General features: G+C 71.2%; 52 protein-coding genes, 3 tRNA genes and 2 pseudogenes (1 of these 57 cut by a window edge). 26 read left to right on the plus strand and 31 right to left on the minus strand.

Annotation, left to right across the window (positions count from 1 at the left end; genetic code table 11):
- Positions 1–320 (minus strand): annotated as a pseudogene (locus tag ACKOB8_RS13845) (C40 family peptidase); the annotation flags it as partial.
- Positions 314–1,054 (minus strand): helix-turn-helix domain-containing protein, encoded by a 741-nt coding sequence (locus tag ACKOB8_RS13850; protein ID WP_526378208.1) that lies wholly within the window; start codon positions 1,052–1,054, stop codon positions 314–316. The pseudogene ACKOB8_RS13845 and the gene ACKOB8_RS13850, both read right to left, overlap by 7 nt.
- 149 nt (positions 1,055–1,203) lie before the next feature.
- On the opposite strand from ACKOB8_RS13850, the gene ACKOB8_RS13855 reads away from it, so the two are divergent.
- The gene (locus ACKOB8_RS13855) at positions 1,204–1,617 is read left to right on the plus strand and encodes a WhiB family transcriptional regulator (RefSeq protein ID WP_526378210.1); all 414 of its coding nucleotides are present in this window, start codon (positions 1,204–1,206) and stop codon (positions 1,615–1,617) included.
- Positions 1,618–1,689: 72 nt separating this feature from the next.
- The gene (locus ACKOB8_RS13860) at positions 1,690–1,989 is read left to right on the plus strand and encodes a hypothetical protein (protein ID WP_526378212.1); all 300 of its coding nucleotides are present in this window, start codon (positions 1,690–1,692) and stop codon (positions 1,987–1,989) included.
- Here ACKOB8_RS13860 and ACKOB8_RS13865 read toward each other — a convergent pair.
- Positions 1,969–3,036, minus strand: a complete 1,068-nt coding sequence (locus ACKOB8_RS13865) for a phosphotransferase family protein (RefSeq protein ID WP_526378326.1) — start codon at positions 3,034–3,036, stop codon at positions 1,969–1,971. The two genes, ACKOB8_RS13860 and ACKOB8_RS13865, sit on opposite strands and share 21 nt — an antisense overlap.
- Before the next feature lie 30 nt (positions 3,037–3,066).
- Here ACKOB8_RS13865 and ACKOB8_RS13870 point away from each other — a divergent pair, with 30 nt between their 5' ends.
- Positions 3,067–3,846 carry a cyclase family protein gene (locus tag ACKOB8_RS13870; RefSeq protein ID WP_526378214.1) on the plus strand — a complete coding sequence of 260 codons (780 nt, stop codon included), beginning with the start codon at positions 3,067–3,069 and terminating at the stop codon, positions 3,844–3,846.
- Between the two features lie 15 nt (positions 3,847–3,861).
- On the opposite strand, the gene ACKOB8_RS13875 is transcribed toward ACKOB8_RS13870, so the two are convergent.
- Both ACKOB8_RS13875 and ACKOB8_RS13880 read right to left on the minus strand, forming a co-directional pair.
- A complete protein-coding gene (locus ACKOB8_RS13875) occupies positions 3,862–4,122 on the minus strand; it encodes a hypothetical protein (protein ID WP_526378216.1) in 261 nt (86 codons plus the stop codon).
- Positions 4,123–4,158: 36 nt separating this feature from the next.
- Positions 4,159–4,241 (minus strand) — tRNA-Leu (locus tag ACKOB8_RS13880).
- A gap of 176 nt (positions 4,242–4,417) precedes the next feature.
- On the opposite strand from ACKOB8_RS13880, the gene ACKOB8_RS13885 reads away from it, so the two are divergent.
- The 7 genes from ACKOB8_RS13885 (at position 4,418) to pknB (ending at position 13,812) form a co-directional block, all read left to right on the plus strand.
- Positions 4,418–5,896 carry an FHA domain-containing protein gene (locus ACKOB8_RS13885; protein WP_526378218.1) on the plus strand — a complete coding sequence of 493 codons (1,479 nt, stop codon included), beginning with the start codon at positions 4,418–4,420 and terminating at the stop codon, positions 5,894–5,896.
- Positions 5,897–5,989: 93 nt separating this feature from the next.
- Positions 5,990–6,457, plus strand: coding sequence for an FHA domain-containing protein FhaB/FipA (locus ACKOB8_RS13890; protein ID WP_526378220.1), 468 nt, complete (start codon positions 5,990–5,992; stop codon positions 6,455–6,457).
- On the plus strand, positions 6,454–7,824 hold the full coding sequence (locus ACKOB8_RS13895) for a PP2C family protein-serine/threonine phosphatase (protein WP_526378222.1): 1,371 nt from the start codon (positions 6,454–6,456) through the stop codon (positions 7,822–7,824). The genes ACKOB8_RS13890 and ACKOB8_RS13895 overlap by 4 nt, the downstream gene beginning before the upstream one ends.
- Entirely contained in the window at positions 7,821–9,218 is a 1,398-nt protein-coding gene (rodA, locus tag ACKOB8_RS13900; RefSeq protein ID WP_526378224.1) for a peptidoglycan glycosyltransferase RodA, read from the plus strand. The genes ACKOB8_RS13895 and rodA overlap by 4 nt, the downstream gene beginning before the upstream one ends.
- Positions 9,215–10,693 (plus strand): D,D-transpeptidase PbpA, encoded by a 1,479-nt coding sequence (gene pbpA, locus ACKOB8_RS13905; protein ID WP_526378226.1) that lies wholly within the window; start codon positions 9,215–9,217, stop codon positions 10,691–10,693. Before rodA ends, pbpA begins: the two co-directional genes overlap by 4 nt.
- Before the next feature lie 66 nt (positions 10,694–10,759).
- On the plus strand, positions 10,760–11,947 hold the full coding sequence (locus ACKOB8_RS13910; RefSeq protein ID WP_526378228.1) for a protein kinase domain-containing protein: 1,188 nt from the start codon (positions 10,760–10,762) through the stop codon (positions 11,945–11,947).
- Positions 11,944–13,812 carry a Stk1 family PASTA domain-containing Ser/Thr kinase gene (gene pknB / locus ACKOB8_RS13915; protein ID WP_526378230.1) on the plus strand — a complete coding sequence of 623 codons (1,869 nt, stop codon included), beginning with the start codon at positions 11,944–11,946 and terminating at the stop codon, positions 13,810–13,812. Before ACKOB8_RS13910 ends, pknB begins: the two co-directional genes overlap by 4 nt.
- Here the strand turns inward: pknB and ACKOB8_RS13920 are convergent.
- A pseudogene (locus ACKOB8_RS13920) lies at positions 13,780–14,480 on the minus strand (aminodeoxychorismate/anthranilate synthase component II); the annotation flags it as partial. The gene pknB and the pseudogene ACKOB8_RS13920 overlap by 33 nt on opposite strands.
- Positions 14,481–14,594: 114 nt before the next feature.
- Here ACKOB8_RS13920 and crgA point away from each other — a divergent pair.
- The gene (gene crgA / locus ACKOB8_RS13925) at positions 14,595–14,876 is read left to right on the plus strand and encodes a cell division protein CrgA (RefSeq protein ID WP_526378232.1); all 282 of its coding nucleotides are present in this window, start codon (positions 14,595–14,597) and stop codon (positions 14,874–14,876) included.
- A 162-nt stretch (positions 14,877–15,038) separates the two neighbouring features.
- On the plus strand, positions 15,039–15,398 hold the full coding sequence (locus ACKOB8_RS13930) for a PH domain-containing protein (RefSeq protein WP_526378234.1): 360 nt from the start codon (positions 15,039–15,041) through the stop codon (positions 15,396–15,398).
- Between the two features lie 3 nt (positions 15,399–15,401).
- Here the strand turns inward: ACKOB8_RS13930 and ACKOB8_RS13935 are convergent, their stop codons facing one another.
- The 11 genes from ACKOB8_RS13935 to dnaA all read right to left on the minus strand — a co-directional run bounded on the left by ACKOB8_RS13935 (position 15,402) and on the right by dnaA (position 28,150).
- Entirely contained in the window at positions 15,402–15,932 is a 531-nt protein-coding gene (locus ACKOB8_RS13935; RefSeq protein ID WP_526378236.1) for a peptidylprolyl isomerase, read from the minus strand.
- 59 nt (positions 15,933–15,991) lie between these two features.
- Positions 15,992–16,064 (minus strand) — tRNA-Ala (locus ACKOB8_RS13940).
- 22 nt (positions 16,065–16,086) lie between these two features.
- Positions 16,087–16,160, minus strand: a tRNA-Ile gene (locus ACKOB8_RS13945).
- Positions 16,161–16,218: 58 nt separating this feature from the next.
- Entirely contained in the window at positions 16,219–16,980 is a 762-nt protein-coding gene (locus tag ACKOB8_RS13950; protein WP_526378238.1) for a DUF3566 domain-containing protein, read from the minus strand.
- A 79-nt stretch (positions 16,981–17,059) separates the two neighbouring features.
- Positions 17,060–20,119, minus strand: a complete 3,060-nt coding sequence (gene gyrA / locus ACKOB8_RS13955; protein ID WP_526378240.1) for an intein-containing DNA gyrase subunit A — start codon at positions 20,117–20,119, stop codon at positions 17,060–17,062.
- A 34-nt stretch (positions 20,120–20,153) separates the two neighbouring features.
- Positions 20,154–22,184, minus strand: coding sequence for a DNA topoisomerase (ATP-hydrolyzing) subunit B (gyrB, locus tag ACKOB8_RS13960; RefSeq protein WP_526378242.1), 2,031 nt, complete (start codon positions 22,182–22,184; stop codon positions 20,154–20,156).
- Positions 22,185–22,398: 214 nt separating this feature from the next.
- Positions 22,399–22,902, minus strand: coding sequence for a DUF721 family protein (locus ACKOB8_RS13965; protein WP_526378328.1), 504 nt, complete (start codon positions 22,900–22,902; stop codon positions 22,399–22,401).
- A 47-nt stretch (positions 22,903–22,949) separates the two neighbouring features.
- Positions 22,950–24,098, minus strand: a complete 1,149-nt coding sequence (gene recF / locus ACKOB8_RS13970; protein ID WP_526378244.1) for a DNA replication/repair protein RecF — start codon at positions 24,096–24,098, stop codon at positions 22,950–22,952.
- Positions 24,099–24,106: 8 nt separating this feature from the next.
- Positions 24,107–25,000, minus strand: coding sequence for a phosphogluconate dehydrogenase (NAD(+)-dependent, decarboxylating) (gnd, locus tag ACKOB8_RS13975; protein WP_526378246.1), 894 nt, complete (start codon positions 24,998–25,000; stop codon positions 24,107–24,109).
- 29 nt (positions 25,001–25,029) lie between these two features.
- Positions 25,030–26,226: a DNA polymerase III subunit beta gene (gene dnaN / locus ACKOB8_RS13980; RefSeq protein WP_526378248.1), complete on the minus strand. Its 1,197-nt coding sequence runs from the start codon at positions 26,224–26,226 to the stop codon at positions 25,030–25,032.
- Positions 26,227–26,620: 394 nt separating this feature from the next.
- Positions 26,621–28,150: a chromosomal replication initiator protein DnaA gene (dnaA, locus tag ACKOB8_RS13985; protein WP_526378250.1), complete on the minus strand. Its 1,530-nt coding sequence runs from the start codon at positions 28,148–28,150 to the stop codon at positions 26,621–26,623.
- A gap of 442 nt (positions 28,151–28,592) precedes the next feature.
- On the opposite strand from dnaA, the gene rpmH reads away from it, so the two are divergent.
- From rpmH to ACKOB8_RS14030, 9 genes are all read left to right on the plus strand, one after another.
- Positions 28,593–28,736 (plus strand): 50S ribosomal protein L34, encoded by a 144-nt coding sequence (gene rpmH / locus ACKOB8_RS13990; RefSeq protein WP_019735309.1) that lies wholly within the window; start codon positions 28,593–28,595, stop codon positions 28,734–28,736.
- 12 nt (positions 28,737–28,748) lie between these two features.
- The gene (rnpA, locus tag ACKOB8_RS13995) at positions 28,749–29,096 is read left to right on the plus strand and encodes a ribonuclease P protein component (protein WP_526378252.1); all 348 of its coding nucleotides are present in this window, start codon (positions 28,749–28,751) and stop codon (positions 29,094–29,096) included.
- Positions 29,093–29,383 carry a membrane protein insertion efficiency factor YidD gene (yidD, locus tag ACKOB8_RS14000; RefSeq protein WP_526378254.1) on the plus strand — a complete coding sequence of 97 codons (291 nt, stop codon included), beginning with the start codon at positions 29,093–29,095 and terminating at the stop codon, positions 29,381–29,383. The genes rnpA and yidD overlap by 4 nt, the downstream gene beginning before the upstream one ends.
- Positions 29,376–30,470, plus strand: coding sequence for a membrane protein insertase YidC (gene yidC / locus ACKOB8_RS14005; RefSeq protein ID WP_526378256.1), 1,095 nt, complete (start codon positions 29,376–29,378; stop codon positions 30,468–30,470). Before yidD ends, yidC begins: the two co-directional genes overlap by 8 nt.
- A gap of 22 nt (positions 30,471–30,492) precedes the next feature.
- Complete coding sequence (locus ACKOB8_RS14010; RefSeq protein WP_526378258.1) at positions 30,493–31,038, plus strand: Jag family protein; 546 nt, start codon at positions 30,493–30,495, stop codon at positions 31,036–31,038.
- Positions 31,039–31,073: 35 nt separating this feature from the next.
- Entirely contained in the window at positions 31,074–31,772 is a 699-nt protein-coding gene (gene rsmG, locus ACKOB8_RS14015; RefSeq protein WP_526378260.1) for a 16S rRNA (guanine(527)-N(7))-methyltransferase RsmG, read from the plus strand.
- Positions 31,769–32,719 carry a ParA family protein gene (locus tag ACKOB8_RS14020; RefSeq protein WP_526378262.1) on the plus strand — a complete coding sequence of 317 codons (951 nt, stop codon included), beginning with the start codon at positions 31,769–31,771 and terminating at the stop codon, positions 32,717–32,719. The genes rsmG and ACKOB8_RS14020 overlap by 4 nt, the downstream gene beginning before the upstream one ends.
- Positions 32,716–33,708, plus strand: a complete 993-nt coding sequence (locus tag ACKOB8_RS14025; protein WP_526378264.1) for a ParB/RepB/Spo0J family partition protein — start codon at positions 32,716–32,718, stop codon at positions 33,706–33,708. The genes ACKOB8_RS14020 and ACKOB8_RS14025 overlap by 4 nt, the downstream gene beginning before the upstream one ends.
- 92 nt (positions 33,709–33,800) lie before the next feature.
- The gene (locus ACKOB8_RS14030) at positions 33,801–34,517 is read left to right on the plus strand and encodes an acetyltransferase (protein WP_526378266.1); all 717 of its coding nucleotides are present in this window, start codon (positions 33,801–33,803) and stop codon (positions 34,515–34,517) included.
- 24 nt (positions 34,518–34,541) lie between these two features.
- On the opposite strand, the gene yczE is transcribed toward ACKOB8_RS14030, so the two are convergent.
- From yczE to ACKOB8_RS14070, 8 genes are all read right to left on the minus strand, one after another.
- A complete protein-coding gene (gene yczE / locus ACKOB8_RS14035; RefSeq protein ID WP_526378268.1) occupies positions 34,542–35,279 on the minus strand; it encodes a membrane protein YczE in 738 nt (245 codons plus the stop codon).
- Positions 35,280–35,298: 19 nt separating this feature from the next.
- On the minus strand, positions 35,299–36,510 hold the full coding sequence (locus ACKOB8_RS14040; RefSeq protein ID WP_526378270.1) for an N-acetylmuramoyl-L-alanine amidase: 1,212 nt from the start codon (positions 36,508–36,510) through the stop codon (positions 35,299–35,301).
- A 94-nt stretch (positions 36,511–36,604) separates the two neighbouring features.
- Positions 36,605–36,937, minus strand: coding sequence for a thioredoxin (gene trxA, locus ACKOB8_RS14045; protein WP_526378272.1), 333 nt, complete (start codon positions 36,935–36,937; stop codon positions 36,605–36,607).
- Entirely contained in the window at positions 36,934–37,944 is a 1,011-nt protein-coding gene (gene trxB, locus ACKOB8_RS14050; protein ID WP_526378274.1) for a thioredoxin-disulfide reductase, read from the minus strand. Before trxB ends, trxA begins: the two co-directional genes overlap by 4 nt.
- A 34-nt stretch (positions 37,945–37,978) precedes the next feature.
- Complete coding sequence (gene sigM, locus ACKOB8_RS14055; protein WP_526378276.1) at positions 37,979–38,542, minus strand: RNA polymerase sigma factor SigM; 564 nt, start codon at positions 38,540–38,542, stop codon at positions 37,979–37,981.
- A 68-nt stretch (positions 38,543–38,610) separates the two neighbouring features.
- Complete coding sequence (gene murJ, locus ACKOB8_RS14060) at positions 38,611–42,072, minus strand: murein biosynthesis integral membrane protein MurJ (protein ID WP_526378278.1); 3,462 nt, start codon at positions 42,070–42,072, stop codon at positions 38,611–38,613.
- Positions 42,069–44,288 (minus strand): DUF6049 family protein, encoded by a 2,220-nt coding sequence (locus ACKOB8_RS14065; RefSeq protein WP_526378330.1) that lies wholly within the window; start codon positions 44,286–44,288, stop codon positions 42,069–42,071. The genes murJ and ACKOB8_RS14065 overlap by 4 nt, the downstream gene beginning before the upstream one ends.
- 32 nt (positions 44,289–44,320) lie before the next feature.
- The gene (locus ACKOB8_RS14070) at positions 44,321–45,058 is read right to left on the minus strand and encodes an NUDIX hydrolase (RefSeq protein WP_526378280.1); all 738 of its coding nucleotides are present in this window, start codon (positions 45,056–45,058) and stop codon (positions 44,321–44,323) included.
- Between the two features lie 87 nt (positions 45,059–45,145).
- Between ACKOB8_RS14070 and ACKOB8_RS14075 the strand changes: the two genes are divergently transcribed.
- The gene (locus tag ACKOB8_RS14075; RefSeq protein WP_526378282.1) at positions 45,146–46,621 is read left to right on the plus strand and encodes a CCA tRNA nucleotidyltransferase; all 1,476 of its coding nucleotides are present in this window, start codon (positions 45,146–45,148) and stop codon (positions 46,619–46,621) included.
- A gap of 7 nt (positions 46,622–46,628) precedes the next feature.
- Positions 46,629–47,159: a pullulanase gene (locus ACKOB8_RS14080; RefSeq protein WP_526378284.1), complete on the plus strand. Its 531-nt coding sequence runs from the start codon at positions 46,629–46,631 to the stop codon at positions 47,157–47,159.
- A gap of 7 nt (positions 47,160–47,166) precedes the next feature.
- Here ACKOB8_RS14080 and ACKOB8_RS14085 read toward each other — a convergent pair whose 3' ends face one another.
- Positions 47,167–47,943: a TIGR03084 family metal-binding protein gene (locus ACKOB8_RS14085; RefSeq protein ID WP_526378286.1), complete on the minus strand. Its 777-nt coding sequence runs from the start codon at positions 47,941–47,943 to the stop codon at positions 47,167–47,169.
- Between the two features lie 10 nt (positions 47,944–47,953).
- Positions 47,954–49,228 (minus strand): MFS transporter, encoded by a 1,275-nt coding sequence (locus tag ACKOB8_RS14090; RefSeq protein WP_526378288.1) that lies wholly within the window; start codon positions 49,226–49,228, stop codon positions 47,954–47,956.
- Positions 49,229–49,297: 69 nt separating this feature from the next.
- Between ACKOB8_RS14090 and ACKOB8_RS14095 the strand changes: the two genes are divergently transcribed.
- Positions 49,298–49,903, plus strand: coding sequence for a YqgE/AlgH family protein (locus tag ACKOB8_RS14095; protein WP_526378290.1), 606 nt, complete (start codon positions 49,298–49,300; stop codon positions 49,901–49,903).
- A gap of 16 nt (positions 49,904–49,919) precedes the next feature.
- Here ACKOB8_RS14095 and ACKOB8_RS14100 read toward each other — a convergent pair whose 3' ends face one another.
- Both ACKOB8_RS14100 and ACKOB8_RS14105 read right to left on the minus strand, forming a co-directional pair.
- A complete protein-coding gene (locus ACKOB8_RS14100; protein ID WP_526378292.1) occupies positions 49,920–50,300 on the minus strand; it encodes a hypothetical protein in 381 nt (126 codons plus the stop codon).
- Positions 50,301–50,323: 23 nt separating this feature from the next.
- Entirely contained in the window at positions 50,324–51,211 is an 888-nt protein-coding gene (locus tag ACKOB8_RS14105; RefSeq protein WP_526378294.1) for an LpqN/LpqT family lipoprotein, read from the minus strand.
- Positions 51,212–51,387: 176 nt separating this feature from the next.
- On the opposite strand from ACKOB8_RS14105, the gene leuS reads away from it, so the two are divergent.
- Positions 51,388–54,237, plus strand: a complete 2,850-nt coding sequence (leuS, locus tag ACKOB8_RS14110) for a leucine--tRNA ligase (RefSeq protein ID WP_526378296.1) — start codon at positions 51,388–51,390, stop codon at positions 54,235–54,237.
- 8 nt (positions 54,238–54,245) lie between these two features.
- Here the strand turns inward: leuS and ACKOB8_RS14115 are convergent, their stop codons facing one another.
- Positions 54,246–54,923 (minus strand): SDR family oxidoreductase, encoded by a 678-nt coding sequence (locus tag ACKOB8_RS14115; RefSeq protein WP_526378298.1) that lies wholly within the window; start codon positions 54,921–54,923, stop codon positions 54,246–54,248.
- Between the two features lie 54 nt (positions 54,924–54,977).
- On the opposite strand from ACKOB8_RS14115, the gene ggh reads away from it, so the two are divergent.
- Positions 54,978–56,318: a glucosylglycerate hydrolase gene (gene ggh, locus ACKOB8_RS14120; protein ID WP_526378300.1), complete on the plus strand. Its 1,341-nt coding sequence runs from the start codon at positions 54,978–54,980 to the stop codon at positions 56,316–56,318.
- 2 nt (positions 56,319–56,320) lie between these two features.
- Here the strand turns inward: ggh and ACKOB8_RS14125 are convergent, their stop codons facing one another.
- Positions 56,321–56,599: the 3' portion of a MarR family winged helix-turn-helix transcriptional regulator gene (locus ACKOB8_RS14125; RefSeq protein ID WP_526378302.1), read on the minus strand. 177 nt of this gene lie beyond the right edge of the window; only the last 279 of its 456 coding nucleotides appear in the window; its start codon lies beyond the right edge, outside the window — the gene reads right to left on this strand; the stop codon is at positions 56,321–56,323.

Here is a 56,599-nt window from a genome sequence, read left to right on the forward strand (position 1 = left end):
GCGAGCGGATTGTCGGCCACCACGCCCGCCTCGGCACGGGCGGCGGCCAGCACCGCGCGGGTGTCGGTCCCGGCCGCGGCGTGGTCGCGCCGGGCAGCGGCCAGGATCGCGGCCAGTTCGGTGTCGGTGTGTCCCGCGCGCAGCAGATCGGTGCCGATCGCGGCGGTGGCGGCGCGGTAGGACGCCGCGGCCGGGCCCGCCCAGGAGTCCGGTGGCCGGCCGGTGGGCGCCGCGCCCTGCAGCAGCCCGGAGCCGGGCTGGCCGGCGAACAGTGCGTGGGCGCGGGCCAGCAGGTCGATCTCGGTTCCGGCGCTCAGCACTCCCCCTCGACGAAGGCGCGCACCCGGGGCAGCGCACCCGGGGGGATCACCCCGCGGTTGCGGATATCCCAGATCTCCTCCGGGCTGACCCCGATCAGTTCGGCGATCACCGGCTCGGGCAGCCCCGCCCGCGCGCAGGCCCGGTCAAAGCGTGCGCCCATGCTCGCCGACAGCCGCGCCAGCAGGCCCGAGCGCAGCCCTTCGAGGGATTTGAGATGGCCCATCAGCCGGTCGGCGGACGGCCCGCCGGCGTTGACGGCGACCCGCCACGAGTTCGCCGCCAGCAGCTCCGCCTTCACACACTGTGCAACCACGGAAAGAAGATACGACTCGTATTCGTTTGATGATTCCGCGGGCAGCCGGGTTGTCAACGTTTTCAGGGATTCGACGTGCGCTTCGGCGTGCGCCGCGAGCACGTCGGCGTCGCTGTGCCGGCTGACCACGAGCCCGGCCGGGTCGCTCGCCGCGCCGGTCTCGGCCCGGGTGACCGCCAGTAGCTCCGCCAGTTCGGCGTCGGGATCGTCGGCCAGCAGCAGCCGCCGGTAGGTCCCGGCCGGCAGGCCCAGCCCGTTTTCGACCTTCTGAACTGTGCCTTTGTGGGGCTTGCGGGCGCCGCGCTCCAGGTAGCTCAGCCCCATCGCGCTGACCCCGGTGGCCGCCGCCAACTCCGCCAGCGACAGTCCCCGCGATTCCCGCAGCGCCCTGATGGCCGCGCCTGCGGCTGTTCTGCTCACCGTCGGACCCCGGGCATAGACGGATCGTACACAGGGCGGCCGACCCGGAGTTGATATACGTTTTTGGTTATGTTTCTGTTGCGAAGCGTAGGCAGAAATGTATACGCTCTGCACGCCGCTGGCGAGACCACCGACGACGAGGAGGCCCCATGTCCGACCGACCCTGCGCTGCCGACCCGGACCTGTGGTTCGGCTACGCCGACGACGACGCCAGCGACGGCGCCGCCAAGGCCCGGGTCTACGAGCAGTCCGCCCGCAAGGCCCGCACCCTGTGCCTGCGGCGCTGCCCGCTGGCCCAGCAGCGGCTGTGCGCCCGCCGGGCGGTCACCGGCGGGGAGGAATACGGGGTGTGGGCGGGGGTGAAGCTGCCCGGCGGGCAGTACCGCAAGCGCCATCAACTCGCCCACGCCCACGCCGTCCTGCGGCGCATCGCCGACGGCCTGATCAATCCGCGCGAACTGCCCGAGAGTGTGGAGCTGCTCTCCCGCGGCGAGGAGCTACCCGACGCCGGGGCGGTCGTGGTGCACGTGGGTTCGGGCGGCCGGCCGCGCAGCGCGGCCTGAGCCGACGCGCCCGGCGGGCCGCCGAAGCCCCGGGTGGTGGTCAGCGTGCGCAGGCCGTAGCAGACTGTGGGCGTGCGGGTCGTCGTGGTGTGCGCTGTGGCCGCGGCGCTCGCGCTGCTCGTGGCGGTGCTGACCGCCAGCCCGTGGGTCGCCGTGCTCGTGGTCGCGCTGGCCGCCGCCGGGATCGTGCTGCTGGTTCGGGACTGGCGCGCCGCCGTGCACACCCCGGCCGGTGCGCACAACGCCGACTCCGATGAGCCGCCGTTCACCGAGTCCGAAGCGCCCGCGCCAGAGTCACTGACCGCCGACGCGTTGTCGCCCGACATCTCCACCGAGCCGGGCGGACCCTCCTCAGACGCCCGCGCGGACTAACTCCAGCGAGCCCAGCTCGCGGATCGCGTGCGCGCCGCGCTCGAGCATCGCCAGCACCATCTCGTCGCCGCGTTCGGTCGCCGTGGAGAACGCGAAACCCAGCGTGGTGATCAGCGGGACCTGCAGGGCGCCCAAACGGTAGTCCTGCCAACAGGTTTCGGCGTCATACCCGCTCACGCCGTAGCCCAGCAGCGCACGGTGGTAGGCGTCGACCAGCTCGCGTTCGTGGTCGGCGCGGGTGGGGGAGGGCAGGCTGGTGGCGATCAGGTAGGCCAGATCGCGGGCGGGCAGTCCGACCGCCAGGGTCTGCCAGTCCACCACCGTCACGGCACTGCGCTCGGGATCGAAGAGCAGGTTGTCGATGCGGTAGTCCCCGTGCAGCAGGCTGAAGCGGTCCGGCGCGCCCAGCAGCCAGTCGCCGATCAGCGCGGCGGCCTCCAGCGTGGTGGCGCGATCAGCCGGGCTCAGCCGCGACCCGAGGGTGTCCACGGTGGTCTGGGCGGCCAGCACGGTGATCTCGCCCAGACCGCGCGCGGCCGCCGCGTCGGGGCGCGGCATCACCGTGCCGGTGAAGCTCAGCCAGGCCGGGTCGCACCACCGCGGGCCGTGCAAACCGGCCAGGGCGGTGGCGGCCAGTCGCACCCGCGCGGGCGTGCCGCCGCGGATCTGGTCGCCCTGTTCGGCCGGGGCCAGATCGGCCAGCAGCAGCACGAAGTCGCCGTCGGGGCTGACCGCGCAGTGATAGCAGCGGGGGACCGGCACCGCCAGGGTGTGCGCGACCTCGGTGTAGAAGGCGTGCTCGCAGCGGTAGCTCAGCGCGACCCGTTCGCGCACCGCCGGATCGGCGGCGGGCAGTTTGACCACGAAGGAGTCCGGCCTTGATGCTCCGGCGACCCCGTCGTCCCGGTAGCGCACCGCGACCCGGTAGGTGGCCGCGGTCTGGCCCGTCCCGATCGGGGCGATCGCGGCGTCGGCGACCTCGACGCCGAGCACGCCCGACAGCCAGGCCGGGGTCACGTCCTGGGGTCTCGCGGGTATCGGCAGCATCGCCACGGACCAGAACTACCATTGGCCGCCATGGAGAAGCGACGGTTCGTGGATCTGTCGGTCCCGCTGCAGGCGGGCATCGCCTCCGATCCGCCGGGCCACCTGCCCGAGATCGACTACTACGACCACCGCCAGACCGCCGCGGAGGTGGTGTCGTTCTTTCCCGGGGCGACGGTGGGCGACCTGCCCGACGGCGAGGGCTGGGCGATCGAACGGGTGCGCATCACCACCCACAACGGCACCCACCTCGACGCGCCCTACCACTACGCCTCGACGATGGACGGCGGCAAGCGGGCGATCACCATCGACGAGGTGCCCCTGGAGTGGTGCCTGCAGCCGGCGGTGAAGTTGGATTTCCGGCACCTGCCGGACGGCTACGTGGCCGGCGCCCAGGACGTGGCAGCCGAACTCGAGCGGATCGGGCACACCCTGGCCCCGCTGGAGATCGTGGTGGTCAACACCAGCGCCGGAACGCATTACGGTGCCCCCGACTACGTCAGCAAGGGCTGCGGGATGGGCCGGGAGGCCACGCTGTACCTGCTGGAGCGCGGGGTGCGGCTGACCGGGACCGACGCCTGGAGCTGGGATGCGCCGTTCGTCTACACCGCGGCGCGCTACGCGAGCAGCCACGACGCCTCGATCATCTGGGAGGGCCACCGCGCCGGGCGGACGATCGGCTACTGCCACCTGGAGAAGCTGCACAACCTCGAGTCGCTGCCGGCGTCGGGTTTCCAGGTGGCCTGCTTCCCGGTGAAGATCCACGCGGCCTCGGCGGGATGGACCCGGGCGGTGGCGATCTTCGACGAGTGACGCGCCGGCGGGGTGCTAGTCGGCCTCGCGCATCGAGGCGCGGATCTGCTCGAGCTTCTCGGCGGCGGCCTTCTCGCGCTGGTCGAACCGCTCGCGGGCGGTGCGCACCTCGGGGGTCTCCTCGGCCAGCTCGGTCGCGCCCAGCGCGTTGCCGTAGCGGGCCTCGATCGTGTCCCGGACGCCCTCGAGGGTCGGCACGCCCGCCTCGGTGTAGCCGGTATCGGCCTGCGGGGCGGGCGGCGGGCCGGGCGCCGCCGGGGTGGGTTCGTCGGGCATGCGCCTCACGGTACTCGCGGGTGATTAGCGCGTGGGTGGGCGAAGGGGGACTTGAACCCCCACGTCCCGAAGGACACTGGCACCTGAAGCCAGCGCGTCTGCCATTCCGCCACTCGCCCCAACGACCGGGGGAGCGTATCACGGTGGCACCGAGTGGCCCCAAGCCCTGCGCCGCCGACCTGCACGGATGTGATTCTCAGAGTTCTCCGAATGACGATCCGCTGACCTGGGCCGATACCATGTTCGCAACCAGGGCGGCGCCATCAGGCCCGCCGCGTTCGAGGTAGGCGGTCCGGTGGGAATCCAGGAGGGTCTGGCGCAGCGCATCGAACGGCTGCTCGAGCACGGCGTGGGCGATGCCGTCGCGCGGGTGTTCGGTGGCGCGGTGATCCCCCAGGAGGTGGAGGCACTGCTGCGGCGCGAGGCCTCCGACGGGATGCGCGAACTGCCCGGTGGGCGGTTTTTGGTTCCCAATGACTACATCATTACGCTCAGTGGGTCTGACTTCGAGAAGTTGGGCCGGGAGGGCAACCTCACCGCGGATGCCTTCGCCAGCCATCTTGCGGACTACATTCAGGAGCAGGGATGGCAGACCTATGGTGACGTGGTCGTCCGGTTCGACCGCTCCGACGGGTTGCACACCGGTCAGTACCGGGCCCGGGCCACGGTCAACCCCGACATCAGGGGGGGCGTCGACCCCCACAGACAACTCAATACGGTTTTCCCACAGTCAGGAGTGCCAGCGATGACCGACAACCCCAGCCAGCAGAGCGGCCCGGACCGGCCCGGCGACGACCGGGACGACCGGGACGACCGGCGCTCGCCGGAGGATTCGCGGGCCGAGGCACCCCGCTACCCGGGTCCGGGCGGCGGATACGGTCAGCCCGGCTACGACCAGGGCTACCGGCCGACCTACGGGCCGCCCGGCCAGGCTGGTTATGACCGGCCCGGTGACCAGGAGTACGGCCGCGACTACCCGCCGAACTACGGGCCCGGTCCCTATCAGGGTCAGCCGTACCCGAACTACGGTCCCCAGTACGGCCAGCAGTACGGGCCCAACTATCCCCAGCATCCCCAGCAGTACGGCCCCAACTACCCCCAGCAGTACGGCCGCCCGCCGGCCGGGTACGGCCCGCCCCCGGGTCAGCAGGACTACCGGGGGTACGAGCGGGGCTACGAGCGTGGCTACGAGCAGGGCGGCCCGCCGGCACCCGACTACGAATACGGCCGGGACCCCAGCCGCGAACAGGGCCGGGATTACGGCCAGGACTACCGCCGCGACGGCGGACAGCAATACGGCGGCCAGCAATACGGCGGGCAGCAGTACGACGACCGGCAATACGGCGGGCAGCAATACGGCGGGCAGCAGTACAGCGACCAGCAGTACGGCGACCAGCAGTACGGCCGGGATTACGGCCGGGAGGGTCAGGAGTACGGCCAGACCCAGAGCTACGGCCAGGTCGCCCCGGGCGACTACCAGCCCGCCGCGCACACCGTCGTCCTGCAGCTCGATGACGGCAGCGGCCGGACCTATGAACTGCGCGAAGGCGCCAACGTCATCGGCCGCGGCCAGGACGCCCAGTTCCGGCTTCCCGACACCGGCGTCTCGCGCCGGCACGTGGAGATCCGCTGGGACGGCGACGTCGCGCTGCTGACCGACCTCAACTCCACCAACGGGACCACGGTCAACAACGCCCCGGTGCAGGAGTGGCAGCTGGCCGACGGAGACGTCATCCGGCTGGGCCACTCCGAGATCATCGTGCGCGTTCACTGACGGCTCGCGGGCCGCGGCTGGTCCGGCTTCGCCTTCGCGCGACCCTCGTGCGAAGTATCCTGTGACGTTGCCGAAGTCGGGACGGAGGGCCGCGTGCAGGGACTAGTCCTACAGCTGACGCGTGCGGGCTTCCTGCTGCTGCTGTGGCTGTTCATCTGGTCGGTGCTGCGCATCCTGCGCAACGACATCTACGCCCCCGCCGGGGCGGTGATGGTGCGCCGCGGACTGGCGCTGCGCGGCGCGGGCTCCCGGGTGCGGACCCACCGGGCCGCGGCCCGCCAACTCGTCGTCGTGGAGGGCGCGCTGGCCGGCACCCGGATCACCCTCGGCGCCCAGCCGGTGCTCATCGGCCGCGCCGACGACTCCACCCTGGTGCTCACCGACGACTACGCCTCCACCCGCCACGCCCGCATCTCGCCGCGCGGCCCGGACTGGTACGTCGAAGACCTCGGCTCCACCAACGGCACCTATCTGGACCGCTCCCGGGTGACCACCGCGGTGCGCGTTCCGGTCGGCACGCCGGTGCACATCGGCAAGACCGTGATCGAGTTGCGCCCGTGACCCTCGCCCTGCGCTACGCCGCCCGCAGCGACCGCGGCCTGGTGCGCGCCAACAACGAGGACTCGGTCTACGCCGGCGCGCGGCTGCTGGCCCTGGCCGACGGGATGGGCGGGCACGCCGCCGGCGAGGTGGCCTCCCAGTTGGTGATCGCCGCGCTGGCGCCGCTGGACGACGACGAGCCCGGCGGCGATCTGCTGGGCAAGCTGGAGGGCGCGGTCCGCGAGGGCAACGACGCCATCCACGACCAGGTCGAGCTCAACCCCGACCTCGACGGCATGGGCACCACCCTGACCGCCATCCTGTTCGCCGGGGATCGGCTCGGACTGGTGCACATCGGCGACTCCCGCGGCTATCTGCTGCGCGACGGCGAACTGACCCAGATCACCAAGGACGACACCTTCGTGCAGACCCTCGTCGACGAGGGCCGCATCACCGCCGAGGAGGCCCACAGCCATCCGCAGCGCTCACTGATCATGCGGGCGCTGACCGGCCACGAGGTCGAGCCGACGCTGATCATGCGCGAGGCCCGCGAGGGCGACCGCTACCTGCTGTGCTCCGACGGGCTGTCCGACCCGGTCAGCCAGGAGACCATCCTGGAGGCGCTGCGGATCGACGACGTCGCCGCCAGTGCCGACCGGCTGATCGAACTCGCGCTGCGCGGCGGCGGCCCGGACAACGTGACCGTCGTCGTCGCCGATGTGGTCGACCACGACTACGGCGCCCAGACCAATCCCATCCTGGCCGGCGCGGTCTCCGGCGACACCGTCGAGGCGGAGCGCCCGGATACCGCCGCCGGGCGCGCCTCGGCGATCACCCAGCCGCCGAGTGAGGCGACTGTGGTTGTGGCCCAATCGGATTCGCCGCCACCGCGCTCGCATCGACGCGCACTTATCGTCGCGGCCCTGATCGCGGTGCTGGCGCTGAGCGGGATCGGCGTGGGCTACGCCGTCATCCGCAACAACTATTACGTCAGCGCCTATCAGGACAACGTCGCGATCATGCGCGGGATCCCCACCTCGATCCTGGGCGTCAAGCTGCAGCGGCCGTTTCTGCTCGGCTGCCTCAACGGCCGCAACGAGCTGTCCCAGATCAGCCCCGGGCAGGCGGACTCGGAGCTGTCCTGCCAGCTGATGCGGCTGGGGGACCTGCGGCCCTCCGAACGCGCCCAGGTCAGCGCGGGGCTGCCCACCGGAACGCTGGAGCGCGCCATCGACCAGTTGCGCGAACTGGCCCGCACCTCGCTGCTGCCGGTCTGCGCCGCGCCCGCCCCGGCGCGCGGCGGGGGCGCCGCACCGGGCTCGCGCGGTCCGGCCAAGCCGCAGACCCCGCCGCAGAAGCCCGGCACCGACTGCCGGAAGCCGACGTGAGCACCGCGCCGCAGGCGGCGGTCGTCCTCGCGCCGCCGCTGGCGACCCGGCGCAACGCCGAACTGGGCCTGCTGTTCTACGCCGCCCTGATCACCGCCGTCGCGCTGCTGATCGTGGAGGCCAACCAGCAGCAGTCCCTGCACTGGGATCTGCTGAGCTACACCCTGGTGTTCCTGACCCTCTTCGTCTGTGCGCACCTGGCGATCCGCCGCTACGCGCCCTACGCCGACCCGCTGCTGCTGCCGGTGGTCGCCCTGCTCAACGGTCTGGGCCTGGTGCTCATCCACCGCCTCGACCTCGCCGAGGGGTCCGACTCGAGCGGGCCGAGCGCCGGACAGCAGATGCTCTGGACGCTGGTGGGCGTGGCGGGCTTCACGGCGGTGGTCGTCCTGCTCAAGGACCACCGGCTGCTGGCCCGCTACGACTACATCTGCGGCGCCGCCGGCCTGGTTTTGCTGATCATCCCGGCGCTGCTGCCGGCGAGTCTGTCGGAGACCAACGGCGCGAAGATCTGGATCCGGCTGCCCGGGTTCAGCATCCAGCCCGCCGAGTTCTCCAAGATCCTGCTGCTGATCTTCTTCGCCGGCGTGCTGGTCACCAAGCGTCACCTGTTCGCCAGCGCGGGCACCCACGTGCTGGGACTGGACCTGCCCCGCCCCCGCGACCTGGCGCCGCTCTTGGCGGCGTGGTTCATCTCCATCGGGGTGATGGTGTTCGAGAAGGACCTGGGCACCTCGCTGCTGCTGTACGCCTCCTTCCTGGTGCTGGTGTATGTGGCCACCGAACGGTTCAGCTGGGTGGTGATCGGACTGGGTCTGTTCGGCCTGGGCAGCCTGGCCGCCTACCACCTTTTCGGGCACGTCCGCACCCGGGTGCAGACCTGGATCGACCCGTTCGCCGACCCCGAGGGGGCGGGCTACCAGATGGTGCAGTCGCAGTTCAGCTTCGCCACCGGGGGAGTGTTCGGCGCCGGGCTGGGCAACGGCCAGCCGGACACCGTCCCGGCGGCCTCGACGGATTTCATCCTGGCCGTCGTCGGGGAGGAACTCGGGCTGGTGGGCCTGGCCGGGGTGCTGATGCTCTACACCGTCGTGATCGTGCGCGGCCTGCGCACCGCGGTCGCGGTCCGCGACAGTTTCGGCAAGCTGCTCGCCGCCGGGCTGGCCTCGACGCTGGGCATCCAGTTGTTCATCGTCGCCGGCGGGGTCACCGGCCTGATTCCGCTGACCGGGCTGACCACGCCGTGGATGTCCTACGGGGGTTCCTCGCTGCTCGCCAACTATCTGCTGCTGGCACTGTTAGTGCGCATCTCGCACGCCGCCCGCCGCCCGCTGGAGACCGGTCAGGGCACCCCGATCGCGGCGGCCCGCACCGAGGTGATCGGCCGGGCATGAACACCTCACTGCGGCGGATCGCCACGATGGTCATGGCGCTGGTCGTGCTGCTGCTCGTCAACGCCACGGTGACCCAGGTGTTCCGGGCCGACGGGCTGCGCTCCGACCCGCGCAACCAGCGGGTCCTGCTCGACGAGTACTCGCGGCAGCGCGGCCAGATCACCGCCAGCGGCCGGCTGCTGGCCAACTCGGTGTCGACCACCGGGCGCTACCGCTTCCTGCGGGTCTACCCCGAACCCCTGGTCTACGCGCCGGTGACCGGGTTCTATTCGCTGCGCTACTCCAGCACCGGGCTGGAGCGCGCGGAGGACTCCGTGCTCAACGGCTCCGACGAGCGACTCTTCGGCCGGCGGCTGGCCGACTTCTTCACCGGGCGAGACCCGCGCGGGGGCAACGTCGACACCACCGTGGTCCCGCGGGTGCAGCAGGCCGCCTGGGACGCCCTGCAGCGCGGCGGCTGCGCCGGCCCGTGCAAGGGATCGGTGGTGGCGCTGGAACCCGCGACCGGCCGGATCCTGGCGATGGTCTCCGCGCCGTCCTACGACCCGAACCTGCTGGCCAGCCACGACGCCACCACCCAGGGCGGAGCGTGGCAGCAGCTGCGCGACGACCCCGCGGCGCCGCTGACCAACCGCGCCGTGGCCGAGCGCTACCCGCCGGGGTCGACGTTCAAGGTGATCACCACCGCCGCCGCACTGGCCGCCGGCGTGGGCGAGGATGCGGCGCTGACCTCCGCGGCGCGCATCACCCTGCCCGACAGCACCGCCACCCTGGAGAACTACGGTGGCAACGCGTGCGGGCCCGGTCCGACCGCGACGCTGCGCGAGGCGTTCGAGAAGTCCTGCAACACCGCCTTCGTCGAACTGGGCATCCGCGTCGGCGGTCCGGCGCTGCGGTCAACGGCCGACGCGTTCGGGTTCGACACCCTGCCCGACCCGATACCGCTTCAGGTGGCCGAGTCGACCATCGGGCCGATGAGCGACGCCGCCGCGGTGGGGATGTCGAGCATGGGCCAGAAGGACGTCGCGGTCACCCCGCTGCAAAACGCGATGGTGGCCGCGGCGATCGCCAACGCGGGCGTGGTGATGCAGCCCTACCTCGTCGAACGGCTGGAAGGTCCCGACCTTTCGGAGATCAGCACCACCGCGCCGCGAGAACAGCGCCGCGCGGTTTCGCCGCAGGTCGCGGCTAAGCTAACGGATTTGATGGTCGCCGCCGAGACGTTCACCCAGCAGCAGGGGGCGATCCCCGGCGTGCAGATCGCCTCCAAGACCGGGACCGCCGAACACGGCACCGATCCGCGCAACACCCCGCCGCACGCCTGGTACATCGCGTTCGCGCCGGCGAGCAATCCCAAGGTCGCGGTCGCGGTGGTGATCGAGAACGGCGGCGACCAGTTGTCGGCCACCGGGGGAGCGCTGGCCGCACCGGTCGGGCGGGCCACCATCGCCGCGGCGCTGCAGGGGTCGCAATGAGCCCGCGCAGGCGAGCGAAGCGAGGCAAGCCATGAGCCCCCGCAGGCGAGCGAAGCGAGCCAAGCCATGAGTCCGCGCGTGGGCGAGACGCTCTCCGGGCGCTACCGGCTGCAGCGGCTGATCGCCACCGGCGGCATGGGACAGGTGTGGGAGGCCGTGGACAGCCGGCTGGGTCGCCGCGTCGCGGTGAAGGTGCTCAAGCAGGAGTTCTCCTCCGACCCGGAGTTCCTGGAGCGCTTCCGCGCCGAGGCGCGCACCGTGGCCATGCTCAACCACCCGGGCATCGCGGCGGTGCACGACTACGGCGAGACCGAGATCGACGGCGAAGGCCGCACCGCCTACCTGGTGATGGAACTGATCAACGGCGAGCCGCTGAACTCGGTGCTCAAACGCAGCGGACGGCTTTCGCTGCGCCATGCGCTCGACATGCTCGAGCAGACCGGCCGCGCACTGCAGGTGGCCCACGCGGCCGGGCTGGTGCACCGCGACGTCAAACCCGGCAACATCCTCATCACGCCCAGCGGCCAGGTGAAGCTCACCGACTTCGGCATCGCCAAGGCGGTCGACGCCGCGCCGGTCACCCAGACCGGGATGGTGATGGGCACCGCGCAGTACATCGCCCCCGAGCAGGCGCTCGGTGAGGATGCCACCGCGGCCAGCGACGTCTATTCGCTGGGAGTCGTTGGCTACGAAGCGGTTTCGGGCAAGCGCCCGTTCACCGGCGACGGCGCGCTGACGGTGGCGATGAAGCACATCAAGGAAACGCCGGCACCGCTTCCCCCCGACCTGCCGCCCAACGTGCGCGAGCTGATCGAGATCACCCTGGTGAAGAACCCCGGTTTGCGCTACCGCAGCGGCGGGCAGTTCGCCGACGCGGTGGCCACGGTGCGTTCGGGGAACCGGCCGCCGCGGCCCAACTCCGCACCCACCATCAAGGCCACCCCGGCGGCGATCCCGGGCGCGCGCGGCGCCCGTCCCGAACCGCGCACGACCACCACCGCACCGCGGGCGCGCTCCGGTGCCACCCGCCCGCCGCCGCCGGCCCGCCGGTCGTTCTCCTCCGGCCAGCGCGCGCTGCTGTGGGCGGCCGGTGTGCTCGGTGTGCTGGCGATCGTCAGCGCGGTGCTGATCGTGCTGGCCGACCGGCAGAACCGCAGCACCCCGCCGCCGCAGGTGATCGAGACCGAGACGGTGACCTCCGGCGCGCCCGAGCCCCCGCCGCTGCTGCCCCCGGACACCGGCGGTGTGCCGTGACGACGCCCCCGCATCTGTCCGACCGCTACCAGATCGGCGAGATCCTCGGCTTCGGCGGCATGTCCGAAGTGCACCTGGCTCGCGACCTGAGGCTGCACCGCGACGTCGCGATCAAGGTGTTGCGTGCTGATCTGGCCCGCGATCCCAGTTTCTATCTGCGCTTCCGGCGCGAGGCGCAGAACGCCGCCGCGCTCAATCACCCCGCCATCGTCGCGGTGTACGACACCGGCGAGGCCGAGACGTCCAGCGGGCCGCTGCCCTACATCGTGATGGAGTACGTCGACGGCGTGACGCTGCGCGACATCGTGCACACCGACGGGCCGATGCCGCCGCGGCGCGCGCTGGAGGTAATCGCCGACGCGTGTCAGGCGCTGAACTTCTCCCACCAGAACGGCATCATCCACCGCGACGTCAAGCCGGCCAACATCATGATCACCAAGAACGGCGCGGTGAAGGTGATGGACTTCGGCATCGCCCGGGCGATCGCCGACACCGGCAACAGTGTCACCGCGACCGCCGCGGTGATCGGCACCGCGCAGTACCTCTCACCGGAGCAGGCGCGCGGGGAGACCGTCGACGCGCGTTCGGACGTCTACTCGCTGGGCTGCGTGCTCTACGAGATCCTCACCGGCGAGCCCCCGTTCGTCGGCGACTCCCCGGTCGCCGTCGCCTACCAGCACGTGCGCGAGGACCCGATCCCGCCGTCGTTCAAGCGGGCGGGCATCTCCCCGGAACTCGACGCGGTGGTGCTCAAGGCGCTGGCCAAGAACCCGGAGAACCGCTACCAGAGCGCCGCGGAGATGCGCGCCGACCTGGTGCGGGTGCACAGCGGGGAGAAGCCGGAGGCACCCAAGGTGCTGACCCCGGCCGAACGGACCCAGCTGATGGCCGCGACCCGCGGCGGTCGCGGCGGCCCGCGCGACGGCGCGGCGGGCTATGACTACGGCCGGCCGCGCCCCGGGGTGTTCCGGACCCGCTGGCTGACGGCGGCCGCAGTGCTGGCGGTACTGACCGTGGTGGTGACCCTGGCGATCTACACCCTCGGCGGCAACACCCGGGCGGTGCAGGTGCCCGACGTGCGCGGCCAGGTGTCCGCCGACGCGATCGCCACCTTGCAGAACAAGGGTTTCAAGACGCGCACCCAGCAGCGCCCCGACAGCACGGTGCCGCCCGACCGGGTCATCAGCACCAACCCGGCGGGCAACGCGTCGGTCAGTGCGGGCGACGAGATCCTGGTCAACGTCTCCACCGGACCCGAACAGCGCGAGATCCCCGACGTGGCCAACCTCAGCTACGCCGACGCGGTCAAAAAACTCAGCGCGGCCGGGTTCGGCAAGTTCAAGCAGGGCGAGGCGCCCTCCAAACCCGAGCAGAAGGACAAGGTGCTCAACACCGTCCCGCCGGCCAACCAGTCCTCGCCGATCACCAACGAGATCACCATCGTCGTCGGAACCGGTCCGCGCACCAAGGAGATCCCCGACCTCGGCGGGCAGACCGTCGAGGTCGCGACCAGAAATCTCAACACGCTGGGGTTCGAGACGATCCTCACCGCCCCGGTGGACAGCCCCGAACCGGCCGGGCAGGTGCTGGCCACCGAACCGCCCGTCGGCTCGGCGGTCCCCGTCGACGGCGCGGTCACCCTCAAGGTCTCCAAGGGCAACCAGTTCGTGATGCCCAACCTGATCGGCCAGTTCTGGGTCGACGCCGAACCGGCGCTGCGCGCGCTGGGCTGGAGCGGCACCCTGGTCAAGGGGCCCGACGTGCCCAACAGCGGTCAGCGGGCCAACGCGGTGGTCGTGCAGAACCCGCCGCCGGGCGCGGGGGTCGACTTCGGCGGCTCGGTCACCATCAGCTTCGCCGGCTAGGCCGGTTCGCCGCGGGCCGCCCGGACGGTGTCGGCGACCTCGCGCTCCAACCGGCCCACCAGGGACTCGTCGGGGGTCGCGCCGCACAGCGAAAGCCAGTTGGCGAGCATCCGATGCCCGCCCTCGGTGAGGATCGACTCCGGGTGGAACTGCACCCCGTGCAGCGGCAGCGTGCGGTGGCGCACCGCCATGATGACCCCGCCGCGGGTGTGCGCGATGACCTCGAGTTCGGCCGGGACCGTCTCGGGCAGGATCGTCAGCGAGTGATAGCGGGTGGCGGTGAACGGGTTGGCCAGTCCGCGCAGCACGCCGGTGTCGCAGTGGTAGACCTCGCTGGTCTTGCCGTGCAACAACTCCGGGGCCCGGTCGACCGTGCCGCCGAAGGCCACGCCGATCGCCTGGTGTCCCAGGCACACCCCCAGCAGCGGTGTCCGCGTGGCGGCGCAGGCAGCGACCAGGGCGACCGAGGCGCCGGCCCGTTCGGGCGTGCCCGGGCCGGGGCTGAGCAGTACTCCGTCGAATCCGCCGGCCGCCGCGGCGATCGCGGCCTCGCCGGCCAGCCGGGCGTCGTCGTTGCGCCACACCTCGGCCTCGACGCCGAGCTGGCCGAGGTACTGGACCAGGTTGAACACGAAGCTGTCGTAGTTGTCGACGACCAGGACCCGCACCGGGTCAGGCTACCCGGGTGGTGCCGGGGCGATCGTTGCCCGTCGCCCGGACGCGGTAATCTCTTGTCCCGGCAGTTCCCGGCAGTCCCCGGTCCCGAGTCTCTGAAGGTAGCCATGCCCAAGTCCAAGGTCCGCAAGAAGAACGACTTCACCGTCAGCCCGGTCAGCCGCAACGCGGTCAAGGTGAAGGTCGGCCCGTCGAGCGTCTGGTTCGTGGTGCTGTTCGTCGGGTTGATGCTGGTGGGTCTGGCGTGGTTGCTGGTCTTCCAGTTGGGGGCCTCGGGCTTCAACACCCCGCCCGCGCTGCAGTGGATGGCCGACCTGGGCCCGTGGAACTACGCGATCGCCTTCGCCCTGATGATCGCCGGGCTGTTGCTCACCATGCGGTGGCGGTGAGACCGCAATCACACGCATGTGATTCATCCCCAGTGTGGATAACCCCTGTGGATAACCTCTGTGGGTAGTCCTGTGGGTAGTCCTGGGGATAGCCCTGTCCGGCCTGCTCAGTGGGGTCCGCGCCCGGCCGGGATCATCCTGGTCGGCCTGGCCGGCGTCCTCATGGCGGCGGGGTGTCTCACCGTCGCCGTCGACGCGCCCGGCCGGATCCTCACCGGCGTCGCCGCGGTGGGTCTGCTGGTCTTCGCCCTGGGATCGTGGCGGGCGCGGCCACGGCTGGCGATCGCCGGGTCCGGGCCGGAGGCCGGGTTGGTCTACCGCGGCTGGCTGCGCAACCACCTGCTGCACCGCTCGGACATCGACCTGATCCGGATCACCGAGTTCCGCCGGCTGGGCCGCAAGGTCCGGCTGCTGGAGATCGACGCGGCCGGCTCGCTGATCGTGCTCAGCCGCTGGGACCTGGGCGGGGACCCGCTGGCGGTCTTGGACGCGCTGACCGACGCGGGCTTCGCCGGGCGCTGAGGCTCAGGCGATCGTGACCGACTCGATCACCACGTCGTCGGTGGGCCGGTCGCCGCGGTCGGTGGCGGTGCCGGCGATGGCGTCGACGACCTTCTGCGACTCCGGGTCGATGACCTCGCCGAAGATGGTGTGCTTGCGGTTGAGGTGCGGGGTCGCGCCCACGGTGATGAAGAACTGCGAACCGTTGGTGCCCGGCCCGGCGTTGGCCATCGCCAACAGGTAGGGCCGGTCGAACTGCAGCTCGGGATGGAACTCGTCGTCGAAGCGGTAGCCGGGCCCGCCACGACCGGTGCCGGTCGGATCGCCGCCCTGGATCATGAACCCGTCGATGACGCGGTGGAACACCGACCCGTTGTAGAACGGGCCCGCGCTGCCGCCCGACGCGTTCTTGGTGGAGTAGTCCTTGGAGCCGTCGGCGAGGCCGACGAAGTTGGCCACGGTCTTGGGGGCGTGGTTACCGAACAGGGCGATCGTGATGTCGCCGCGGTTGGTGTGCAGGGTCGCGGTCGCGGTCTGAATCGGGCTTGTGGTCACGGGGAGACAGTGTGCCATTCCCGGTGCCATCCCCGGATCTGGGGTCAGCCACGGGCCTGTGGAGCCTAGGAGATTCGAACTCCTGACATCTGCCTTGCAAAGGCAGCGCTCTACCAACTGAGCTAAGGCCCCGTGCCGGAACGACCGCCGGCGGTGGGCCTAGGAGGACTCGAACCTCCGACCTCTTCGTTATCAGCGAAGCGCTCTAACCGCCTGAGCTATAGGCCCCGATCACCAAGACGAGCGACGAGATTACCGCACCCGCCCCGGCCTGCCCAAATGCCTCTCAGTCGAGATCGGCCAGGGTGACCTCGATGCCGCCGACGATGTCGGTGCTCAGGTTGTAGATGTAGGCACCGACGGTGGCCATCGCGGTCAGCAGCACGATGTTGACCAGACCGATCAGCAGGGCGCCGCCGAACACCGACCCCGCCGACACCAGTTCGCCGCCGCCACCACCGGTGCCGGTCAGCAGATCGCCCACGTTGCTGTTGAGCTTGCTCCACACGCCCATCGCGCCGAGCACCAGATAGAGGAACGCCACCGCGATCATCCAGACGAAGAACAACGCGACCGAGAGCAGCAGCGACACCCGCAGGGTGCTCCACGGATCGATGCGGCGGATCTGCATGGAGGCGCGCACCGGGCCGCGCGGCCGGTTGGCGACCAGGATCCGCGAGGCCTGCTCGCGCAACCCGGCCATCACCGAGGACGCGGCCGGCGGACGCGGCGCGGGCATCGGCCGCGGCGGGGCGGACAGATTCGGCAACTCGCTGGGGTAGGCCTGCGTCGGGGCCGTGTCGGTGCGTTCCGGGCGGGCGTCGATCCGCCCGGGCGGCGGCGCGGGATCCAGCGAGCTCAGGTCGGGCGCCGCGACACCGGTGACGTAGCGGCTGATTCTCTTGTCGGCGTAGGGGTCCGGGCCCGGCGCCGGGGCCGGCGGGGTGGGCCGCGGGGCGCGCTGCCACGGCGGAACCTCCGCCGAGCCGGCCGCACTCGGGGGCGCCGCGCCGGCGGCGGGCGGATCCGGTTCGTTCGGTGAACTCACCAGCACTCCTTTAGCACTCGGGTCCTGTCCCGATGGCCCACGTTAGTCCGTCCGGGGCGGTGCGGAGGCCGGGGTGGGCCTAATCGGCGTCGCCACTGGCCTCGTCGGCCTCGTCGGCCTCATCGGCGTTGCGGGCGATGGCCAGCAGCGAGTCACCCTCGCCGAGGTTCATCAACCGCACACCCTTGGTCTGCCGGCCCGCCTTGCGGACCTGGCGGGCCGCGGTGCGGATGACCCCGCCGCCGGAGGTGATCGCGTAGAGCTCGCTGTCCTCGTCGACCACCAGGGCGCCCACCAGGCTGCCGCGCCGGGGGTCGTACTGGATGGTCAGGATGCCTTTGCCGCCGCGGCCCTGGGCGGTGTACTCCTCGATCGCGGTGCGCTTGGCGTAGCCGCCGGCGGTGGCGACCAACAGGTAGGTGCCCTCCCGGACCACGTTGAGCGACAGCAACTGATCGTCGGTGTTGAACCGCATCCCCTGCACACCGGAGGTCGCCCGTCCCATCGGCCGCAGCGCCTCGTCGGTGGCCGAGAACCGGATCGACTGTCCCTTCGCGCTCACCAGCAGCAGGTCGTCCTCGGCCGAGCACAGCACCGCGCCCACCAGTTCGTCGCCGTCGCGCAGGTTGACCGCGACGATCCCGCCGGAGCGGTTGGAGTCGAAGTCGGTCAGTTTGGACTTCTTGACCAGACCGTTGCGGGTCGCCAGCACCAGGTACGGGGCGTCGGTGTAGCCCTTGATCTGAATGACCTGTGCGATCTTCTCGTCGGGCTGGAACGCCAGCAGATTCGCGACGTGCTGGCCGCGCGCGGTGCGGGCGGCCTCGGGCAGGTCGTAGGCCTTGGCCCGGTAGACCCGGCCCTGGGTGGTGAAGAACAGGATCCAGTCGTGGGTGGAGCACACGAAGAAGTGCCGCACGATGTCGTCCTGCTTGAGGCCCGCGCCCTGCACGCCCTTGCCGCCGCGCTTCTGGCTGCGATACAGGTCGGTCTTGGTGCGCTTGGCGTAACCGGTCTCGGTGATGGTGACGACGACGTCCTCACGGGTGATCAGGTCTTCGTCGGCCACGTCGCCCTCGGCGGCGATGATCCGGGTGCGCCGGGCGTCGCCGTGCTTGTCGACGATCTCGGTCAGTTCGTCGCGAACGATGCCGCGCTGGCGTTCCGGCTTGGCGAGAATGTCGGTCAGGTCGGCGATCTCGGCCTCGATCTTGGCCAGGTCGTCGATGATGCGCTGGCGTTCCAGCGCCGCCAGCCGGCGCAGCTGCATGTCCAGGATCGCCTGGGCCTGCACCTCGTCGATGTCGAGCAGTCCGATCAGACCCTCGCGCGCGATGTCCACCGTCTCTGAGGCCCGGATCAGCGCGATCACCTCGTCGAGCGCGTCGAGCGCCTTGACCAGGCCGCGCAGGATGTGGGCGCGCTCGTTGGCCTTGCGCAGCCGGTAGGTGGTGCGCCGGACGATGACGTCGAGCTGGTGGTCGACGTAGTAGCGGATGAGTTGATCCAGCCGCAGGGTGCGCGGCACGCCGTCGACGATGGACAGCATGTTGGCCCCGAAGCTGGTCTGCAGCTGGGTGTGCTTGTAGAGGTTGTTGAGCACCACCTTGGCCACCGCGTCGCGCTTGAGTTCGATGACGATGCGCAACCCCACCCGGTCGCTGGACTGGTCCTCGATGTTGGAGATGCCGGCCAGCTTGCCGTCGCGGACCTGATCGGCGATGGAGGTGATGAAGTTGTCGTGGTTGACCTGGTAGGGCAACTCGGTGATGACGATCCCGGTGCGCCCGCGGGAGTCCTCCTCGACCTCGACCACACCGCGCATCCGGATCGACCCGCGCCCGGTGGTGTAGGTGTCGGTGATCCCCTGGTTGCCGACGATCAGCCCGGAGGTCGGGAAGTCCGGGCCCTTGACCCGTTGGATGACCGCCGCGAGGGTGGCCTCCTCGTCGGCCTCGAAGTTCTCCAGGCACCAGTACACCGCCTCGGCCAGTTCGCCGAGGTTGTGCGGGGGGATGTTGGTGGCCATCCCGACCGCGATACCGCCGGAACCGTTGGCCAGCAGATTGGGGAATCGGCTGGGCAGGACGGTGGGCTCCTGGACCCGCCCGTCGTAGTTGGGGATGAAGTCGACGGTCTCCTCGTCGATCTCGCGCAGCATCTCCATCGCCAGCGGGGTCAGCCGGGCCTCGGTGTTGTGGCTGATGAACCCGTTCGTCACGAACGAGTGGTCGGCGGAGTCGACCCGCAGGCTGTACACCGGCTGCACGCCGGCATCGCGCACCGCGCTCACGGTGGCGAAGCGGTAGCGCCCGTCGGTCAGTTCGGAGGCGATCGCCTGCACGTCGGGTTCATCGCCGTGCGCGGCGAGCAGCGCCGCCAAACCCGGCACGTCACCGACCGTGTCGTGTCCCGAAGTCCCGCGCTCGGCGCTCATCGCGACGTGGTCGCCGGGGCCGATCTCCGAGATCAGCTTCCACAGCAGGGTCGGGACGCCGCCGAAGTTGACCAGGCAGAGCAGCGGGTGGTTCGCGGTGCCGGTCACCGCAGCGCCGTCGGCGGTCCGCACCGTGAAGGTCGGGTGCGCTCCGGAGTGGAACAGCCGTTCGGCGAGCACCGGCGAGCCGTTGCGATCCAGCACCTTGAGCTCAATGACGTTGTCGGAGTTCGGCCTTGCCCCGGCCACCACGTCGGCGATGCGGATGCGTTCGTCGCCGGGGAGGCTCACCCACGCGTCACCGGTGACGCAGTAGCGCATCGCCGCCGGCGGGTCGTTGCCCGGCGAGCCGAAGTTGCCCTGGCCGTCGACCAGCGGATAGCGCAGCGACCACGGCTGGGCCATCCGCACCAGGGTGTCGTAGATCGACGCGTCGCCGTGCGGGTGGTAGTTGCCCATCGTTTCGGCCACCGAGCGGGCCGACTTGGCGTGGCTGCGGTCCGGGCGGAAACCTGAGTCGTACATCGCGTACAGCACGCGGCGGTGCACCGGCTTGAGGCCGTCGCGCACCTCGGGCAGCGCGCGCCCCACGATCACGCTCATCGCGTAGTCGATGTAGCTGCGCTGCATCTCCTGCTGGATGTCGACCGGTTCGACGCGGTCGGCTGCGTCGCCGCCGGGCGGCAACGTGGTGTCGGTCATCTGGTCCTCTTCGTGCCGGTGCGGGCGTTACTTCTCAGACATCCAGGAAACGGACGTCCTTGGCGTTGCGGGTGATGAAACTGCGGCGGGCGTCGACGTCTTCGCCCATCAGCACCGAGAACAACTCGTCGGCCGCGGCGGCGTCGTCGAGGGTGATCTGGCGCAGCACCCGGACCGCGGGGTCCATGGTGGTCTCCCACAGTTCCTTGGCGTCCATCTCGCCGAGGCCCTTGTAGCGCTGGATGCCGTCGTCCTTGTTGATCTTCTTGCCGGCCTTGAGCCCGGCCTCCAGCAGCCCGTCGCGCTCGCGGTCGGAGTAGGCGAACTCCGGATCGGAGCGCTGCCACTTCAGTTTGTACAGCGGCGGCTGCGCGAGGAACACGTGGCCGTTCTCGATGAGCGGCCGCATGAAACGGAACAGCAGGGTCAGCAGCAGCGTGGTGATGTGCTGGCCGTCGATGTCGGCGTCGGCCATCAGCACGATCTTGTGGTAGCGCAGTTTGGCGAGGTCGAACTCGTCGTGGATGCCGGTGCCCAGCGCGGTGATGATCGACTGGACCTCGGTGTTCTTCAGCACCCGGTCGATACGTGCCTTCTCGACGTTGATGATCTTGCCGCGCAGCGGCAGGATCGCCTGGAACATCGAGTCGCGCCCGCTCTTTGCCGAGCCGCCGGCGGAGTCACCCTCCACGACGTAGAGCTCCGACTTGGACGGGTCGGTCGAGCGGCAGTCGGCGAGCTTGCCGGGCAGTCCGCCGATGTCGGTGGCACTCTTGCGGCGCACCAGCTCGCGTGCCTTGCGCGCGGCGATGCGGGCCTGCGCGGAGGAAACCGCTTTGTTGATGACGACTTTGGCGTCCGAGGGGTTGGACTCGAACCAGTGGCTGAGCTGCTCGTTGCAGATCTTCTGCACGAAGGACTTCACTTCGGTGTTACCCAGCTTGGTCTTGGTCTGGCCTTCGAACTGCGGCTCGCCGACCTTGACCGAGATCACCGCGGCCAGCCCCTCGCGGATGTCGTCGCCGGTGAGGTTGGCGTCCTTTTCCTTGAGCAGTTTGCGGTCCTTGGCGTACTTGTTCACCACACTGGTCAGCGCGGCCCGGAAGCCCTCTTCGTGCGTGCCGCCCTCGTGGGTGTTGATCGTGTTGGCGAAGGTGTGCACCGACTCGGAGTAACCGGCGTTCCACTGCATCGCGATCTCGACCTCGTGGCCTTCGCCCTTGCCCTCGAAGTCGACGACGCTGCCGTGGATCGGCTGCTTGGTGCGGTTGATGTGCTTGACGAAGTCGACCAGTCCGCCGGCGTAGTGGAAGGTGCGGTGCTTGACCTTCTGCGGCCCGGAGCGCTCGGCGGCCTTCTCCTCGGCGGACTTCGGTGCAGCGGCAGTATCGCTGACCAGTTCGTCGACGACCTCGGTCGCGGTGACGCGCTCGTCGGTGAGGTTGATCGTCAGACCCTTGTTGAGGAAGGCCATCTCCTGAAGGCGCCGGGCCACGGTCTCGAAGTCGTAGTTCGTCGTCTCGAACACGTCGGGGTCGGCCCAGAAGCGCACCGTGGTGCCGGTCTTTTTGGTGGCATTGCCCTGCTTGAGTGTTTGGGGCACGGAACGGTCGTAGCTCTGGAACCACTCGTAGCCGTCGCGGTTGATGTCGACCTCGACGCGGGTGGACAGCGCGTTGACCACCGAGACACCCACCCCGTGCAGACCGCCGGAGACCTGGTAGGCGTCGGATTCGAACTTGCCGCCGGCGTGCAGCACGGTCATCACCACGTCGACGGTGGGGACGCCGGTCTCATGCTTGGCCACCGGGATTCCGCGGCCGTCGTCGCGCACCTCGACGCCGCCGTCGTCGAGCAGCCGGACCTCGACGGTGCTGGCGAATCCGGCCATCGCCTCGTCGACGGCGTTGTCGACCACCTCCCAGACCAGATGGTGCAGACCCCGCTCGCCGGTGGAGCCGATGTACATGCCCGGGCGTTTGCGGACGGCCTCGAGCCCCTCGAGGATGGTGATGTGTTCGGCGCCGTACTCCGCTTGCGGTGTCTTCTTCTTCTGGGCAGGCACGGTCGGACGGGTCTCCTTGGGGCTGACTGTCGGGCTGGCGAGGAACCTCCCGGGATCTCGTCCAGTCTACCGGCTAACCCCGACAGGACCGATTCTGGAGCGGCGTTTCTGCACACCTGATTGAGCCGTGCGCGGAATTTTTCGGCCCGACATGCCTGGCGCCGCTTGACAAACGGATCGCATGCGTTCTCGTGGCGCTCAGGCGCCTGCGTGATCAGCCGTAGGTGTCCCGCGGTCCGCGGCCCGGGATGTGCCGCGGACCCTTGCGCCAGGACGGCGCCGACGGCCCGCTGATGCGCAGTGTGGTCACCACCCCGTCGCCGACGGCCGCCGCGATCCGGGCGAGCAGTTGGGCCTGGATCATCCGTAGCTGGGTCGCCCAGGCGGTGGACTCCGCCGAGACGCTGAGCACCCCGTCGCGCAACGCGGTGGGCCGGGCGTGGTCGGCGATCTGGTCACCGACGACCGCCGCCCACTGGCCCAGCACCGTGCCCTCGGCCACCCGGGGGGACCATCCGCGCGACCCGGCCACTTCACGCGCGACCCGGCCCAGCGGTTGCGGGTCACGGCTGTCCGGCCCGGCAGCCGACCACCGTCGGCGGGTCCCGCGCCCCCCGGCCCGCGGCGCGGCGGGGGAGCGCCGGCCGCGGCCGACCTCCTTGCCCTGCCCGCGCGCCGCGGCCCGGGCTTCCTCCAGGGCGCGCCGCACCAGATCCATGTCCGCGGGCCCTGGAGGGGGCCCGGACTCCCCGGGATCCTCGCCGCTCACGGCAGCACCACCGAGGCACGCCCGGTCTCGCGTTCCTCCACGCCGACCCCGATCCGGGTGGCCTGCCAGCCCTCCGGGATGTCCTCGGGGACCGCGGCGGTGACCAGCACCTGTTCGGCGGTGGCCGCCACCCCGGCCAGCGCCCGACGCCGCGCGGTGTCCAGCTCGGCGAACACGTCGTCGAGGATCAGCACCGGTTCGCCGCCCTCGCTGCGCAGCAGCTCGTAGGCCGCCAACCGCAGCGCCAGCGCCACCGACCACGACTCGCCGTGGCTGGCGAAGCCTTTGGCGGGGTGCTCGCCGAGGCGCAGCTCCAGATCGTCGCGATGCGGGCCGACCAGGCAGACGGCGCGATCGAGTTCGGCGTCGCGCCGGCGCGCCAGTTCGGCCAGCAGCGCGGTCTCGAGCTGTGCGGCGTCCACGGCACCGTCGGCGGGACCCGGAACGCAGCCCCGGTAGGCGATGGTCGCCGGGCGTGAGGCCGGGGCCAGCAGTTGGTAGGCCTTCTCCACCTCCGGTGCCAGCGCGTTGACCAGTTCCAGGCGAGCGGCCATCAACGCCGCGCCGTGGGCGGCCAGTTGGGCGTCCCACACCTCCAGGGTGTCCAGAAACCCCGGGTCGCCACGCAGCCGCGACCCGGTCGCCGATTTCAGCAGCGCGGTGCGCTGACGCAGCGCACGGTCGTAGTCCGCCCGAACGCCGGCGATGCCCGGCCGGCGCACGGTCGCCAGCTCGTCGAGATAGCGCCGCCGCTCGGCCGGGTCACCCCGGACCAGGGCCAGGTCCTCGGGAGCGAACAGCACCGCGCGCAGGGCGCCGAGCACCTCGCGGGTGCTGCGCACCGCGGACCGGTTGAGCCGCGCCCGGTTGGCCCGGCCGGCGGTGATCTCGATATCGACCGCCAGTTCGCGGTCCTCGTTGACCACGATCGCCGAGACGACCGCCCGCTCCGCGCCGGTCCGGATCAGCGGCGCGTCATTGGCCACCCGGTGTGAGCCCAGGGTCGCGACGTACCACAGCGCCTCAACGAGATTGGTCTTGCCGCACCCGTTGGCCCCGACGATCACCGTGCGCCCCGGGGTCAGCTCCAGATCAAGCTCGGGCCACGAGCGGAAGTCGTGCAGCGTGAGGTGACGGACATACATCGGGACGGTTATCCGGACAGCGGAACCCGCTTGACCGCGTGGCCGCCGAACTGGTTGCGCAGCGCCGAGACCGCCTTCATGGTGGGCGAGTCCTCCTGGCGGGACGCGAACCGGGCGAACAGCGACGCCGCGATCACCGGCATCGGCACCCGGTGGTGGATGGCCTCCTCGACGGTCCAGCGGCCTTCCCCGGAGTCCTCGGTGTAGCCGGAGATGTCGGTGAAGCCGGGATCTTCCTTCAGCGCCCTGGCCAGCAACTGCTGCAGCCACGACCGGACCACGGTGCCGTTGGTCCAGGCCTGGATGACCGCCTGGGTGTCGGTGATCAGCGGTTCGGCGGCGAGCAGTTCATAGCCCTCGGCGTAGGCCATCATCAGTCCGTACTCGATGCCGTTGTGCACCATTTTCGCGTAGTGCCCCGCTCCGACCGGGCCGGCGTGCACGAAGCCGTCGGCGGGGTCACCCGGCGGGCGCAGCGCATCAAAGATCGGCATCAGCCTGGCGATGTCGGCGTCACTGCCGCCGACCATCAGCCCGTAGCCCTCGGTGAGCCCCCAGATACCGCCGGACACCCCCGCATCGACGAACCCGATGCCGCGCGCGCCCAGCAGGTCGGCGTGCGGTTGGTCTTCGGTGTAGCGGGAGTTGCCGCCATCGACCACCAGGTCGCCTTTGCTCAGCACATCGGCAAGCCCGACGATCGTCTCGTTGGTGATCGGCCCGGAGGGCACCATCACCCACACCGCCCGCGGCGGAGTGAGCGCTTCGGCCAGTGCGGCCAGCGTCGGGACGTCGGACACCTCCGGGCGCGGGTCGAAACCGACCACGTCGTGGCCCGCTTCGCGCAACCGTTGGCGCATGTTGAAGCCCATTTTGCCCAAGCCCACCAGACCGAGTTGCATCGCTGGCCTCTCTCTCGAAGGTGTGCCGGTCAGCCCGGCAGCCGGACCGGCATCAGCAGGTATACGTAATCAGTGTGAACAGCCGGGAACGGCCCCGCGCCCGAGGTCTCGGTGTCGGCGTCGCCAACCGGGCGCAGCACGGCGGGCCTGCTGGCGGTGGTGAACCCGAACGCCACCTTGTCGCTGTGCAGGGAGGCCAGCCCGTCGGTGAGGTAGGTGGGGTTGAAGGCGATGGTCAGTGGTTCGCCGGCGAAATCGACCGGAAGGTCCTCCTCGGCGACCCCGACCCCGTCAGCGCCGCCCGCCGACAGTTGCAGCACGCCCTCGGCGAAGGTCATCCGCACCTGAGCACCCCGGTCGGCCACCAGGGCGACGCGTTTGATGGCCTCGGTCAGTTCGGCCACCCCGACGGTGGCCAACGCGGTGTGCTCAGTGGGCAGCAGTTGGCGGAACTTCGGGAATTCGGCATCGAGCAGCCGCGTGGTGCTGCGCTTGCCCGCACTGCGGATGCCGAGCAGTTTTTGCTCACCCACATCCGCACCGGTTCCCAGCGCCAGATGCACATCGGCGCCGGGGCTGACCGCCTTGGCCGCCTCGGCCAAGGTGCGCGCCGGGACCAAAACCGCCGCCTCCACCGCCGACGGGGTCGACCAGTTCAGCTCACGCACCGCCAGGCGGAAGCGGTCAGTCGCCGCCAGCACCACCTTGTCGTCGGAGATCTCCACCCGGATCCCGGTCAGCATGGGCAGGGTGTCATCGCGGCCGGCGGCCACCGCGACCTGGCCGACGGCCTCGGCGAACAGATCCGCCGGGATCAAGCCGGTCTCGGCGGGCAGCGCCGGCAGCGACGGATAGTCCTCAACCGGCATCGCCGGCAGAGAGAACCTGGCGTTTCCGCAGGTCAACAGCACTCTGCTGCCGTCCACCCCGACTTCGACCGGCTTTGCCGGCAGCGCCCGGGTGATATCGGAGAGCAGCCTTCCGGACACCAAAACCGTTCCCGTGGAAGCGATTTCGGCCGGAACCTGCACCTCACCGGAGACGTCGTAGTCATAACTGGCGATCGTCAGGCCGTCCTCGGATGCGGTGATCAAAACACCGGCCAGCACCGGGTTGGTGGGGCGGGCCGGAAGGCTGCGCGCCGCCCAGGCCACCGCATCGGCGAAGTCGTCTCGAGACAGCCGGAACTTCACGCCGGCACCGATTCCGGTGGTCACCGTGCCCATAAACCTCGTTGTCCCTTCGTCGCCCAAGGGTGAATGACCGGCGCTGAGTTTTCCGACGGTGTACCCGCCACGGTAGAGCGTCGGTCCGTGGCATGAAGGCTAAACAGCGAGGGTGACACGGCCGGTTGCTCTCCGGGTCGCCGGCCCACACTCATCCCCACGGCCGTCTTTTAAAGGAAGGAATTCTTGAGATAACAGCAGTAGTAGTAGGGGCTGTGGAGGCTGTGGATAACCGCGTGACACTGCTGGTCACACCGGCCGTGGGGGTGTGAATCATTTGTGGATTATTGTCCGCCGAGTGGTCGGTGGGTGTGGGGATCGCGCCGATTCTGCACCGGGCTGGGGATGGCGGTCGACAGCCGGGGGACGTTATCCCCCGGGTTGTCCACACGTCTCAGCGCTTGGAGCGCTGTCGAACGCGGTTGGTCAGTTCGGTGACGTGATCGAAGACCTCGTGGCGGTAGGCCATCTCGTTGAGGATCTTCTTCTGCGCGTACATCACCGTTGTGTGGTCGCGCCCGAAGGCCTGGCCGATCTTGGGCAGTGAGAGGTCGGTGAGTTCGCGGCACAGGTACATCGCGATCTGCCGCGACTGCGCCAGGGCGCGGGTCTTGCCGGGCCCGCGCAGTTCTTCCACGGTGGTGTCGAAATACTCGGCGGTCGCCGACATGATCATCGCGGCACTGATGTGTGCGGCGCCGGCGTCGGCCATGAGGTCGCGCAGCACCACCTCAGCGACGGAGATGTTGATCGGCGCTTTGTTCAGCGACGCGAACGCGGTGACCCGGATCAGCGCGCCCTCGAGTTCGCGGATGTTGCGCTCGACCCGGCTGGCGATCAACTCCAGCACGTCATCGGGCACCGCGAGCCGTTCCACCTGGGCTTTTTTGCGCAGGATGGCGATACGGGTCTCCAGCTCCGGTGGCTGGACATCGGTGATCAGGCCCCACTCGAACCGCGTCCGCAACCGGTCCTCCAGAGTGGCCAGCTGCTTGGGCGGGCGGTCGGAGGAGATGACGATCTGCTTGTTGGCGTTGTGCAGGGTGTTGAAGGTGTGGAAGAACTCCTCCTGGATGCCTTCCTTGCCCTCGATGAATTGGATGTCGTCCACCAGAAGCACGTCGGTGTCGCGGTAGCTGCGTTTGAAGGCGTCGCGGCGGTCGTCGCGCAGCGAGTTGATGAAGTCGTTGGTGAACTCCTCGGTGGAGACGTACTTGACCCGCATCCCCGGGAACAGCCGCTGGGCGTAGTTGCCCGCGGCGTGCAGCAGATGGGTCTTGCCCAGGCCGGACTCCCCCCAGATGAACAGCGGGTTGTAGGCCCGGGCCGGGGACTCGGCGATGGCCAGCGCCGCGGCGTGCGCGAACCGGTTGGACGCCCCGATGATGAACGTGTCGAAGGTGTAGCGGCGATTGAGGCTGGTGCTGGCGCTCTGCGCGGTGACCTCGGCGGCCGCGCGGGCCGAGAAGTAGTTCGGCCAGTTCTCCCGGACGCTGGCCAGCGCTTCGCTGTCCTCGTCGACCTCGTCGTCGTCGTCGGGATCACGCTCGTCGCCATAGCGTTCGCCGAAGTCACCCAGGCCGTTGAGCTCGGTGCCGGAGTCGGCCGGCGCTCCGTCCAGGCCGGACTGGGGATCGATGCGAACGCCCAGTTCAACGCGCTGGCCGAGCCGCCGGCTCAGCGCGTCGATGATGGGATTGCGCAGGTGGCGCTCGATCTCGTTCTGCACGAACAGGCTCGGGACCGACAGCAGCGCGAACCCTTCAGCGATCGTCAACGGCCGCACCAGCTTCAACCAGGCTCTTTGCTGGGGGGTCAGCGGATCGGCGTCGGCAACAAACGAGTACCCGTCGGTCTCTCCGTGGAGTTCGGCCACCACCGAGCCCCACACAGAGACAAAGTCGGGGGCGGGGTCATCGGTCAACGACGGAATCCCCCCCCCTGGGCATCGGGCTGATCAGGTGCGGAAGACCAACGCTGACCTGTCCACACAGTTATCCACAGGTGTGCAGAAAGCCGGGGAGCTCTCCCCGCGTCGCCGTCCTCGCGCCGCAGCATAGCGAGGATTGGACCGCGGGGAAAACCGAATCCGGTTTATTCCCCAGCGACGTGGCCGTCACCCGCTCGACAGCCGCTGTCACCGGCCGGTTCACGTTCGGCGCGCGGACCGCGGCGCGGGCTCTCCGGGGCACCGGCCGAGGCGGTTTGACCTGCGCAAGCGACCTCAGTACGCTGCTAGGGTCGCCCGAAAGTCGGCGATACGGCAGCGACCGGGTCACCCGGGACCGCGCCGGCTACAGCGAAGCTCACCGGCAGCCGAGGTTCCCGCAGGGGTTCGGCCGCCGTCATGCGACGAGGAGAGAACCGTGGCCAAGGGTAAGCGGACGTTCCAGCCGAACAACCGGCGCCGGGCCCGGGTGCACGGCTTTCGGTTGCGGATGCGGACCCGGGCCGGCCGGGCCATCGTCTCCGGCCGCCGCCGCAAGGGCCGTCGCTCGCTGACCGCCTGACGGCGCTGCGACGTGCTACCGGCTCAGAACCGGATGACGCGATCTGCGGAGTTTGCTGCCACCGTCAAGCACGGGGTGCGCGCCGCGCAACCGGACATCGTCGTACACGCCCGCCGGGACAGCGGCGGGCCCCAAATCGGTTTCGTCGTCGGCAAATCCGTGGGTGGCGCGGTTGAGCGCAACCGGGTGGTCCGACGGCTGCGCCACGCCGCGCGTACCGTCGTCAGTGACCTGGAAACCGGCGACCGCATCGTCGTTCGCGCCCTGCCCGGGAGCCGGGATGCGCTGACCGCGAGACTGCGCGAAGAGCTGCGGCTGGCGCTGCGGAAAGCCCATGAATTGATGGAGCGTGACCGATGAGCAGCGGCACCATCGCGCCGAGGCGCTGGGCGGCGCGGGCGCTGATCGCGCTGATCGAGGTGTACCGCACCATGATCTCGCCGCTGCGGCTGCCGTCGTGCCGGTTCATGCCGACGTGCAGTCAGTACGCGGTCGAGGCGCTGGGCGAATACGGCGCACTGCGCGGCACCTGGCTGGCCGTGGTCCGGCTGGCCAAGTGCGGCCCGTGGCATCGCGGCGGCTGGGACCCGATCCCCGAGCGGGCTCCGCACCCACACCACCCGGAGGTCACCAGCGCCCATGTTTAACTGGCTCAGCCTGGACCTGGTCTATTACCCGGTGTCGGGCATCATGTGGCTCTGGTACAAACTGTTCGCCCTGATCCTCGGCCCCAGCAACTTTTTCGCCTGGGCGCTCTCGGTGATGTTTCTGGTGTTCAGCCTGCGAATCTTGCTTTACAAACCGTTCGTCCGGCAAATCCGTACGACGCGCCAGATGCAGGAACTGCAACCCCAGATCAAGGCGCTGCAGAAGAAGTATGGCAAGGACCGCCAGCGCATGGCGCTGGAGATGCAGAAGCTTCAGCGCGAGCACGGCTTCAACCCGATCCTGGGGTGTCTGCCGATGCTCGCCCAGATCCCGGTCTTCCTGGGTCTCTACCACGTGCTGATGTCGTTCAACCGGACCCAGACCGGCTTCGGCCGGCTGGGTCTGTCGGTGGAGGAGAACCGGTCTCTGGCCAACTACTTCTTCAGCCCGGCCGACGTCGGGCATTTCCTCGACGCCCACCTGTTCGGCGCGCCGATCGGTGCCGCGCTCACCCAGCAGCATGGCCTGGAGGCCTTCACCGAGTTCAGCCGCCCGGCGGTGGCGGCGGTGTCGGTGCCGCTGATGATCCTCGCCGGGATCGCGACCTACTTCAACAGCCGGGCGTCCATCTCCCGCCAGAGTCCCGAAGCCGCGGCCAATCCGCAGACCGCGCTGATGAATAAGCTTGCGCTGTATGTGTTTCCGCTCGGGGTGATCGTCGGCGGACCGTTCCTGCCGATCGCGATCATCATCTACTGGGTCTCCAACAACATCTGGACCTTCGGCCAGCAGCACATCGTGTTCGGCAGGATCGCCCGCGAGGAGGAGGCCAAGAAGGAGGAGGCCCAAGCGCGGCGATCGGCCAACGCCCCGGCCCCCGGCGCCAAGCCCAAACGCGCCGGCAAGAACGCCGCGGCGGCAGCCGATACCAACGGCCAGGCGGACGGGGAGCCAGACGCCGCCGCCGCCACCGACGCGGGCTCCGATGCCGTGCCCGACGCGGCCCCCGCCTCCCCCGCCGCAGGGGCGCGCCCACCCAACCGCACGCCGCGTCCGGGGTCGCGGCCCAAGAAACGCAAACGTTGACCGGGGAGAAGGAGATACCGCAGTGACTGAAACCCACGCAGAGGACCAGACCACCGACGACACCGACGCAGATGCCCCGCGGCGCCGCCCAAAGGGCGCTGACCAGGAGGAACGCCTGGTCGCCGAGGGCGAGATCGCCGGGGATTACCTGGAGGAACTGCTCGACGTGCTCGATTACGACGGCGACATCGACCTCGACGTCGAGGGCGACCGGGCGGTGGTCAGCATCGACGGCGGCGGCGACCTGAACAAACTGGTGGGCCGCCGCGGGGAGGTGCTCGACGCGCTGCAGGAGCTGACCAGACTGGCGGTGCACCAGAAGACCGGCGAACGCAGCCGGCTGATGCTCGACATCGCGGGCTGGCGACGGCGCCGCCGCGACGAGCTGTCCGCCGTGGGCGACAAGGTGGCCCGGCGCGTGCAGGAGACCGGGGACCGCGAGGAACTGGCCCCGATGACGCCCTTCGAGCGCAAGATCGTCCACGACGCGGTGGCCGAGGTGCCCGGGGTGCGCAGCGAGAGCGAGGGCGTGGAGCCCTCGCGGCGCGTCGTGGTCCTGAAGGCCTGAAGTTACAGGCATGTAGTTATGGCGGAGTGTTTCACGTGAAACAGGCCGCCCCGGAGCCGCCGCCGGAGGCGCAGGACGTCTTCGGCGCCCGGCTGGGCCTCGCCCGCGGGTACGCCGACCTGTTGGCCGGCCCGGGGGTGGAGTGGGGTCTGATCGGGCCCAGAGAGGTGGACCGGATTTGGGAGCGCCACATCCTCAATAGCGCCGCAGTCGCCGAACTCATCCCGCCGGGCTCCACGGTGGTGGACATCGGCAGCGGCGCCGGACTCCCGGGGCTGCCGCTGGCGATCGCCCGCCCGGACCTCCGGGTGACGCTGGTGGAGTCGATGCGCCGGCGGACCGACTTTCTGCAGATGGCCCGCGACGAGCTGGGGGAGCTGGCGGGCGGGGGCCGCCCGTTGGTCGAAGTCCTGCGTGGCAGGGCGGAGGACCCCGAGGTGCGCGCCCGGCTCGCCGGGTCGGACGCGGTGGTCTCCCGGGCGGTCGCCGATCTGGACAGGCTGACCCGCTGGAGTCTGCCGCTGTTGCGCGCCGGGGGTGTGATGCTGGCCGTGAAGGGAGAGCGGGCCGAGGCGGAGGCCGACGCGGCCAGGACCCGGATGACAGCTCTAGGCGCGAGCGGCATCGAAGTGGTGAGATGTGGGCACGACCCGAACCCGCCGGCGATCGTGGTGGTGGCGCGAAAGGGCCGGGCCCGCCCGGCGAAACGGGCACCGGAGAGGAGACGGCCATGAACGGCGAACCGCCGGCAGGCGCCGCCCCCGGTGTTTCACGTGAAACCGGACACCGGCTCCCGGACGACACCGATACCCCGATCGCGGCGGCGGCCGAGCGCGCGATGCGTGTTCTGCACACCGCCGCCGGACAGCTGCGCCGCCCGGCCCACCGGCGTGTGCTGACCGTCGCCAACCAGAAGGGCGGCGTCGGCAAGACCACGACCGCGGTCAATATGGCTGCGGCGCTGGCGGTCCAGGGGCTCAAGACCCTGGTGATCGACCTCGATCCGCAGGGCAACGCCAGCACGGCGCTGGGCATCTCCGAGCGCCACTCCGGAACCCCGTCGTCCTACGAGGTGCTGCTGGGCGAGATCTCGCTGCAGGCGGCCATCCGGCCGAGCCCGCACAGCGAGCGCCTGTTCTGCGTGCCCGCCACCATCGACCTGGCCGGCGCCGAGATCGAGCTGGTGAGCCTGGTCGCGCGGGAGAACCGGCTGCGCAACGCGCTGGCCGAGCTGGACCGGACCGACTTCGACTACGTGTTCATCGACTGCCCGCCCTCGCTGGGCCTGCTCACGATCAATGCGCTGGTGGCCGCCGCCGAGGTGCTGATCCCGATCCAGTGCGAGTACTACGCGCTGGAGGGCGTGTCGCAGCTGATGAAGAACATCGAGATGGTCCGGGCCCACCTCAATCCCCGGCTGTCGGTGAGCACCGTCATCCTGACCATGTACGACGGCCGGACCAAGCTCGCCGATCAGGTGGCGGTCGAGGTGCGCCGTTACTTCGGCGAGAAGGTGTTGCGCACGGTGATCCCCCGCAGCGTTAAGGTGTCCGAGGCACCCGGGTACAGCATGACGATCATCGACTACGACCCGGGTTCGCGCGGGGCGATGAGCTATCTCGACGCCAGTCGCGAAATGACGCTGCGGGCGGAACCGGCATCGCAGGAAGGACAGTCATGACCCAGCAGTCACGGCGCCGGGGCGGCCTCGGCCGCGGGCTGGCATCGCTGATCCCCACCGGACCCGCCGACGGCGGCCCCCGGATGGGCGACTCGGCGGCCGACGTCGTCATCGGCGGGGGGACCGGCGGGCCGGCCTCCGACGCCGGTGTGGGTGCGGTCTACCGGGAGATCGACCCCGCCCAGATCGAGCCCAATCCGCGCCAGCCCCGCCAGGTCTTCGATGAGGACGCCCTGGCCGAGCTGGTCCACTCGATCCGCGAATTCGGGCTCATGCAGCCCGTCGTGGTCAGGGAAGTCGTCAGGGAAGCAGGAGAGGCGCCGGCCGACGGGGCCGAACCGGCCGGGCGGCGCTACCAGTTGGTGATGGGGGAGCGGCGCTGGCGGGCTGCCCAGCAGGCCGGGCTGGCGACCATCCCGGCGATCGTGCGCGAGACCAGCGACGGCCATCTGCTGCGCGACGCGCTGCTGGAGAACATCCACCGCGCCCAGCTCAATCCGCTGGAGGAGGCGGCCGCCTATCAGCAGCTGCTCGACGAGTTCGACGTCACCCACGAGGAACTGGCGGGCCGGATCGGGCGCTCGCGCCCGGTGATCTCCAACATGATCCGGCTGCTGCGGCTGCCGATCCCGGTGCAGCGGCGGGTGGCCGCCGGCGTGCTGTCGGCCGGGCACGCGCGGGCGCTGCTGGCCTTGGAGGGTGGCCCGGAGGCCCAGGAGGAACTCGCGGCCCGGATCGTCGCCGAGGGGTTGTCGGTGCGGGCCACCGAGGAGGCGGTGACCCTGGCCAACCGGGGCGACGAGAAGCCCGCCGCGCCGCGCCGCAAGCCGATCCAGATGCCGGGTCTTCAGGACATCGCCGAGCGGCTCTCCGGCGCCTACGACACCCGGGTGCGGGTGAGCCTGGGCCGGCGCAAGGGAAAGATCGTGATCGAGTTCGGCTCGGTCGAGGACCTGCAGCGCATCGTGGGCCTGATGGATCGCGGATAGCGGGCCGATGCGATGGCGCACGTAGCGGATAAGCCGAAAAGCCAAGGGGTGCAACGCATTTCGCGCGAACACCCGGGTGGGCTCGGGGCGTAGTGTCGGCCCGGATCCGGCCGCTGCGGCTCGAGGGCTTCGAGCAGCTGCCCAAACACGCCCGCCGCTGCGTGTTCTGGGAGGTCGACCCGGAGACCGTCGGCGACGGCCGCCAGCTGCCCGACCCGGAGTTCGAGAAGGAAGCCTGGCTGTCGATGGTCATGCTGGAGTGGGGGTCCTGCGGGCAGGTCGCCGAAACCGCGCCCGACCCCGACCGGGCGGACGACGGCGAGGACCGCCCCTGCCTGGGCTACGCCTTCTACGCGCCGCCGCGGGCGGTGCCGCGGTCCCAGCGCTTCCCCACCGGGCCGGTCAGCCCGGACGCGGTCCTGCTCACCGCGCTGGGCGTGGAACCCGGCCAGCCCGAGGACCTCTTGCGCGGACTGGTCGCGGCGGTGATCACCGAACTGGTGCGCCGCGGGGTGCGGGCGCTGGAGGCCTTCGGCCGCACGCCCGAAGCCGCCGATCTGGCCAGCGTGGAGATCGCCGAGCTGCAACCGGCCATCGAGGCGCTGGGGGAATGCTCCTTCGAGCTGTGCATGATCGACGCGGACTTCCTGCAGAGCATGGGCTTCACCGTCGTCGCCCCGCACCCCTACTTCCCCCGGCTGCGGCTGGAACTCGACCGGGGACTGGGCTGGAAGGCGGCCGTGGAGGCGGCGCTGGACCGGCTGCTGGAAAGCGAACAGCTGCGCCAGCCGGCCGCGGCGCCGGCCTAGCGAGCAGCACCGAACAGCGCGGCCCTAGGCCTCAAGCTCGGGATGCGGACCGTCGTCGTCGGCAAGCACCGCGCCGTCGGCGCCGGCCAACCACCCCACCAGGCGCAGGGCGTAGCCGACGGACGGGCCGATGAGCACAGCGAAAGCAAGCGTGCCGATGCCTACGGTGCCGCCCAGTGCCCAGCCGATCGCCAGCACGACCACCTCGATGCTCAGGCGCACCGGGGTGACGGCGATGCCGGTGCGCTCATGGATCCCGGTCATCAGACCGTCGCGCGCACCGGGTCCGAGATTGGTGGTGAGGTAGAGCCCGCTTCCCGCGCCGACGCAGGCAATGCCGACGGCGAGCTGAACCAGGCGCCCGCCAAGACCGGTCGGCGTGGGCAGCACCGTGATCATGACCTGCAGTGCCACCGCGATGACGATCGCGTTCGCGACGGTGCCAAGACCCAGGCGTTCACGCAGGGGAATCCACAGCAGCAGCACGATCACGCTGATCAAGAAAGTGGTGACCCCGATGGGCATACCGCTCCGCAGCGAGATGCCTTGGGCCAGAACCGTCCAGGGCGCGTTACCCAGGCCGGCGTCCACGAGCAGCGCCTCGCCGGTGCCGAAGAGCCACAGGCCCAGGACAAGAATGACGAAGGTGGACGGGCGGGTTCGCCACCGCGATCCTTCACTGCGCCACCGCGTGTGCGGAATCGTGCGCGAGGGCACGATCCGCTGCCATATCTCGCGCCGCCACATCTCGCGCAGGGACACGGGGACTGATCGGTCCCCGTCAGACCGCCGAGCGGCCCTGTTCGGCGGACCTCTCGTGGGCCAGCAGTTCGGCGAAGGTGAACGTGCCGGTCGGGCGGTCGTTCTTGCCGAGCAGGTAGAGCCGCTTGACCGCCGCCAGGATGCCCTCGGCGACCGCGTCGCGGCAGGCGGGGGTCACCAGCAGGTCCCGATCGCGCGGGGTGGTGATGTAGCCCAGGTCGACCTGCACGGTGGGCATCCGGGTCAGGCGCAGCAGATCCCAGGTGCGCCCGTGGGTCCGGCAGTCCGGTAATCCGGTGCGCGCCACCACTTCTCGCTGGACGAAGTCGGCCAGGTTGCGCCCGATCGTCGACACCGACCCATGCGGGCTGCCGAAGTAGAACGAGGCGATACCGCTTGCGGTGGGGCCCGGCTGGTGCTCGAGGCGCAGGCTGATCATCAGGTCGGCACCCACCGCGTTGGCGGTCGCGGCGCGTTCGGCCTCGGCCGGGCAGCGCCCCGCCGGCCGGGACAGGAAGGTGTCCATGCCGATCGCCGACATCCGGCCTTCGAGGCGGCAAGCCAGATCCCAGAGGACGTCGGCCTCACTGATCGGGCCGTCGGGGCCGTGGACGATCAGGCCGTGGTCGGTGCCGCCGCGGCCGGGGTCGATGATGATGCGCTTGCCGGTCAGTCGCGGACCCGACCGGCGGACCATCTCCTCCTCGCGGATCGCGTGCAGCGAGGAGCCGACGGTCACCCGGGAGCTCAGGAAATACAGCGACCGCAGCGTCTCCGGGCCGCAGATGCCGTCCGGGGCCAGGCCGTAGTCGCGCTGATAGGACATCAGCGCGTTGTGGGTCGTCAGCCCGAAGTAGCCGTCGACCAGGCCGGTGTAGAAGCCGAGCTCCTGCAACCGCGACTGCAGCGTCGCCACGTCGTCGCCGTACATCGGGGCGCCGAACTGGTGGTTGAGGGTGCGCTCACCGAGGCGGTAGGACGCCTCGCGCAGCGCCCGGTAGGTGGCCTCCCCGATGACCCCGTCGACCAGCAGCCCGCGCTGCTGCTGGAACGCCCGCACCGCCTCGTCGAGGGAGTCGTCGAACACGTCCAGGGCCACCTGACTGCCGGTGGACGGGTTCTCCTCCTGGCCGACCAGCAACCCCAGCGCGCTCAGCGCCGCGCGGATCTCGACCACCGCGGCCCCCCGGTCCCCGCGGCGCAGCGCATCGCCGGGAGGGGGACTCGACATGGCAGCATTGTCGCAGAAGCGGTCGGCTTTCTGGAAACCTCTGCGCCGAACCGTGGTAACGAATCCGTCTCCGCCGCGCGTCAGCGCGCCCGGATCACAGGTGTTCGGCGAGATCGCGCAGCAACGCCGCCTTGCTCTTGGCGCCGACCACCCGCTTCACCGGCTGACCGGCCTTGAACAGGATCAGCGTCGGGATCGAGACCACCTGGAAGTCCCGCGCGGTGGCCGGGTTCGCGTCGACGTCGACCTTGGCGACCACCAGCGACCCGGCCTTCTCGGTGGCGATCTCCTCAAGCACCGGCGCCACCATCCGGCACGGTCCGCACCAGGTCGCCCAGAAGTCGACGAGCACCGGGATGTCGCTGGCCAGCACGGTCTCGGCGAAGGAGTCGTCAGAGACGGTCACCGCCGCCGAGGACTCGCTCACCGCCGTGCTCCGGGCCCGCCGGCGCCGCCCGCGTCGGCCAGGTCGGCCGCGTCGGCCCCGTCGGCCAGCCACCGTTCGGCGTCGATCGCCGCCGCGCAGCCGCTGCCCGCCGCGGTGATCGCCTGCCGGTAGGTGTGGTCCACCAGGTCCCCGGCGGCGAACACGCCCGGCAGCGAGGTGGCGGTGGTGCGGTCGCGCACCAGCACGTAACCCGCGGGGTCGACGTCGAGGGAGTCGCGCACCAGCTCAGAACGGGGGTCGTGGCCGATCGCCACGAACACCCCGGTGACCGGCAGCACCCGTTCGCCACCCTGCTCGCCGGCGGCCGCGTCGCGCACCCGCAGCCCGGTGACCGACGTCGTGCCCTCGACCGCGACCACCACGGTGTTGGTCAAGAAGGTGATCTTCTCGTTGTCGCGGGCCCGTTCCAGCATGATCTTGGACGCCCGGAACTCCTCGCGGCGGTGCACCAGGGTGACGCTGCGGGCGAAACGGGTCAGGAAGGTGGCCTCCTCCATCGCCGAGTCACCGCCGCCGATGACGGCGATGTCCTGGTCTTTGAAGAAGAACCCGTCGCAGGTCGCACACGAGCTCACCCCGCGGCCGAGCAGTTCCTGTTCGCCGGGCACCCCGAGGTAGCGCGCCGCGGCGCCCATCGCCAGGATCACCGCGCGGGCGCGGTGGGTCTCCCCGCCGGACAGCACCACCTCCTTGACCGGACCGGCCAGCGACATCGACTCGACGTCCTCCATGCGCAGGTCGGCCCCGAACCGCAGGGCCTGCTCGCGCATCTCGTCCATCAGCTCCGGCCCGGTGATGCCGGCCCGGAAACCGGGATAGTTCTCCACCTCCGTGGTGGTCATCAGGGCCCCGCCGAAGGAGGTGCCCTCGAACACCAGCGGGCGCAGCTGTGCGCGGGCGGCGTAGATCGCCGCGGTGTACCCGGCCGGGCCGGATCCCACGACGATCACGTCCTGGACGGCCTCGGATAAGTCCTGCTCTGACATGCCAGCCTCTCTCGCGGATCAACCAGACCCAACATCAGCCTAGGCGCGGGTGTTCCCCGGCGGGCCCGAGGTGGGCCAGCAGGACCGCGAGCCGCGCCCGGGCGCGGGCCCGGCGGCTCTTCACCGTCCCCTCGGCGACGTTCAGCAGTGCCGCGGCCTCGGCAACCGAGTAGCCCAGCATGTCCACGGCCAGCACGGCGGCGCGCTGCGCGGCGGGCAGCCGCATCAGGGCGCCGCGGACCACGATCGCGGTCTCCACCGGGCCGCTGCGGTCGCCGACCGGATCGGGCTCGGGCGGCAGGCTCGCGGTCGGGCGCAGCGCCGCGCGGCGCAGCCGGTCGGTGCACGCGTTGAGCACGATCCGGTGCAGCCAGCTGCCGACGGCGGCGTCGCGGCGAAAGGACCCGGCGGCGCGGTGGACCGACAGCAGCGCGTCCTGAAGCGCGTCCTCGGCGTCCTCGGCGGTCGGGCAGCGCAGCCGGGCCAGCCGGTGCAGCGCGGCGCGGTGGCGGCCCACCAACTGCGCGAAGGCCCGCCGGTCCCCGGCGGCGTGGGCGGCGAGCAACTCGGCGTCGGTGCGGCCCTGCGCGCTGTGCACGGCCCGGACACTAACCAGCGCGCCGCGGTGCGGCACTTCACCTCACACGCCGGCGTGTGGGTTGGCGATCAGGACGCCGCGCGCACGGTGATCTCGGAGACGTCCACCTGGTTCTTGCCGGCCGTCTTGCCCAGCGTGGAGATCCACACCAGCAGGTTGGAGGTAGGCGCGGCGCTGGGAACGGCGACGATGTTCTCCCCGGGCTTGAGCTCGGTCGGCGGGGTCAGCTCCTGGGTGCTCTCCAGCTTGTCCGGGTCGGGGGTCGAAGCCGACCGGATCTGCACCTTGGTGCCCGAACTGGAGACGGTGATCGAGACGTTGCCGACCACGGTGGGCTGCGGCAGCTGCAGCATCAGGCCCACCCCGTTCTTGAAGTCGGGGAACGGCACGGTGTCGGAGTAGGTGTCGGTCGGCCACGCCGTCGTCGGGTCTCCGTCGATCGCCCGGCCCGCCAGCTCGGGAGCGTCAGCCCCGCCGTCCGGCGAAAACACCGTCGCCGCAAGGGGTTTGACGATCTCACCGGTGGCGGCCGGAGTGGCGCTGGTCGGCGCGGTGGTGTTCAGCCCGAGCTGATCTCCCCGCAGGCCGCCGCCCACGTCACCGAAGAGGCGATTGAGCAGCGAGGCCAGCACCACCAGCGCGACGATCAGGACGACGGCGCCCGCGGCGACGCCGATCATCAGGTTGCGCCGGCGCAGCGCGAACGCGGCGGCATCGGGTGGTTGCGCGGGCTGCGGGATCGGCGGCGGGGCGGGCGGGACCGGCGCCGCGTCGAACGGTTCAAGCTGGGCGGTGCGATCAGCCGCGGCGGTGGCCTGGCGCAGCAGGTTCACCAGCGTCGCGGCGGTCTGGATCCCGGCGACCGGTTGCACCGCGCGCACCGCGGCCGCCGAGATCTGGAAGGGGATCTCGGCGTTGATGGTGTGCGGTTCGATCGGCGCGCCCGCGGGGTCGGTGGTGGTCGGCGCCAATCCGCTGGGGGTGCCGATCTCGGGCAGCGGCCACCGGTCGACCAGTAGCGCGTACAGCGCGGCGCCGATCCCGCGCACATCCTCTTCGGGGGTGGCGTGCGCGGTGGTCGCGGGGAAGGCCAGCACCACGTCGCCTTCGACGCTCACCCGGATCCGGTTGGGGTGGTCGATGGACAGCGCCACCCCGGCCTCGTGGGCCTCCTCGGCCGCGGCGGCCAGCGCCTGGATCGCCCGGGCGCCGCCCAGCGCCGACGGTGCGGTGTCGGCCACCTCCTTGAGGGAGCCGCCGCGGACCCACTCCGCGACCACCAGTCCGCCCGATCCGGTGGCGGTGACGTCGAGGATGCGGGCCAGGCCGGGCCGCTCGATGCGGCTGAGCGCGAGCGTGCGCGCCAGAATCCCCTCGACGTCGGCGTCGGGATCGATCAGGGTCAGTGCGACCGGGCGGCTCAGCGCGGTGTCGCGGGCCTGCCAGAACTGCAGCCCCGGCGGACCGCCGTGGAAGACCAGCAGACGGTAGCGACCCTCGGCCACGCTGCCGCCGGGCACCGGGGGGCTCTCGGCGCGGGCGGCGTGGCGGGCGCCGGTGCGGGTCGGCGGCGCGGTCATGTCGGGGCCCGGACCCGGCCGGACGTCCGGCTGGAAATCGTCGGCGGCGTGCCGCGGAACCCGCTCGGTCGGCGGCGGCGGCGGCGGTGACGGTGGTGGTCCGGGCGGAGGGCCCGGTGTCGGTCCCGGCGGAGGGCCCGGAGACTGGTCGCTCAGCTGCGGTCCTTTCCCCGTGTCGATCCGGGCGTGCGGGCTCCCGGGCTGCATGGATGCGGACGACCCGCCGGGATCAGGGTACGTGACCGCAGGCCGCAGACCCGGTTGCGCGACCTCCGGCGCGGGGGCGTGCCGCCCCCGGCCCAGCCGGCGCGACACCGCCGCCCGCGCGGCCACGGCGTCGGGCACCCGGGCGGCCAGCAGCACCCCGCCGACGATCGGCGCCATGATCGCCGCCAGCACGATCAGCCGCAGCATCGACCCGCCGCCGCCGTGCTCGGCGGTCAGGGCCGACAGCCCCAGCAGCCGATCCAGGCCCGCGGCGCTCAGTGCGGCCAGCGCCGAGGCGCCCAGCGTGACCCCGATCGTGCGGGTGACCCCGGCGTCGAGCAGGCCCGCGCCGGGGTCGCCCAGCGAGCGGCTCAGCAGCAGGTGCCCGAGGATCGCGCCGACCAGGAACCCCAGCCCGTTGGCGGTGCCCAGATAGCCGGCGACCCGTTCGGGGTCCGCGGTCAGGTGCGGGGCGGCCAGCGACGCCGCGATCTTGGTGGCGGTGATCGCGACGATGATCAGGATCGGTGTCCAGGGCTGCTCGCGGGCGTAGAACACCCGCAGCTGCAGCAGCACCAGGGCGTAGGGAATCAGGGTGAACGCCGACAGGGCGATCGCCGTGCCGAGGTAGCCGGCGTCGACCGCGCCGAAGTTGCCGTAGGCGAACAGCGCGCTGCCGATGGCCGGGCCGCCGACGGTCATCAGCGCCACCACCGGGATCAGCGTCACCATGGTCAGCCGGGTGGCCAGTGACAGGTCGGCCCGCACCGCCGGAATGTCCTCGGCGGCGGCGTTGCGGCTCAGTCGCGGCATCACCACGGTCAGGACGGTCACCCCGATGATGCCGAACGGCAGCATCAGCACCATCCAGGTGTAGTTGTAGATGGCCGGCCCGGAGGCCGCGGCGGTGCTGGCGATCTGGTTGCTCACCACCAGACCGAGCTGGCTGATCACCACGTAGAGCACCATCGCCGCCGCCATCGCGCCGAAGCGCTTGAGACGCTCGTCGATACCCAGCAGCGGACGCAGCGACACCCCTTGGGCGCGGATGGCGATCAGCAGCACGGCGGCCTGGGCGACCACCCCCAGGGTGGTGCCGACCCCGAGCACCAGAAGTTTGGCGTTGCCCATCTCGACCGGGTCGACCGACAGTTCGCCGGGCACGATCAGGTACAGCCCCAGGGTGGCGATCGCGACGATGTTGTTGACCACCGGCGCCCACGCCGGGGGACCGAACACGTTGCGGGTGTTCAGGATTGCCATGAACACCGACGACAGGCCGTAGCAGATCACCTGCGGCAGCAGCAGGTAGGCGAAGGCCGTCGTCAGCGGCTGGTTCACCTGGGGATCGGCGCCCAGCATGAGGCGCACCAGCAGCGGCGCGGCGAGCACCGACAGCGTCGTGGCCACCAGCAGCACCGTGGTGGCCAGCGTCACCAGCCGCCGCACGAAGGCCTCGCCGCCGTCGGGGTCGTCGCGCTCGGCGCGGGCGAGCACCGGCACGAAGATCGCGGTGAAGGTGGCCTCGAGCACCAGGGCGGCGATCATGTTGGGCAACTGGTTGGCCACCGAGAACGCACTCGAGAGCGCCGCGCCGAGGATCGCGGCCAGCAGCACGATGCGGGTGAAGCCGGTGATCCGGCTGATCAGGGTGGCCAGCGCCATGCCCCACGACCGTGACACCACCGCGGCGTCGGACAGCTCGGCGCGCACCGGGCCGCCCGGCGCCTGCGGGGCCGTCACGCGTCGATCTCCGCGGGGCGGCGGGGCCGGTCGAGATCGGCGCGGTCGGGCTGGCCGCGGAAGCGGTGGTAGAGCCGGCGCGCGACGAGCAGCGCCAGCACGCTTCCCCCGGCCAGGGTGATCGCGAACAACAGCTTGCCGTAGGCGTTGGAGTGCACCGACAGTCGCACCGGCTCGCCCAGCTGCACGCCGTCGGGGGTGCGCAGGGTGACGTCGACGGCGACGCGGCGGCTCAGGTGGACCTCGACGGGCACCTTCAGCGGCAGATACCCCGGCGGCACCTCCTGCTCGCCGATGTCGGTCACCGTCATGCCGGCCGGCGCGACCACCTGCAGTCGCACCCGGATCGGGACGGCCAGGTCGTTGCGCAGCGCCAGCGGCAGCGCGCTGCGTTCGGTGGCCAGCGTGTAGGACCCGCCGGGGTTGACCACCGTCACCGCCCGGAACAGGTCCTCCACGGTTCTGCCGACCACCGCCAGGCGCTGGCGGGCGAGCTCGTTGCGGATGTCGGGCGCCTCGGTCTGGCTCAGCGCCCGCAGCATGTCCTCGCGCAGCGGGGCGGTGTACTGGGCGCCGGTCAACCCGGTGCGCGCATCGGTGGTCAGCGCAGCACCCAGCCCTCCCAGCCGGCCCAGCGAAGCGGTGATGGCGGCGATGACGGCGTCGTCGAAGCCGCCGCGCACCTCGGTGGGCAGCCCGGGGTCGGGCTGCTCGGCGGCGGCCGCCGCCGTCTCGGCCAGCAGCGCGCTCAGCGGGCGCGGGCTGGCCACCCCGGAGCGCATCGCGTTGGCCATCGCGGTCAGGACCGCCCGGGCGTCGTCGGGTTGCGGGCTCCACTTCAGCGGCGGCAACAGGATCTGCGCGCGCGGCTCGACGCCGGGTCGCAGGCAGCGCCACAGCACGGCGGCGACGGCATCCTGGCGGCGCGCCACCGTGGAGTCCCGGTCGACCGGGGCGGACAGCGCCGGGTCCAGATAGCTGGGCAGGCTCGGATCGGTGCCGACCCCGGCCAGTGCGCCGCCGACCGCCGGGTCGAACGGCGCCACCACGACCTGGGGCGAGATCCGTTGCGGCGCAGGCGCATCGGCGGCGGTGATGACGACGGTGGGTCCCTGACCCTCGAGCAGTGCGGCGGCGGACGCGGTCAGTGGCGCGTCCCCGAGCAGGGTGGCGCCCCGGGTGGAGACGACCCCCAGGATGCTGTCGACGATGTCGGCACCCGCGGTGGCGGCCGCACCGAGGCCCGGATCGCCGACCCGGTGCAGCGCCCCGAGGTCGGCCTGCGCGTAGGGCGTCGCCGTCACACACATCCGCCTGGCCAGGCCGCGCAACCGCTCCAGCCACGCCGTCGCGGCGGCCTGGCCCGAGCCGGGCTGGGTCTGGGTCCCCAGTCCGTCCGGGGCGGTGGACACCAGGTACCCGGCGGTCATCGCGTTGACGGTGACCAGCAGATCGGGGTCGACCGCCAGGCACAGCGCCCGGTCGACGCCGCTCTGCGGATCGATCGCCCCGGGGCTGGTCGCGAACTCGGCCGCCCCGAGCAGCGTGTCGAGCCGCCCGCCGGCGGCCAGTGACACCGCGAGGTCGTCGTTCATCAGCCGCACCGGGGCGGTGCCGCCCGGCTGGCCGGGGGCAAGGCGCGGCTTGTCGGCGAGCGGCCACAGCATCGTCACCGCCACCGGGCGGCTGGTGTCGGGGGCGACTGCGTCGGTCAGCGGGTTCGCGGCGGCGTCGCCGGGCGGGACCCCGGTGACCGGCAGCAGGAAGCGGGCGTCGTCGAGGCGGGCCGGTTCGCCGTAATCGGGCGTGCCGTTGAGGTTGACCAGCAGCGGGTAGACGCCGGGGGTCTCGACGTTGAGCGAACCGGCGGATCCCCCGCGAAGCGGAGCCGACAGCCGAAAACCCGATGCCTGCCCACGGTCGAGTTCTGTTGCCACGGAGGCGAATTCACCGACCGCCTCGAACTGCGTGCCGGCGGCCGGGTCCAGGCTGGTGCGCAGCGCCGGCGCGGACTCCACCGGTGCGGCGCGCTCCAGCCGCACCACCACGTCGCGCACCGGCCGGTCGCCGACGTTGGTCACCGTTCCGGTTACGGTGACGACGGGTTCGCTGGAGGTGGTGACGATGTCGGGGGTGACGCTGTCGATGCGGACCCGAAGGAAATCCGGCGCGGCCGGGTCACCGGCGGCCGGCGGTGCCACCCACGGCAGCAGCATGGCGAGCAGCACCGCGACCCGCACCAGCACAGTCACGCCCCGGGACCGCCGCCGTTCGCCCGCCGTTCGACGGAGGTCTGATCGGGCGAGCGGGGGCGGATGCGGGAATGGGTCTGCGGGTGCCGCCGGGGCTCGCCGGGGGACACCGGCGGCAGCGCGGCCGGGCCGTCGTTCTGCAGCCGGTCGATGAGTTCGTGCGCCAGTCGCGCCAGGCGGCGCTCGTCGGCGTAGGCCAGCCGGCGCGGAAGGTCGGCGACCGGCACCCAGGCCACCTCGGTCACCTCGACGTCGGCGTCGCACAGCTCACCGCCGGAGAACCGCATCAGATAGTGGTGCACGGTCTTGTGCACCCGTCGGCCCTCGGTGACGAACCAGTAGTCGATGCTGCCCAGTTCGGTCAGCACGTGCGCATGGATGCCGGTCTCCTCGGCGACCTCCCGCACGGCGGTCTGCTCGGCGGTCTCGCCCTGCTGGATGTGCCCCTTGGGCAGCGACCACAGCATCCGGCCGCGCCGGTCCACACGTCCGATGAGGGCCGCCATCTGCTCCTCGCGGGGCTTGTCGATCCCGTCGATGACCAGCCCACCCGCGGAGGTCTCGTGGACCGTGCGCAGCCGGGCCGCCGCCGGGCGCCGCGGGGAGCCGGGAGCCGGGTCGGCCGCTGAGCCGCCGGCGGGCCGCTCGCCGTCGGATCCGGGTTGCCCGGCCACGCGCCCGCCGCGGCGCCGACCCCGACGCCGTCGTGGTTTGGCCCGTTCGCCCTCCGACACCCCAGCGATAGTAGCTGGCAGGCACCGGCGAACCCGGGCCCCACTCGCCGCTGCCGCCGCGGCGGGGGAGCACTAGGCTCACCGGACGTGCCCGAAGCCACCTCCGACGACGAGCTGCGGGTTCGGGCTGCCGTCGCGCTGCACGCCGAGGCGCCGCTGCTGCGCGAGGTGGGTGCGCTGTTCGAGGCGGCCGGCCACCAGTTGTTCCTGGTCGGGGGCAGCGTGCGGGACGCGGTGCTGGGGCGGCTGACCGCCGACCTGGACTTCACCACCGACGCCCGGCCCGACGCGGTCCAGCGCCTCCTCGGGTCGTGGGCGGACGCGCTGTGGGACACCGGGATCGACTTCGGCACCGTCGGGGCGGCCAAGGCCGGCCGGCGACTGGAGATCACCACGTTCCGGGCCGACAGCTACGACCAGGTGTCGCGCAACCCCGCGGTGAGTTTCGGCGATCGCCTCGAAGACGACCTGGTGCGCCGCGACTTCACCGCCAACGCGATGGCGGTCCGGATCACCGCCGAGGGGCCGGGGGACTTCCTCGACCCGCTGGGCGGGCTGGCGGCGGTGCGCCGGCGCATCCTCGACACCCCGGCCGAACCGACGGTGTCCTTCGGCGACGATCCGCTGCGCATGCTGCGCGCCGCGCGGTTCATGTCCCAGCTCGAGTTCGGCGTGGCCGACCGGGTGCGGCAGGCCATCGTCGCGATGGCCCCGCAGCTGGCCCGGATCACCGTCGAGCGGGTGGCGGTCGAGTTGGACAAGATGCTGCTCGGCCGCGACCCGGTGGCCGGGGTCGAGTTCGTCGTCCAGACCGGCCTCGGCGAGATCGTGCTGCCCGAGGTCGGCGCCATGCAGATGACGATCGACGAGCACCACCAGCACAAGGACGTCTACCAGCATTCGCTGACCGTGCTGCGCCAGGCGATCGCCCTGGAGGATCCCGGTACCGCAGAAGAGCCGGGCGGGGATCTGGTGCTGCGCTGGGCGGCGCTGCTGCACGACATCGGCAAGCCCGCCACCCGCCGCCACGAACCCGGCGGCGGGGTCAGCTTCCATCACCACGAGGTGGTCGGCGCGAAGATGGTGCGCAAACGGCTGCGCGCGCTGAAGTACTCCAAGCAGATGGTCGACGACGTCTCACAGCTGGTGTACCTGCACCTGCGCTTCCACGGCTACGGCGACGGCGCGTGGACCGACTCGGCGGTCCGCCGCTACGTCACTGACGCCGGCTCGCTGCTGCCGCGGCTGCACAAACTGGTGCGCGCGGACTGCACCACCCGCAACCGCCGGCGCGCGGCGCTGCTGCAGGCCAACTACGACAGCCTCGAGCAGCGGATCGCCGAACTGGCCGCCAAGGAGGACCTCGCCCGGGTGCGGCCCGACCTGGACGGCAACGCGATCATGGAGTTGCTTGACATCCCGCCCGGTCCGCAGGTCGGCGAGGCCTGGAAGCACCTCAAGGAGGTGCGCCTCGATCGCGGACCGCTGTCGCGCGAGGAGGCGACCGAGGAGCTGCTGGCGTGGTGGCGTGAGCGGAACGCGCCGGGCGGCCCCGACGTCTGATACAGACGTGGACTACTGCCTGGACTCCGGGGACGGCGGCGCAGCGATCTTCACCGGCCGGCCCGACATCGACCTCGACGGCGACGGCGCCCTCGACGGCGTGCGCATGGACCTCGACGGCGACGGCGTCTTCGACGACGCGCTGATCGACGCCGACGGTGACGGAATGGCCGACCACGCGGCGCTCGACCTCGACGACGACGGCACGCCCGAGGCGCGCTTCACCGACGACGGGACCGGCAGCTGGGCGCTGACCGGCGGCGCGGGCGGGCGCTCGCTGCGCTGGTTCGGCCTGGACGGCGTCGAACACGCCGATCCGGGTAGCGCCCCCGATGTGGACGGCGACGGGCTGCCCGATCAGCTGCTCGACGTCGACCGCGACGGGCTGGCCGACCGGGCGCTGCGGGCCGGGTCCGACGGCCGGGTCAGCACCGGCTACGTCGACCTCGACGGCGACGGGCGCTGGGACCTCACGCTCACCGACACCGACGGCGACACCGTGGCCGACACCGTGGCCGACATCGCGGGCGTGCCGTAGCGCGGGCTCAGCGGCCCGGTCCGGGCGGGCCCGCGAAGGCCTGCGCGATCTCCAGCCAGCGCCGCGCGTCGGGGCCGTCGGCCGCCAGGGCCAGCGCGGCGCGCGGGCGGCGCTGGGTGACCAGGTAGCAGAAGTCCAGAGCCGAACCGCGCACCCGCTGCGCGGCGTGGTCGGGACCCCACGTCCACAGGCCGCCGTCCGGGGCGGTCAGCTCCACCCGGAACTCCTCGGCCGGGACGGGCAGGGCGTGCACGGTGAACGCGAAGTCGCGGGTGCGCACCCCCAGGTGCGCGATCGCGCGCAGCCGCGCCGTCGCCGGCCGGTGCGTGCCGAGCGCGTCGGCCACGTCCAGCCCGTGCGCCCAGGTCTCCATCAGCCGGGCCGTCGCCATCGACGCGGCGCTCATCGGCGGGCCGAACCACGGCAGCTTGCGCCCGGCGGGGACCTCGCGCAGCGCGGCGTGCAGCGCGTCGCGGGTGCTGCGCCACTGCGCCAGCAGCAGCGCGGGCGCCAGCGCCGCGAGCTCCTCGGCGGCCTCGTCGACGAAGCCCAGCGGGTTGTCGCCGGCGGCGTCGAGGAGTACCGCGAAGCCGGGCCCGTCGGTGATCGCGGTCAGCGCCGCCCGGTCGGTCCACAGCAGATGACCGATCTGGTGCGCGACGGTCCACCCCGGCGCCGGGGTGCTCCGCGCCCACCCGGCGGCGTCCAGGTCGCCGACCAGATCGTCGAGCTCCGCGCTCTCGGCGCGCAGGTCCTCGATGATGGGATCGGCCGTGCTCGCCATGCGCGCCACCCTAGCCCCGGCGGCGGCCGATCCGGGAGTTCGCCGCCATCCCCGCCACATACACCGCCGAGCCGGCCAACGCCAGCGCGCGGGAGTGCCCGTCGGCGGGCATCACCGCCGCGGCGGCGGTGACCGCCAGCAGAAACGACATCCAGAACACCGCGTCCTGAACCGAGAACACGTGACCGCGCAGCGCGTCCTCGACGTCGATCTGCATCGCCGAGTCCGCGCACAGTTTGACCATCTGCCCGGCCAGGCCCAGGAAGAACCCGCACACCACCATCACCGCGAGGTTCAGGCTGGCCCCGGCGAGCTGGATCACCGCCGCGCACAGCAGCGCGACGTTGGTGCTCAGGTAGCGGCCCCACCGCCGCACCGCCGAGGGCGCAAGGAAATTGGCCAGGAACGAACCGCTTCCGGTGGCGGCGACGAAGACCACCGCGATGCCCAGTCCGGCGAAGCCCGCGGCGTTGGTCTGGCGCACGATCACCAGCACCAGCAGCGAGTTGATGCCGAACACCATCCGGTGGGCGGCCAGCCCGGACAACGTCGCCGCGACCGCGGGGGTGCGCACCACCGTGCGCACACCGTCGGCCCAGCCGGACAGCACCACGCCCACCACCGACCCGCTCACGCCGCGATCCGGTCCCAGCACCCGCGGCGCGAACCGGGCCGAGTACAGCAGCGCCAGCGCGGCCGGAACGGCGACCAGACCGATGACGGTGGCGGCCGCGGTGTCCCCGGCGCCGAAGATCCAGCGGGGCAGCAGCATGAAGTTGGCGCCCAGGAACGTCGCGGTCGCGCCGGTCGCGGTGGCCACCGAGTTCATCGTCACGACCTGCGGGCGCGGAACCACGTGCGGCAGCGCGGCCGACAGCCCCGAGAGGACGAAGCGGCTGAACCCGTTGGCCACCAACGCCGCGCACAGCACGATCAGATCGCGCGCGCCGGCCGCCAGGACCACGGCCACCCCGACCACCAGCACCAGCCGCGCCGCGTTCGCGCCGATCAACACCGCGCGGCGATCCCAGCGGTCCAGCAGCGCGCCGAAGAACGGTCCCAGCACCGAGTACGGCAGGAACAGCACCGCGAACGCGCCGGCCACCGCCCACGGGTCGGCGGCCCGTTCCGGGTTGAACAACAAACCGCCCGCCAGGCCGGCCTGGAAGAGCCCGTCGCTGAACTGGCTCGCCGCCCGCAGCCGCAGCAGCTGCCAGAAGTCGGGAAGGCTGCGCACCGCCTGCCACAGCGAGCCCGGCGCACGGGCGTCCACCGGCTCGACCACTGGCCCACAGTACAAAGACCGTGCGCGTTCGCGCCCGTTCGCCGCCGCCGCCCGTGCCATGATGGTCAGGTGGGGCAGTCAGAGGATCCCGAGGACTTCCTCGCACCCGCCGCCAACCGGGTGCGGGCCGGCAGTCTGCTGCTGGCCAACACCAACCTGCTCGAACCGACGTTCCGGCGCAGCGTCGTCTACGTCGTCGAGCACAACGACGGCGGCACGCTGGGCGTGGTGCTCAACCGGCCCAGCGAGACCGCCGTCCACAACGTGCTGCCGCAGTGGTCGGACCTCGCCGCCAAGCCCAGGACGATGTTCATCGGCGGTCCGGTCAAGCGGGACGCCGCGCTGTGTCTGGGCACCCTGCGGGTGGGCACCGATCCGGCGGAGATCGCCGGTCTGCGCCACGTCGCGGGCCGCATCGTGATGGTCGACCTGGACTCCGATCCGGCGCTGATCGCCGCCGGCGTCGAGGGGGTGCGAATCTTCGCCGGCTACGCCGGCTGGACCATCGGCCAACTCGAGGGCGAGATCGAGCGCGACGACTGGATCGTGCTCTCCGCGCTGCCCTCCGATGTCCTGGTGGCGCCGCGCGTCGATCTGTGGTCGCGGGTGATCCGCCGCCAGCCGCTGCCGATGGCACTGATGGCGACACATCCCATCGACATCAGCCGCAACTGACCCGGGAGCGGCCGCACTAGCGGCACAGTCGGGTGCAGCCCGCGCAGGCCTGGCCCGCGCCACAGTCGACGGTTCCGCCCACGGTTCCGCCCGAGCAGCCACCCACCGCGGTGCGGCGGCGGGCCGCGAAGCGCGCACCCTGCCAGGATCCGGCGGCGATCGTGGCGAACGCGCCGAGTCCGCCGATGATCAGTCCGGCTCGCCCGATCGCGGCGGGCGCGGCCAGCGCGGTGACCGCGCCGATGGCCAGCATCACCGCGGCGGCCAGTTGGGTCGGGGCGACCGAGCGCAGCACCTGCGCGGTGAGGTCGATCCCCGGGCGCCGCGCCAGGGTCCACAGCCCGGAGCCGCCGATGAGTGCGGCCAGGCACAGACTGACGACGGCCCCGATCACCATGGGGGCCAGACTATCGAGCCGGGTCAGGCGGCGGGCTGTGCGGCGGTTGCCGCCGGGGATGCCGCCGCGGACGCCGCCGGGGAAGTCGCCGGGGAAGTCGCCGGGGAAGACGTAGCGGACGCCGCCGGGGACGCCGCCGCCGGTGCGGTCACCCGGAAACCGTTGAGGATCGCGTCGGTCGAGTTCGCGGTCGCGACGACCTGGTTGGCCGACGTGGTGACCGACAGCGCCAGCAGATAGCGGTCCGAACCCGCCTGCGCGATCACGTTGCGCCGCGTGGTGTTCAGCGTCTGGTCGTTCTCCCGGTAGGTGCCGCCGATCACCGAGGACGGAAACCCGCCGAAGTCGACCATCGAAGCGGCGGTGGACTGCCAGGCCTGCAGCTTCTGGCTTTCGACGTAGCCGTGGCTGATGGCCTCGCGGGAGTCGAACTCGCCGACGAGCTTGTAGACGACCAGCTGCGCGTTGGGCGTGTAGAGGGCGTCGCCGCCCTGCCGGTCGGCGATGACGGCGAAGGCGTCCGGCACGTTGGGGTCGGGCACCATGCCCCAGCCGGTCGGGATCGGCAGCACGATGTTGAGCGCACTGAACCCGTCGGCCCGCTGCGGTTCCAGCGTCACGCCCTTGTCCTTGAGGAATTCCAGGAGCGTTCCCGAGGTGGCCGGGGCCAGCGGCGAGCCCGGAGTGCCGGTCGCCACCGCCGTCGGGGCCGGCGCGGGCGCGGGTGTCGTGGCCGTGGCGGCCTGCGGGGTGACGGTGACCGTCACCGTCGCCGGCGGCGCGGGAACGGCGGGCGCACCCGGCTCGGCCGAGGCGCTGTTTCCGGCGACGCCGATCAGCACCACCGACCCGGCGGCCGCTAAACCGATCGAGCCGATCGCTACCCGCCGCAAACGGGTAAACGTGTTCATCGCAAATATCCTTTTCAACGGTGCGGGGCCAACACGGCCACGTTCCACCACCGACTGTATTGCGCCGACACCGGCTCGCGCGGCGCCGGAACCGCACTGGAACCAAGCTCTGACCGCCCTGCAACGCAACCGATACCGAGCCGTTGCCCGACCGGTGGTCTCGTTACCCTGTGAGCGTGAGCGAACCCGACGCCGACGTACCGCAGTACCGCTACACCGCGGACGTGGCGGGACGCATCGAGCGCGAGTGGCAGGACAACTGGCGGCGCTGGGCCACCTTCGACGTCCCCAACCCGGTCGGCGCGCTCGCACCGGCCGACGCGACCGCGCTGCCGGCGGACAAGATGTTCGTCCAGGACATGTTCCCCTACCCGTCCGGTGAGGGCCTGCACGTCGGTCATCCGCTCGGCTACATCGCCACCGACGTCTACGCCCGCTATTTCCGGATGACCGGACGCAATGTGCTGCACGCGTTGGGTTTCGACTCCTTCGGTCTGCCCGCCGAGCAGTACGCCATCCAGACCGGCACCCACCCCCGCACCCGCACCGAGGCGAACATCGTCAACTTCCGCCGCCAGCTGGCGCGGCTGGGCCTGGGGCACGACCAGCGCCGAAGTTTCTCCACCACCGACGTGTCCTACTACCGATGGACCCAGTGGATCTTCCTGCAGATCTACAACGCCTGGTTCGACCCCGAGCGCAACAGCGCCCGCCCGATCGCCGAGTTGATCGCCGAGTTCGAGAGCGGCCGGCGAAACCCGGCCGACGGCCGCGCCTGGTCGCAGCTGGATCCCGGGGAGCGCGCCGACCTCATCGACGGACACCGACTCGTCTACCGCGCCGACTCGATGGTCAACTGGTGCCCCGGGCTGGGGACCGTGCTGGCCAACGAGGAGGTCACCGCCGACGGCCGCAGCGAGCGCGGCAACTTCCCGGTGTTCCGTAAACGGCTGCGGCAGTGGATGATGCGCATCACCGCCTACTCCGACCGGCTGCTCGAGGACCTCGACGTGCTGGACTGGCCGGAGAAGGTTAAGACCATGCAGCGCAACTGGATCGGGCGCTCCACCGGTGCGGCGGTCTTGTTCGCCGCTGGGGACAGCGAAATCGAGGTGTTCACCACCCGCCCCGACACCCTGTTCGGCGCCACCTACATGGTGCTCGCGCCCGAGCACGAACTCGTCGACTCCCTCACCGCCGCGCAGTGGCCCGACGGCGTCGACGACCGCTGGACCGGGGGCGCGGCCCGCCCCGCCGACGCGGTGTCGGCCTACCGCGCGGCGATCGCGGCGAAGTCGGATCTGGAGCGCCAGGAGAACAAGACCAAGACCGGTGTGTTCCTCGGCACCTACGCCACCAACCCGGTCAACGGCGCGCCGATTCCGGTCTTCATCGCCGACTACGTCCTGCTGGGCTACGGCACCGGCGCGATCATGGCGGTGCCCGGCCACGATCAGCGCGACTGGGAGTTCGCCGACGCGTTCGGCCTGCCGATCCTCGAGGTGATCGCCGGCGGCGACGTCCCCGACGAGCCCTACCTCGGCGACGGGCCGCTGGTGAACTCCGGCGACTTCGACGGGATGGCGGTCGCCGAGGCCAAGGCCGCCATCACCGCGCGCCTGCAAGCCGACGGCCGCGGCCACGAACGCGTGGAGTACAAACTGCGCGACTGGCTCTTCGCCCGCCAGCGTTACTGGGGTGAGCCGTTCCCGATCGTCTACGACGCCGACGGCCGCCCGCACCCGCTGCCCGACGACCTGCTGCCCGTCGAGTTGCCCGACATCGAGGACTACTCGCCGGTGCTGTTCGACGCCGACGATCCCGACAGCGAACCGTCGCCGCCGCTGAACAAGGTGAGCGACTGGGTGCACGTCGAACTGGACCTGGGCGACGGGCCCAAGCCCTACACCCGCGACACCAACGTCATGCCGCAGTGGGCGGGCAGCTCCTGGTATGAGCTGCGCTACACCGACCCGCTCAACGACGAGCAGTTCTGCGCACCGCCGAATGAGGCCTACTGGATGGGCCCGCGGCCCGCCGAGCACGGCCCCGACGACCCCGGCGGGGTGGATCTCTACGTCGGCGGCGTCGAGCACGCCGTGCTGCACCTGCTGTACTCGCGGTTCTGGCACAAGGTGCTCCACGACCTCGGTCACGTCAGCTCGCGCGAGCCCTACCGCCGTCTGGTCAACCAGGGCTACATCCAGGCCTATGCCTACACCGACTCCCGCGGCGCCTACGTGCCGGCCGCCGAGGTGGTCGAACGCGACGGCCGCTTCTTCCTGCCCGGACCGGACGCCGAGACCGGCGTGGATAGTGAGGTGTTTCAGGAGTTCGGCAAGATCGGCAAGAGCCTGAAGAACTCGATCTCGCCGGACGAGATCTGCGACGGCTACGGTGCGGACACGCTGCGGGTCTACGAGATGTCGATGGGCCCCCTGGAGGCGTCACGGCCGTGGGCGACCAAGGACGTGGTCGGCGCCTACCGGTTCCTGCAGCGGGTGTGGCGGGTCATTGTCGACGAGAACGACGGCAGCACAAGGGTTTCCGACGAGGAACCCGACGAGCAGACGCTGCGGGAGTTGAACCGCGCGATCGCCGGGGTATCCGAGGACTACGCGACCCTGCGCAACAACACCGCCGCGGCCAAACTCATCGAGTACACCAACCACCTGACCAAATCCGGCGTCACCGCGCGCGCGGCGGTGGAGCCGCTGGTGCTGATGCTCGCGCCGCTGGCCCCGCACCTGGCCGAGGAGCTGTGGCGCCGGCTGGGCCATTCCGCGTCGCTGGCCCGCGGGCCGTTCCCGGTCGCCGACCCCCGATACCTGGTCTCCGACACCGTGCAGTACCCGGTTCAGGTCAACGGCAAGGTGCGCGGCCACATCAGCGTCGCGGCCGACGCCGACCGTGCGGTCCTCGAGTCCGCCGCGCTGGCCGACGAGAAGGTGCTGGCGTTCCTGGACGGCGCCACGCCGACGAAGGTGATCGTGGTGCCCGGCCGCCTGGTGAACCTGGTGCTCTGAGCCGACGGTCAGGCGCGCCGCCCGCGCGGGCGGAGCACCACCTGCTGGGTCTCGCCGTCGGGCGGGGTCGCGACCGCGGCGGCGACCGCCGCGGCAACGGTGTGGGCGGACAGGAAGTCCGCCGGGTCGTAGCGCCCGCCCTCGTAGGCCACCAGTCCGCGCTGCATGGCGGTGTCGATGCGGCCGGGATGGATGCTGGTCACCCGCAGCAGCGGCTCGTCGGCGCGCAGCGAGTCGGCGAACCCCCGCAGCGCGAACTTGCTCGCCGAGTAGGACGCCAGACCGGGGCTGGCGTTGATCCCGGCGCCGGAGTTGATGAACACCACCTGCCCGCGCGCGGCGCGCAACGCGGGCAGCAGCGCGAGGGTCAGCGCCACCGCGCCGGTCACGTTGACCTCGAAGCTGGTGCGCCACTGTTCGGGGGTGGATTCGGCGACCCGGCCCGGAAAGGCGACACCGGCGTTGTGCACCAGCACGTCGAGTTCGGCCAGACCCTCCGGTGCGGCGATCGTGTCGGGGTCGGCCAGGTCCAGCGGCCAGGTCTCAGCCCCCAGCCGGGCCGCGACGTCGTCGAGTCGCGGCGACGGCCGCCCGGCCAGCAGCAGCGAGTAGGTGGGCGCCAGCGCCTCGGCGATCGCGCCGCCGAGCCCGCCGCCGGCTCCGGTGATCAGCGCTGTGCCCGGCATGCCGGCCACCCTACCCAGCGCCCGCCGGCGGGCCGCTGGCCGCAGAATGAACCCATGGCCTTCGACGCCGGCTTCGCCCCCACCCAGCTCGCCGCCCGTGCGGCCTACCTTCTGCGTGGCAACGACCTCGGTGACATGACCTCGGCGGCGCCGCGGCTCTACCCGCACATGTGGAGCTGGGACGCGGCGTTCGTAGCGGTCGGCCTGGCCTCGCTGAGCGTGGAGCGCGCGATCGTCGAGCTGGACACCCTGCTGTCGGCGCAGTGGTCCAACGGGATGATCCCGCACATCGTCTTCGCTCCCGGCGTCGACGGCTACTTCCCCGGCCCGGAGCGCTGGGCGTGCGCGCAGTTGGCCGCCGCCGCCCCACCCGGCCGGCAGACCTCCGGCATCACCCAGCCGCCGGTGCACGCAATCGCGGTGCAGCGCATCCTCGACCGGGCCCGCCAACGCGGACGTTCGACCCGCGCGGCGGCGCAGGCCTTCCTCGACCGCCGCTGGAATGACCTGCTGCGCTGGCACCACTGGCTGGCCGAGGCTCGCGATCCGCATCAGCACGGGCGCATCACGCTGTATCACGGCTGGGAGTCCGGCATGGACAACTCGCCGCGCTGGGACTCGGCCTACGCCAACGTCGTCGCCGGTGCGGTCCCGGCCTACCAGCGCGCCGACAGCCACATCATCACCGACACCAGCCAGCGCCCCTCCGACCGCGAATACGACCGCTACCTGTGGCTGCTGGAGGAGATGAAGTCGGTCGGCTACGAGGATGACCGGCTGGGGTCGGTGATGAGCTTCGCCGTCGAGGACGTGTTCGTCTCGGCGGTCTTCGCGCTGTCGTGTGAAGTCCTCGCCACCATCGGTGAGGACTACAAGCGACCGCACGCCGATGTCCGGGATCTCTACTGCTGGGCTGAGCGCTTCCGCAACGGCGTGCTGGAGACGGCGGATCAAAGAACAGGCGCGGCAAGGGATTTCGACATCCGGGCCAAGTCCTGGATCAGCACCGACACCCTGGCGCAGTTCGCGCCGTTGCTGTGCGGCGGACTCGACCACCAGCGCGAGCGGACCCTGATCGGGATCCTGGAGGGCCCACGGTTCTGCGGCCACCCGGATCTGAGGTTTGCGCTGATCCCCTCCACGTCACCGGTCTCCGGGGACTTCCGGGCGCGTGAGTACTGGCGCGGCCCGGTGTGGCCGGTGGTGACGTGGTTATTCGCCTGGGCGTTCGCCCGCCGGGGCTGGGCGGAACGGTCGCTGACCCTGCGCCGGGAGGGGCTGCTGCAGGCCAGCGACGGGACCTTCGCCGAGTATTACGAGCCATTCACCGGCGAACCGCTGGGCAGCATGCAGCAGTCGTGGACCGCGGCGGCCGTACTGGACTGGCTGGGCTGAGTTCAGGGGTTCTCGGCGTCGGTGAGGCGCTCCAGCGGCCGGAGGGCCTTGGTCAGACAGGCCTTCTCCTCGTCGGTGAGCCGGTCGAGGATCGTCGCCAGATGCGCGCGCCGGGCGTGCAGCGCTTCGCGATGCTGGACCAGTCCCTCGGGGGTCACCTCGACCAGCACCGCGCGCATGTCGGAGGGATCGCGGGAGCGCCGGACCAGGCCCAGCTTCTCCAGGCGGCGGATCGCGACCGTCGTGGTGGGGGTGCGCACCCGTTCGACCGCGGCCAGTTC

It is taken from the genome of Mycobacterium sp. (assembly GCF_046091765.1).
GTDB lineage: Bacteria > Actinomycetota > Actinomycetes > Mycobacteriales > Mycobacteriaceae > Mycobacterium.

What these genes read in the sequence shown, in the direction of transcription:
- ACKOB8_RS14040 (WP_526378270.1), bottom strand. Translation starts at nt 36,510, where the DNA reads ATGTCGAGTCCCCCTCCCGGCGATGCGCTGCGCCGCGGGGACCGGGGG.
- ACKOB8_RS13930 (WP_526378234.1), top strand. Translation starts at nt 15,039, where the DNA reads ATGGCGGCGGGGTGTCTCACCGTCGCCGTCGACGCGCCCGGCCGGATC.
- ACKOB8_RS13910 (WP_526378228.1), top strand. Translation starts at nt 10,760, where the DNA reads ATGAGTCCGCGCGTGGGCGAGACGCTCTCCGGGCGCTACCGGCTGCAG.
- recF (WP_526378244.1), bottom strand. Translation starts at nt 24,098, where the DNA reads ATGTATGTCCGTCACCTCACGCTGCACGACTTCCGCTCGTGGCCCGAG.
- ACKOB8_RS13855 (WP_526378210.1), top strand. Translation starts at nt 1,204, where the DNA reads ATGTCCGACCGACCCTGCGCTGCCGACCCGGACCTGTGGTTCGGCTAC.
- ACKOB8_RS14065 (WP_526378330.1), bottom strand. Translation starts at nt 44,288, where the DNA reads ATGCTGCTGCCGTGGGTGGCACCGCCGGCCGCCGGTGACCCGGCCGCG.
- ACKOB8_RS14020 (WP_526378262.1), top strand. Translation starts at nt 31,769, where the DNA reads ATGAACGGCGAACCGCCGGCAGGCGCCGCCCCCGGTGTTTCACGTGAA.
- ACKOB8_RS14100 (WP_526378292.1), bottom strand. Translation starts at nt 50,300, where the DNA reads ATGGTGATCGGGGCCGTCGTCAGTCTGTGCCTGGCCGCACTCATCGGC.
- trxB (WP_526378274.1), bottom strand. Translation starts at nt 37,944, where the DNA reads ATGTCAGAGCAGGACTTATCCGAGGCCGTCCAGGACGTGATCGTCGTG.
- yidC (WP_526378256.1), top strand. Translation starts at nt 29,376, where the DNA reads ATGTTTAACTGGCTCAGCCTGGACCTGGTCTATTACCCGGTGTCGGGC.
- gyrA (WP_526378240.1), bottom strand. Translation starts at nt 20,119, where the DNA reads ATGACCGACACCACGTTGCCGCCCGGCGGCGACGCAGCCGACCGCGTC.
- ggh (WP_526378300.1), top strand. Translation starts at nt 54,978, where the DNA reads ATGGCCTTCGACGCCGGCTTCGCCCCCACCCAGCTCGCCGCCCGTGCG.
- ACKOB8_RS14105 (WP_526378294.1), bottom strand. Translation starts at nt 51,211, where the DNA reads ATGAACACGTTTACCCGTTTGCGGCGGGTAGCGATCGGCTCGATCGGT.
- ACKOB8_RS13870 (WP_526378214.1), top strand. Translation starts at nt 3,067, where the DNA reads ATGGAGAAGCGACGGTTCGTGGATCTGTCGGTCCCGCTGCAGGCGGGC.
- yidD (WP_526378254.1), top strand. Translation starts at nt 29,093, where the DNA reads ATGAGCAGCGGCACCATCGCGCCGAGGCGCTGGGCGGCGCGGGCGCTG.
- ACKOB8_RS14085 (WP_526378286.1), bottom strand. Translation starts at nt 47,943, where the DNA reads ATGGCGAGCACGGCCGATCCCATCATCGAGGACCTGCGCGCCGAGAGC.
- gnd (WP_526378246.1), bottom strand. Translation starts at nt 25,000, where the DNA reads ATGCAACTCGGTCTGGTGGGCTTGGGCAAAATGGGCTTCAACATGCGC.
- crgA (WP_526378232.1), top strand. Translation starts at nt 14,595, where the DNA reads ATGCCCAAGTCCAAGGTCCGCAAGAAGAACGACTTCACCGTCAGCCCG.
- dnaN (WP_526378248.1), bottom strand. Translation starts at nt 26,226, where the DNA reads ATGGGCACGGTGACCACCGGAATCGGTGCCGGCGTGAAGTTCCGGCTG.
- ACKOB8_RS13965 (WP_526378328.1), bottom strand. Translation starts at nt 22,902, where the DNA reads ATGGATCTGGTGCGGCGCGCCCTGGAGGAAGCCCGGGCCGCGGCGCGC.
- ACKOB8_RS13865 (WP_526378326.1), bottom strand. Translation starts at nt 3,036, where the DNA reads ATGCTGCCGATACCCGCGAGACCCCAGGACGTGACCCCGGCCTGGCTG.
- ACKOB8_RS14115 (WP_526378298.1), bottom strand. Translation starts at nt 54,923, where the DNA reads ATGCCGGGCACAGCGCTGATCACCGGAGCCGGCGGCGGGCTCGGCGGC.
- ACKOB8_RS14025 (WP_526378264.1), top strand. Translation starts at nt 32,716, where the DNA reads ATGACCCAGCAGTCACGGCGCCGGGGCGGCCTCGGCCGCGGGCTGGCA.
- ACKOB8_RS13875 (WP_526378216.1), bottom strand. Translation starts at nt 4,122, where the DNA reads ATGCCCGACGAACCCACCCCGGCGGCGCCCGGCCCGCCGCCCGCCCCG.
- pbpA (WP_526378226.1), top strand. Translation starts at nt 9,215, where the DNA reads ATGAACACCTCACTGCGGCGGATCGCCACGATGGTCATGGCGCTGGTC.